The sequence below is a fragment of the Pseudomonas sp. SLFW genome (assembly GCF_009905615.1).
Taxonomy (GTDB): domain Bacteria; phylum Pseudomonadota; class Gammaproteobacteria; order Pseudomonadales; family Pseudomonadaceae; genus Aquipseudomonas; species Aquipseudomonas bambusae.
The window spans coordinates 57,672-115,342 of sequence record NZ_JAAAKW010000012.1; the positions used below are offsets into that span (position 1 = coordinate 57,672).

At 57.9% G+C, this 57,671-nt stretch carries 52 protein-coding genes, 1 tRNA gene and 1 other RNA gene (2 of these 54 cut by a window edge); 25 read left to right on the forward strand and 29 right to left on the reverse strand.

Translation table 11 applies throughout. The features are described from left to right. On the reverse strand, positions 1-284 hold the 5' portion of the coding sequence (gene rlmE / locus GVN17_RS20415; protein ID WP_166597064.1) for a 23S rRNA (uridine(2552)-2'-O)-methyltransferase RlmE. The gene continues 367 nt to the left of window position 1, outside the view; 284 of the gene's 651 nt are visible here — the first part of the coding sequence; its start codon is at positions 282-284; its stop codon lies beyond the left edge, outside the window. A gap of 104 nt (positions 285-388) precedes the next feature. On the opposite strand from rlmE, the gene yhbY reads away from it, so the two are divergent. Then, the gene (gene yhbY, locus GVN17_RS20420) at positions 389-697 is read left to right on the forward strand and encodes a ribosome assembly RNA-binding protein YhbY (RefSeq protein WP_093465544.1); all 309 of its coding nucleotides are present in this window, start codon (positions 389-391) and stop codon (positions 695-697) included. Positions 698-793: 96 nt separating this feature from the next. Here yhbY and greA read toward each other — a convergent pair whose 3' ends face one another. From greA to grpE, 7 genes are all read right to left on the reverse strand, one after another. Further along, positions 794-1,270: a transcription elongation factor GreA gene (gene greA, locus GVN17_RS20425; protein ID WP_166597136.1), complete on the reverse strand. Its 477-nt coding sequence runs from the start codon at positions 1,268-1,270 to the stop codon at positions 794-796. A 2-nt stretch (positions 1,271-1,272) separates the two neighbouring features. Then, complete coding sequence (gene carB / locus GVN17_RS20430) at positions 1,273-4,494, reverse strand: carbamoyl-phosphate synthase large subunit (RefSeq protein WP_166597065.1); 3,222 nt, start codon at positions 4,492-4,494, stop codon at positions 1,273-1,275. A gap of 125 nt (positions 4,495-4,619) precedes the next feature. Further along, a complete protein-coding gene (gene carA, locus GVN17_RS20435) occupies positions 4,620-5,756 on the reverse strand; it encodes a glutamine-hydrolyzing carbamoyl-phosphate synthase small subunit (RefSeq protein WP_166597066.1) in 1,137 nt (378 codons plus the stop codon). Between the two features lie 281 nt (positions 5,757-6,037). Beyond that, entirely contained in the window at positions 6,038-6,844 is an 807-nt protein-coding gene (dapB, locus tag GVN17_RS20440) for a 4-hydroxy-tetrahydrodipicolinate reductase (RefSeq protein ID WP_166597067.1), read from the reverse strand. Positions 6,845-6,854: 10 nt separating this feature from the next. Further along, complete coding sequence (gene dnaJ, locus GVN17_RS20445; RefSeq protein WP_166597068.1) at positions 6,855-7,982, reverse strand: molecular chaperone DnaJ; 1,128 nt, start codon at positions 7,980-7,982, stop codon at positions 6,855-6,857. A 350-nt stretch (positions 7,983-8,332) separates the two neighbouring features. Further along, a complete protein-coding gene (gene dnaK / locus GVN17_RS20450) occupies positions 8,333-10,249 on the reverse strand; it encodes a molecular chaperone DnaK (RefSeq protein ID WP_166597069.1) in 1,917 nt (638 codons plus the stop codon). Positions 10,250-10,351: 102 nt separating this feature from the next. Next, entirely contained in the window at positions 10,352-10,918 is a 567-nt protein-coding gene (gene grpE, locus GVN17_RS20455) for a nucleotide exchange factor GrpE (protein ID WP_166597070.1), read from the reverse strand. Between the two features lie 275 nt (positions 10,919-11,193). Between grpE and recN the strand changes: the two genes are divergently transcribed. Then, a complete protein-coding gene (gene recN / locus GVN17_RS20460) occupies positions 11,194-12,867 on the forward strand; it encodes a DNA repair protein RecN (protein WP_166597071.1) in 1,674 nt (557 codons plus the stop codon). Positions 12,868-13,107: 240 nt separating this feature from the next. On the opposite strand, the gene fur is transcribed toward recN, so the two are convergent. Further along, entirely contained in the window at positions 13,108-13,515 is a 408-nt protein-coding gene (gene fur, locus GVN17_RS20465; RefSeq protein WP_110951407.1) for a ferric iron uptake transcriptional regulator, read from the reverse strand. A 98-nt stretch (positions 13,516-13,613) separates the two neighbouring features. On the opposite strand from fur, the gene GVN17_RS20470 reads away from it, so the two are divergent. Then, the gene (locus GVN17_RS20470) at positions 13,614-14,138 is read left to right on the forward strand and encodes an outer membrane protein assembly factor BamE (protein WP_166597072.1); all 525 of its coding nucleotides are present in this window, start codon (positions 13,614-13,616) and stop codon (positions 14,136-14,138) included. A gap of 88 nt (positions 14,139-14,226) precedes the next feature. Here the strand turns inward: GVN17_RS20470 and GVN17_RS20475 are convergent, their stop codons facing one another. The 3 genes from GVN17_RS20475 to GVN17_RS20485 are packed head-to-tail and all read right to left on the reverse strand — an operon-like array spanning position 14,227 to position 16,385. Then, positions 14,227-14,547, reverse strand: coding sequence for an RnfH family protein (locus GVN17_RS20475; RefSeq protein ID WP_166597073.1), 321 nt, complete (start codon positions 14,545-14,547; stop codon positions 14,227-14,229). Further along, entirely contained in the window at positions 14,540-14,974 is a 435-nt protein-coding gene (locus GVN17_RS20480) for a type II toxin-antitoxin system RatA family toxin (RefSeq protein WP_166597074.1), read from the reverse strand. Before GVN17_RS20480 ends, GVN17_RS20475 begins: the two co-directional genes overlap by 8 nt. Before the next feature lie 7 nt (positions 14,975-14,981). Next, the gene (locus GVN17_RS20485) at positions 14,982-16,385 is read right to left on the reverse strand and encodes a sodium-dependent transporter (protein WP_166597075.1); all 1,404 of its coding nucleotides are present in this window, start codon (positions 16,383-16,385) and stop codon (positions 14,982-14,984) included. Positions 16,386-16,502: 117 nt separating this feature from the next. Between GVN17_RS20485 and smpB the strand changes: the two genes are divergently transcribed. Further along, positions 16,503-16,985, forward strand: a complete 483-nt coding sequence (smpB, locus tag GVN17_RS20490) for an SsrA-binding protein SmpB (protein WP_166597076.1) — start codon at positions 16,503-16,505, stop codon at positions 16,983-16,985. Positions 16,986-17,149: 164 nt separating this feature from the next. On the opposite strand, the gene GVN17_RS20495 is transcribed toward smpB, so the two are convergent. Further along, positions 17,150-17,917, reverse strand: coding sequence for a GntR family transcriptional regulator (locus GVN17_RS20495; protein WP_166597077.1), 768 nt, complete (start codon positions 17,915-17,917; stop codon positions 17,150-17,152). A 408-nt stretch (positions 17,918-18,325) separates the two neighbouring features. On the opposite strand from GVN17_RS20495, the gene GVN17_RS20500 reads away from it, so the two are divergent. The 6 genes from GVN17_RS20500 (at position 18,326) to GVN17_RS20525 (ending at position 26,152) form a co-directional block, all read left to right on the forward strand. After that, a complete protein-coding gene (locus tag GVN17_RS20500) occupies positions 18,326-20,023 on the forward strand; it encodes a lactate permease LctP family transporter (protein ID WP_166597078.1) in 1,698 nt (565 codons plus the stop codon). Between the two features lie 69 nt (positions 20,024-20,092). Further along, entirely contained in the window at positions 20,093-21,241 is a 1,149-nt protein-coding gene (gene lldD / locus GVN17_RS20505) for an FMN-dependent L-lactate dehydrogenase LldD (protein ID WP_166597079.1), read from the forward strand. 63 nt (positions 21,242-21,304) lie between these two features. After that, positions 21,305-24,115, forward strand: coding sequence for an FAD-binding and (Fe-S)-binding domain-containing protein (locus GVN17_RS20510; protein ID WP_166597080.1), 2,811 nt, complete (start codon positions 21,305-21,307; stop codon positions 24,113-24,115). 209 nt (positions 24,116-24,324) lie between these two features. Next, positions 24,325-24,615: a hypothetical protein gene (locus GVN17_RS20515; protein WP_166597081.1), complete on the forward strand. Its 291-nt coding sequence runs from the start codon at positions 24,325-24,327 to the stop codon at positions 24,613-24,615. Between the two features lie 121 nt (positions 24,616-24,736). Continuing rightward, positions 24,737-25,128, forward strand: a transfer-messenger RNA (tmRNA) gene (gene ssrA, locus GVN17_RS20520). A 121-nt stretch (positions 25,129-25,249) separates the two neighbouring features. Continuing rightward, on the forward strand, positions 25,250-26,152 hold the full coding sequence (locus tag GVN17_RS20525) for a hypothetical protein (RefSeq protein ID WP_166597082.1): 903 nt from the start codon (positions 25,250-25,252) through the stop codon (positions 26,150-26,152). On the opposite strand, the gene GVN17_RS20530 is transcribed toward GVN17_RS20525, so the two are convergent. Together GVN17_RS20530 and GVN17_RS20535 are read right to left on the reverse strand one after the other, a co-directional pair. Beyond that, on the reverse strand, positions 26,153-27,454 hold the full coding sequence (locus GVN17_RS20530) for a DNA cytosine methyltransferase (protein ID WP_166597083.1): 1,302 nt from the start codon (positions 27,452-27,454) through the stop codon (positions 26,153-26,155). It lies immediately after the preceding gene. Between the two features lie 68 nt (positions 27,455-27,522). Then, positions 27,523-27,951: a very short patch repair endonuclease gene (locus GVN17_RS20535; RefSeq protein WP_166597084.1), complete on the reverse strand. Its 429-nt coding sequence runs from the start codon at positions 27,949-27,951 to the stop codon at positions 27,523-27,525. Positions 27,952-28,093: 142 nt separating this feature from the next. Here GVN17_RS20535 and GVN17_RS29520 point away from each other — a divergent pair, with 142 nt between their 5' ends. The 3 genes from GVN17_RS29520 to GVN17_RS29530 are packed head-to-tail and all read left to right on the forward strand — an operon-like array spanning position 28,094 to position 29,802. Then, positions 28,094-28,759, forward strand: a complete 666-nt coding sequence (locus tag GVN17_RS29520; RefSeq protein ID WP_218576328.1) for an AAA family ATPase — start codon at positions 28,094-28,096, stop codon at positions 28,757-28,759. Then, positions 28,699-29,292, forward strand: a complete 594-nt coding sequence (locus GVN17_RS30025; RefSeq protein ID WP_218576338.1) for an AAA family ATPase — start codon at positions 28,699-28,701, stop codon at positions 29,290-29,292. Before GVN17_RS29520 ends, GVN17_RS30025 begins: the two co-directional genes overlap by 61 nt. A 54-nt stretch (positions 29,293-29,346) precedes the next feature. Then, positions 29,347-29,802: a TOPRIM nucleotidyl transferase/hydrolase domain-containing protein gene (locus GVN17_RS29530; protein WP_218576329.1), complete on the forward strand. Its 456-nt coding sequence runs from the start codon at positions 29,347-29,349 to the stop codon at positions 29,800-29,802. A 326-nt stretch (positions 29,803-30,128) separates the two neighbouring features. On the opposite strand, the gene GVN17_RS20545 is transcribed toward GVN17_RS29530, so the two are convergent. Both GVN17_RS20545 and GVN17_RS20550 read right to left on the reverse strand, forming a co-directional pair. Further along, positions 30,129-30,545 carry an SRPBCC family protein gene (locus tag GVN17_RS20545; RefSeq protein WP_166597085.1) on the reverse strand — a complete coding sequence of 139 codons (417 nt, stop codon included), beginning with the start codon at positions 30,543-30,545 and terminating at the stop codon, positions 30,129-30,131. A gap of 84 nt (positions 30,546-30,629) precedes the next feature. Further along, complete coding sequence (locus GVN17_RS20550; protein WP_166597086.1) at positions 30,630-31,634, reverse strand: aldo/keto reductase; 1,005 nt, start codon at positions 31,632-31,634, stop codon at positions 30,630-30,632. Between the two features lie 117 nt (positions 31,635-31,751). Between GVN17_RS20550 and GVN17_RS20555 the strand changes: the two genes are divergently transcribed. Beyond that, positions 31,752-32,705, forward strand: coding sequence for a LysR substrate-binding domain-containing protein (locus tag GVN17_RS20555; protein WP_166597087.1), 954 nt, complete (start codon positions 31,752-31,754; stop codon positions 32,703-32,705). Here the strand turns inward: GVN17_RS20555 and GVN17_RS20560 are convergent. After that, positions 32,689-35,352: an autotransporter outer membrane beta-barrel domain-containing protein gene (locus tag GVN17_RS20560; protein WP_166597088.1), complete on the reverse strand. Its 2,664-nt coding sequence runs from the start codon at positions 35,350-35,352 to the stop codon at positions 32,689-32,691. The two genes, GVN17_RS20555 and GVN17_RS20560, sit on opposite strands and share 17 nt — an antisense overlap. 394 nt (positions 35,353-35,746) lie before the next feature. Between GVN17_RS20560 and GVN17_RS20565 the strand changes: the two genes are divergently transcribed. The 3 genes from GVN17_RS20565 (at position 35,747) to GVN17_RS20575 (ending at position 38,874) form a co-directional block, all read left to right on the forward strand. Then, positions 35,747-36,925: a sugar transporter gene (locus GVN17_RS20565; protein WP_166597089.1), complete on the forward strand. Its 1,179-nt coding sequence runs from the start codon at positions 35,747-35,749 to the stop codon at positions 36,923-36,925. A gap of 433 nt (positions 36,926-37,358) precedes the next feature. Beyond that, entirely contained in the window at positions 37,359-37,640 is a 282-nt protein-coding gene (locus GVN17_RS20570; protein WP_166597090.1) for a hypothetical protein, read from the forward strand. A 388-nt stretch (positions 37,641-38,028) separates the two neighbouring features. After that, positions 38,029-38,874 (forward strand): HPP family protein, encoded by an 846-nt coding sequence (locus GVN17_RS20575; RefSeq protein WP_166597091.1) that lies wholly within the window; start codon positions 38,029-38,031, stop codon positions 38,872-38,874. A gap of 9 nt (positions 38,875-38,883) precedes the next feature. On the opposite strand, the gene GVN17_RS20580 is transcribed toward GVN17_RS20575, so the two are convergent. Beyond that, positions 38,884-39,747 carry a LysR family transcriptional regulator gene (locus GVN17_RS20580; protein WP_166597092.1) on the reverse strand — a complete coding sequence of 288 codons (864 nt, stop codon included), beginning with the start codon at positions 39,745-39,747 and terminating at the stop codon, positions 38,884-38,886. On the opposite strand from GVN17_RS20580, the gene GVN17_RS20585 reads away from it, so the two are divergent. Further along, positions 39,740-40,225, forward strand: coding sequence for a hypothetical protein (locus GVN17_RS20585; protein ID WP_166597093.1), 486 nt, complete (start codon positions 39,740-39,742; stop codon positions 40,223-40,225). The genes GVN17_RS20580 and GVN17_RS20585 overlap by 8 nt on opposite strands. 71 nt (positions 40,226-40,296) lie before the next feature. Here the strand turns inward: GVN17_RS20585 and GVN17_RS20590 are convergent, their stop codons facing one another. The 6 genes from GVN17_RS20590 to GVN17_RS20615 all read right to left on the reverse strand — a co-directional run bounded on the left by GVN17_RS20590 (position 40,297) and on the right by GVN17_RS20615 (position 49,108). Continuing rightward, a complete protein-coding gene (locus GVN17_RS20590) occupies positions 40,297-42,582 on the reverse strand; it encodes an Orn/Lys/Arg decarboxylase N-terminal domain-containing protein (RefSeq protein ID WP_166597094.1) in 2,286 nt (761 codons plus the stop codon). Continuing rightward, entirely contained in the window at positions 42,579-44,003 is a 1,425-nt protein-coding gene (potE, locus tag GVN17_RS20595; RefSeq protein WP_166597095.1) for a putrescine-ornithine antiporter, read from the reverse strand. The genes GVN17_RS20590 and potE overlap by 4 nt, the downstream gene beginning before the upstream one ends. A gap of 262 nt (positions 44,004-44,265) precedes the next feature. Next, positions 44,266-45,039 carry a 5'/3'-nucleotidase SurE gene (gene surE, locus GVN17_RS20600; RefSeq protein WP_166597096.1) on the reverse strand — a complete coding sequence of 258 codons (774 nt, stop codon included), beginning with the start codon at positions 45,037-45,039 and terminating at the stop codon, positions 44,266-44,268. A gap of 193 nt (positions 45,040-45,232) precedes the next feature. Further along, positions 45,233-46,069 carry a regulatory signaling modulator protein AmpE gene (ampE, locus tag GVN17_RS20605; protein ID WP_166597097.1) on the reverse strand — a complete coding sequence of 279 codons (837 nt, stop codon included), beginning with the start codon at positions 46,067-46,069 and terminating at the stop codon, positions 45,233-45,235. Between the two features lie 15 nt (positions 46,070-46,084). Further along, positions 46,085-46,633, reverse strand: a complete 549-nt coding sequence (gene ampD / locus GVN17_RS20610; RefSeq protein ID WP_166597098.1) for a 1,6-anhydro-N-acetylmuramyl-L-alanine amidase AmpD — start codon at positions 46,631-46,633, stop codon at positions 46,085-46,087. A gap of 216 nt (positions 46,634-46,849) precedes the next feature. Continuing rightward, positions 46,850-49,108, reverse strand: a complete 2,259-nt coding sequence (locus GVN17_RS20615) for a DUF1631 domain-containing protein (RefSeq protein ID WP_166597099.1) — start codon at positions 49,106-49,108, stop codon at positions 46,850-46,852. 387 nt (positions 49,109-49,495) lie between these two features. Here GVN17_RS20615 and nadC point away from each other — a divergent pair, with 387 nt between their 5' ends. Beyond that, positions 49,496-50,344 carry a carboxylating nicotinate-nucleotide diphosphorylase gene (gene nadC / locus GVN17_RS20620; protein ID WP_166597100.1) on the forward strand — a complete coding sequence of 283 codons (849 nt, stop codon included), beginning with the start codon at positions 49,496-49,498 and terminating at the stop codon, positions 50,342-50,344. Between the two features lie 217 nt (positions 50,345-50,561). Beyond that, complete coding sequence (locus GVN17_RS20625; RefSeq protein ID WP_166597101.1) at positions 50,562-50,981, forward strand: hypothetical protein; 420 nt, start codon at positions 50,562-50,564, stop codon at positions 50,979-50,981. Positions 50,982-51,152: 171 nt separating this feature from the next. Here the strand turns inward: GVN17_RS20625 and yecR are convergent, their stop codons facing one another. The 3 genes from yecR to GVN17_RS20640 form a co-directional block, all read right to left on the reverse strand. Beyond that, on the reverse strand, positions 51,153-51,674 hold the full coding sequence (gene yecR, locus GVN17_RS20630; protein ID WP_166597102.1) for a YecR family lipoprotein: 522 nt from the start codon (positions 51,672-51,674) through the stop codon (positions 51,153-51,155). A gap of 87 nt (positions 51,675-51,761) precedes the next feature. Continuing rightward, a tRNA-Thr gene (locus tag GVN17_RS20635) sits at positions 51,762-51,837 on the reverse strand. A gap of 32 nt (positions 51,838-51,869) precedes the next feature. After that, positions 51,870-52,292 (reverse strand): prepilin-type N-terminal cleavage/methylation domain-containing protein, encoded by a 423-nt coding sequence (locus GVN17_RS20640; RefSeq protein WP_166597103.1) that lies wholly within the window; start codon positions 52,290-52,292, stop codon positions 51,870-51,872. 221 nt (positions 52,293-52,513) lie between these two features. Here GVN17_RS20640 and pilB point away from each other — a divergent pair, with 221 nt between their 5' ends. From pilB to yacG, 5 genes are read left to right on the forward strand one after another with little or no spacing between them, the layout of a single operon-like run. Then, complete coding sequence (gene pilB, locus GVN17_RS20645; protein WP_166597104.1) at positions 52,514-54,208, forward strand: type IV-A pilus assembly ATPase PilB; 1,695 nt, start codon at positions 52,514-52,516, stop codon at positions 54,206-54,208. 2 nt (positions 54,209-54,210) lie between these two features. Further along, positions 54,211-55,428: a type II secretion system F family protein gene (locus GVN17_RS20650; protein WP_166597105.1), complete on the forward strand. Its 1,218-nt coding sequence runs from the start codon at positions 54,211-54,213 to the stop codon at positions 55,426-55,428. A 2-nt stretch (positions 55,429-55,430) separates the two neighbouring features. Then, the gene (locus GVN17_RS20655) at positions 55,431-56,303 is read left to right on the forward strand and encodes an A24 family peptidase (protein WP_166597106.1); all 873 of its coding nucleotides are present in this window, start codon (positions 55,431-55,433) and stop codon (positions 56,301-56,303) included. Beyond that, entirely contained in the window at positions 56,300-56,935 is a 636-nt protein-coding gene (gene coaE / locus GVN17_RS20660) for a dephospho-CoA kinase (RefSeq protein WP_166597107.1), read from the forward strand. Before GVN17_RS20655 ends, coaE begins: the two co-directional genes overlap by 4 nt. Continuing rightward, positions 56,932-57,135, forward strand: a complete 204-nt coding sequence (gene yacG, locus GVN17_RS20665; RefSeq protein WP_166597108.1) for a DNA gyrase inhibitor YacG — start codon at positions 56,932-56,934, stop codon at positions 57,133-57,135. The genes coaE and yacG overlap by 4 nt, the downstream gene beginning before the upstream one ends. 164 nt (positions 57,136-57,299) lie before the next feature. On the opposite strand, the gene GVN17_RS20670 is transcribed toward yacG, so the two are convergent. Continuing rightward, a protein-coding gene (locus GVN17_RS20670; protein WP_166597109.1) for an energy-coupling factor ABC transporter permease crosses the window boundary here: on the reverse strand, positions 57,300-57,671 show its 3' portion. It continues 312 nt past the right edge of the window; 372 of the gene's 684 nt are visible here — the last part of the coding sequence; its start codon lies off the right edge, out of view; its stop codon occupies positions 57,300-57,302.

The window sequence follows — 57,671 nt, forward strand, 5'->3', positions numbered from 1 at the left end:
TGAATGAAGGTCACGTCGGGGATGCTGTCCATTTCCAGAATGTCGGACGCAATCAAACGACCTTGACCACCAATCAGACGACTGGTCACCTGGGACCAGCCCCCAGGCGCCGCGCCCAGATCGACCACGGTCATGCCGGGACGGATCAGACGGTCCTTTTCCTGGATCTCCAAAAGCTTGTAACTCGCCCGCGAGCGGTAGCCATCCTTCTGCGCCTGCTTGACGAAAGGGTCGTTGAAATGCTCTCTCAGCCAGTTCTGGCTGCTCTTGGAACGCTGCGCCACGGGGCACCTCGATGATGAAAGGGTCGTGATTAACTGGGCGGAGCCACGGCCCCTCGGGTAAAATGCCCGCCAATTTTACAGAATCAGACGAAAAGGGTCAGATTATGCCGCTCAATAACGAGCAGAAGAAACAATACAAATCCATTGGACATGACCTGAAGCCGGTTCTGATGGTCGCCGGCAATGGCCTGAGCGAAGGCGTCCTGGCCGAGCTGGACCGCGCTTTGGTCGATCATGAACTGATCAAGGTTCAGATCAAGCTGGAAGACCGCGACGAGCGTCGCGCCGTGATCGAAGAACTGTGCAAGCAAGGTCGTGCTGAACTGGTACAGACCATCGGCAAAATGGCGCTGATCTACCGCAAGAACCCGCAGCCTAACAAACAGCTGTCCAACATTCATCGTTACAAGTAACGGCGAAACCCGTCAGGAGGCGCGACCTGCGCGCCTCTGAACGGCACCTGCCCCTGCCGCACGCCACTCGAAGAGAGCGGCATGCGAGCCACGAAGTCAGATGTGCTTGACCTCAACGATCTCGTACTCGATCACACCGCTCGGTGTTTTGATCGCAACGACATCGCCTTCTTCTTTGCCAATGATCGCCCGGGCGATCGGCGCACCGACTGAAATCTTGCCCAGTTTGATGTTGGCCTCGTCCTCACCCACGATCTGGTAAGTCACCTGCTCGTCAGTCTCCACGTTGGCAAGCTCCACGGTCGTGCCGAAAATGACCTTGCCAGTATGGGCGATCGTGCTGACATCGATGATCACGGCATTTTGCATGCGACCTTCGATGTCACGGATACGCGCCTCGACCATGCCTTGCTGCTCGCGAGCAGCATGGTATTCGGCGTTTTCTTTCAGGTCACCCAGCTCGCGAGCCGTGCCAATGTCCTGGCTAAGCTTCGGACGGACGACCTTAGTGAGGTGAGCGTGTTCGTCTTCCAGGGCCTTGGCGCCCTGGACGGTCATCGGATATTTAGTAATGCTCATGCCTTCAATCCTGCATGTAGATCCTGCAAGCGACGTACGGTCTTTTCAGGGCCGAACTTCAGCGCTTCACAGATAGCCTCGCCCGCAGCAATGGTGGTGGTGCAGTAGATCTTGTGCTGCAAAGCGTTGCGACGGATGGAATAGGAGTCCGCGATCGACTGACGACCTTCGGTGGTGTTAATGATCAAGGTGACTTCGTCGTTCTTGATCATGTCGACCACGTGAGGACGGCCCTCGGTCACTTTGTTCACGCGGCGCACTTTCAGGCCAGCAGCCTCGATCAAACGCGCAGTGCCAGCGGTTGCAACAACGTCGAAGCCCAGCTCGATCAGACTGCGAGCAACGCCAGCCACCAGAGGCTTGTCGTCGTCACGCACGCTGATGAACGCGGTACCGCCGGTCGGCAACACTTCGCTGGCGCCCATTTGCGCTTTAGCGAACGCTTCGCCGAAGGTGTCACCGACACCCATGACTTCACCCGTGGACTTCATCTCTGGCCCAAGGATCGGGTCAACGCCAGGGAATTTGGCGAATGGGAATACCGCCTCTTTCACACTGTAGAAGTTCGGAATGATTTCCTTGGTGAAGCCCAGTTCTTTCAGGGTTTTGCCGGCCATCACGCGCGCAGCGATCATTGCCAGGGAAACACCGATGCACTTGGACACGAACGGCACGGTACGGGAAGCACGCGGGTTTACTTCGATGACGTAGATGTCTTCGCCCTGCAGCGCCAACTGAACGTTCATCAGGCCGATAACGCCCAGCTCAAGGGCCATTTTCTTGACCTGTTCACGCATCTCGTCCTGGATGTGCGCAGGCAACGAATACGGCGGCAGCGAGCACGCGGAGTCACCGGAGTGAACGCCGGCCTGCTCGATGTGCTGCATGATTGCGCCGATCACGACGTCAGTGCCGTCGCAGACCGCATCCACGTCCATTTCGATGGCGCAGTTCAGGAAGTGGTCCAACAGCACCGGACTGTCGTTCGACACTTGAACCGCCTCACGCAGATAGCGCTTGAGTTCGTCTTCCTGGTAAACGATTTCCATCGCACGGCCACCCAGTACGTAGGACGGACGAACCACCAGCGGGTAACCGATCTTGGCGGCGGCACGAATCGCTTCGTCTTCGCTGCGCACAGTGGCGTTTGGCGGCTGACGCAGGTTCAGACGCTCAACCATCTGCTGAAAGCGCTCGCGGTCTTCCGCACGGTCAATGGCGTCAGGGCTGGTGCCGATGATCGGTACGCCCGCAGCTTCCAGAGCGCGGGCCAGTTTCAGCGGGGTCTGGCCGCCGTATTGGACGATCACACCTTTCGGCTTCTCGACGCGGACGATTTCCAGCACGTCCTCCAGGGTCACTGGCTCGAAGTACAGGCGATCGGAGGTGTCGTAGTCGGTCGATACGGTTTCCGGGTTGCAGTTGACCATGATGGTCTCATACCCGTCATCGCGCAGGGCCAGTGCCGCGTGTACGCAGCAGTAGTCGAATTCGATCCCTTGGCCGATACGGTTTGGACCGCCGCCCAGGATCATGATCTTGTCGCGCGTCGACGGGTTGGCTTCGCACTCTTCCTCGTACGTGGAGTACATGTACGCGGTGTCGGTCGCGAACTCGGCGGCGCAGGTGTCGACGCGCTTGTAGACCGGGTAGATCTCGAGCTTGTGACGATGAGCGCGCAGGCTCTTCTCGGTCACACCCAACAGTTTGGCCAGACGTGCGTCAGAGAAGCCTTTGCGCTTCAGACGGAACATTACGTCGCGATCGATGGCCGACATGCCCATGGTCTTGACCTTCTCTTCTTCCTTGATCAGATCTTCGATCTGCACCAGGAACCAAGGGTCGATCATGTTCATGCCGAAGATTTGCTCAACGGTCATGCCAGCGCGGAATGCGTCGGCGACGTACCAGATGCGCTCGGCGCCTGGAACGGTCAGTTCGCGCTTGAGGATGCTAGCGCTTTCAGGGTCAGTCAGTTCCAACTTAGGATCGAGACCGCTGACGCCCACTTCCAGACCGCGCAGGGCTTTCTGCAGGGATTCCTGGAAGGTGCGGCCGATGGCCATGACTTCACCGACCGACTTCATCTGAGTGGTCAGGCGCGCATCAGCCTTGGAGAACTTCTCGAAGGCGAAGCGTGGCAGCTTGGTGACGACGTAGTCGATGGACGGCTCGAACGAGGCCGGAGTCTTGCCCCCGGTGATGTCGTTCTGCAGTTCGTCGAGGGTGTAACCCACGGCCAGCTTGGCGGCGACTTTAGCGATCGGGAAACCTGTAGCTTTCGAGGCCAGAGCCGACGAGCGGGAAACCCGCGGGTTCATCTCGATCACGACCATGCGGCCAGTGTCCGGGCAGATACCGAATTGCACGTTGGAACCGCCGGTTTCAACGCCGATCTCGCGCAAGACTGCCAGCGAGGCGTTACGCAGGATCTGGTATTCCTTGTCGGTCAGGGTCTGCGCAGGCGCCACGGTGATCGAGTCACCGGTGTGCACGCCCATCGGGTCGAAGTTTTCGATGGAACAGACGATGATGCAGTTGTCCTTTTTGTCGCGGACAACTTCCATCTCATATTCTTTCCAGCCGATCAGGGATTCGTCGATCAGCAGTTCCTTGGTCGGCGACAGGTCCAGACCACGAGCGCAGATTTCTTCGAACTCTTCACGGTTGTACGCGATACCGCCGCCAGTGCCGCCCATGGTGAAGGACGGACGGATGATGCACGGGAAGCCGAGCTTTTCGAGGACCGCATTGGCCTCTTCCATCGTGTGAGCAATACCGGAACGCGGGCATTCAAGGCCGATGGCTTTCATGGCCTTGTCGAAACGCGAACGGTCTTCTGCCTTGTCGATGGTGTCAGCGTTGGCACCGATCATCTCTACGCCGAACTTCTCCAGAACGCCTTCGCGCTCCAGGTCCAATGCGCAGTTCAGTGCGGTTTGGCCACCCATGGTCGGCAGCAGTGCGTCCGGACGCTCTTTCTCGATGATCTTGGCAACGGTTGCCCATTTGATCGGCTCGATGTAGGTCGCGTCGGCCATGGACGGGTCAGTCATGATGGTGGCCGGGTTGGAGTTCACCAGGATGACGCGGTAACCCTCTTCGCGCAGGGCTTTACAGGCCTGGGCGCCGGAGTAGTCGAATTCACAAGCCTGGCCGATCACGATCGGGCCAGCGCCAAGAATCAGGATGCTTTTAATGTCTGTACGTTTTGGCATGGGTTGTCACTCGAATCCTGTGTCAGTCGGCAAGCCGTCTTGAACATTCTCAGGTGCCGGGCAGGCTGTCGGATTTGATCCGGCCCACCGCAGTCACCTGCTCGCTATGGTCGACAGTCAGCCGCTTAGCGGCGCTTGGCCATGGCAGTGATGAAGCGATCAAACAGCGGCGCGACGTCGTTCGGGCCCGGGCTCGCCTCAGGGTGGCCCTGGAAGCTGAACGCGTCCTTGTCGGTGCGCTCGATGCCTTGCAGTGTGCCGTCAAACAGCGACTTGTGAATCGCTCGGACGTTGCTCGGCAAGGTGGCTTCATCTACCGCAAAACCGTGGTTCTGGCTGGTGATCATGACGACGCCGGTGTCCAGGTCCTGAACCGGGTGGTTGGCACCGTGGTGACCATGACCCATCTTGACGGTCTTGGCGCCGGAGGCCAAGGCCAGCAACTGGTGGCCCAGGCAGATGCCGAACACCGGAACTTCGGTCTGCAGCACGTCCTTGATCGCCTGAATCGCATAGTCGCAAGGCTCAGGGTCGCCAGGACCGTTGGACAGGAACACGCCATCCGGATTGAGCGCGAGGACTTCACTGGCCGGGGTTTGCGCAGGCACCACAGTCACGCGGCAGCCGCGCTCGACCAGCATGCGCAGGATGTTGGTCTTGACGCCGTAGTCGTAGGCCACAACGTTGTATGGCAAATCGGCTGCAGCGATCTCTGGATGGCTATCGGTTTTCAGGCTCCAGACGCTGGAGCGCCATTCGTAGCTTTCCTGGGTGCTGACGACTTTCGCCAGATCCATGCCCTTCAGGCCAGGGAAACCACGAGCCGCTGCGATGGCCGCTTCTTCGGAGATGTTGTCACCGGCCATGATGCAGCCGTTTTGAGCGCCTTTCTCACGCAGGATGCGGGTCAGGCGGCGGGTGTCGATACCGGCGATGGCAACGACGTTGTTGGCCTTCAGATAGTCAGCCAGGGACATCTTGTTACGCCAGTTGCTCGCTACCAGTGGCAGGTCACGAATTACCAGGCCCGCCGACCACACGCGGTCGGATTCGGCGTCTTCCGGTGTAGTGCCGGTGTTGCCGATGTGAGGGTAGGTCAAGGTGACGATTTGCTGGGCATAGGAAGGATCGGTAAGGATTTCCTGATAGCCGGTCATTGCGGTGTTGAACACCACCTCACCAACGGTTTGACCGTCGGCTCCAATGGCTTCGCCGCGAAAAATGCTGCCATCAGCAAGGGCGAGTATGGCTGGCTTAGTCAAGAAGACCTCCCGTAATAAAGCCTGAAAGGGCGATCGCAGGTTGTAAAAAAGCGGAATGACGTTTGGACACGTCACCCCGCTTTTTTCATCGAATTATCTGCGCGCTTTTAGTGGACACACTAAAGCTGTAGCTTACAGAAAAAGTGTTTTTTAATCCACCGCTAAAACGCCTTAAAGGCTGGGGAATGCGACAGGACATCGCGTAGCGGTGTGAAACTGCGGGCAGGATACAGGGAAAACCCCCTTCCTGCCCGCATTGTTGCCGAGATCGGCGCGATCGATCAGCGCAGGTCGAGCACGTCTTGCATGTCGTACAGACCCGGCGCCTTGCCATCGAGCCAGAGCGCTGCACGTACGGCTCCCTTGGCGAACGTCATGCGACTGGAAGCCTTGTGCGTAATCTCCAGTCGTTCACCTTCGGCGGCGAACAGGACGGTGTGATCTCCGACCACATCACCGCCACGCACCGTCGCGAAACCAATGGTCTCGCGCTCACGAACGCCTGTGTGCCCTTCACGACCATAGACCGCGACCTTGTTCAGATCACGCCCCAGCGCTTTGGCGACCACCTCACCCATGCTGACCGCCGTACCCGAAGGCGCATCGACCTTGTTGCGGTGATGCGCTTCGATGATTTCAATGTCGGCGTCGTCACCCATCACCCGCGCAGCCAGGTCGAGCAGCTTGAACGACAGGTTTACACCCACACTGAAATTGGAGGCGAAGACGATCGGAATCTCTTGGCTCGCCTCGCTCAGCACGTGTTTCTGCTCAGCGTTCAATCCCGTGGTGCCGATCACCATGGCCTTGCCAGCCTTGCGACAAAACGCCAGATTTTTCAGCATGACGTCTGGCAGCGTGAAGTCGATCAGGACGTCAAACTCGTCCGCGACCTGCTCCAGATTACCCGTCAGTTGCACGCCGATTCTCCCCAACGAAGCCAGCTCACCAGCATCAGCACCGATCATGGTACTGCCCGGACGAACGATGGCCGCCGTCAGCCCAGTGAGCGGTGCGCGCTCCTGAACGGCCTCGACCAGATGCCTGCCCATGCGCCCGGCAGCACCCATCACAGCAATACGTCGCATGCCCTGCTCCTTAGAGATCGCCGAAGAAACGCTTCACGCCTTCGAACCAGCCACTGGCTTTCGGTGAGTGAGAGCTGTCACCCTCCAGCGACGCACGGAATTCTTCGAGCAGTTCACGCTGACGACGACCCAGGTTGACCGGGGTTTCCACCGCAACGCGGCACATCAAATCGCCTGCACCACCGCCACGCACCGGCGCGACGCCTTTGCCACGCAGACGGAATTGCTTGCCGGTCTGGGTGCCTTCCGGAATCTTCAATTTGACGCGACCGTCCAGCGTCGGCACTTCCAGCTCGCCGCCCAATGCCGCGTCGGTGAAGCTGATCGGCACTTCGCAATACAGGTGCTTGCCGTCGCGCTGGAAAATCGCGTGCTCGCGCACGTTGATCACAACGTAGAGGTCACCCGTAGGCCCACCCTGAACACCCGCCTCGCCTTCGCCCGACAGACGAATACGGTCGCCAGTATCGACGCCTGCTGGCACCTTGACCGACAGCGTCTTGTATTCTTCGACACGGCCTTCGCCGTGGCAGGAGTCGCAAGGGTCGGAGATGATCTTGCCGTTGCCGTGGCAACGCGGGCAGGTCTGTTGAACAGAGAAGAAGCCCTGCTGCATACGTACCTGGCCGATGCCGCCACAAGTTGGGCACGTGACAGGCGAGGAGCCTTTTTTCGCGCCGCTGCCATCACACGGTTTGCAATTGACCAAAGTCGGCACGCGAATGCTGACGGTGGTGCCACGCACGGCTTCTTCGAGATTCAGTTCGAGGGTGTAACGCAGGTCACTGCCACGCTGGGCACCGCCACGACCACCGCCCGCACGGCCACCACCGAAGAAGTCGCTGAACACATCACCGAAAATGTCGGAGAAGTTTGCGCCGCCGCCACCGAAACCGCCGCCACCCATCCCCTGATCGACACCAGCATGGCCGTATTGGTCATAGGCCGCGCGTTTGCTGGCGTCGGACAGCACTTCGTAAGCCTCGTTGGCTTCCTTGAAAGAATCTTCCGAGGCTTTGTCGCCCGGATTGCGGTCGGGGTGATACTTCATCGCGAGACGACGGTACGCCTTTTTCAGGTCCGCCTCGCTGGAGCCGCGCTCCACCCCCAATACTTCGTAATAGTCACGCTTTGACATAAGTTTTCTGCACTCTTGAGGACGTCCGACATAACCCTCCTGAGTTTGCCGAACTCGTTGAGCCCCTTTCAGGCCCGGACCCAACTCACGTCAATTCAACGATCCTGGTCTTGGTTCAACGGCCTTCGATCGACCGGGTAAAGCGGCAGAACAAGCCGGTTTGCAGGAGCATCCGGCTTTGCCACGGGGCCCGCGAATCGAAGTGCGCGAGCCCTGAAATTTTGGGTGTTCCAGACACGCCAACGCGGGAGCAAGCTCCCGCGCGGCGACATCCTACCAGCGACCACTCAAGAGCGGTCAACCGATGATCAAGTGAGCTGACGTCTTTTTATGACGGCTCACCTCAATCATCACTTCTGGTCTTTGACTTCTTCGAACTCGGCATCGACCACGTCGTCAGCCTTGTGCTCTTCCTGGGCCGCCTGCGCGCCAGCTTCCGGCTTTTCAGCCTGCTCGGCGTACATTTTCTGCGCCACTGGAGCGGAGACTTTCGACAGCTCTTCGACCTTGGCGTCGATGGCAGCCTTGTCGTCGCCTTTGACAGCAGCTTCCAGGGCAACCACAGCAGCTTCGATCGCGGTCTTCTCTTCTTCAGTGACCTTGTCACCTGCGTCAGCGACCATCTTGCGAGTCGAGTGAACCAGTGCATCACCCTGGTTGCGGGCAGCGGCCAGCTCTTCGAACTTCTTGTCCGCTTCCGAGTTCGCTTCAGCGTCGCGGATCATCTGCTGGATTTCTTCATCCGACAGACCCGAGTTGGCCTTGATCACGATCGACTGAGTCTTGCCAGTGGCCTTGTCTTTCGCGCCGACGTGCAGGATGCCGTTGGCGTCGATGTCGAAGGTCACTTCGATCTGAGGCACGCCACGTGGCGCTGGTGGAATCTCGGCCAGGTCGAACTTGCCCAGGGACTTGTTCGATGCAGCCTGCTTGCGCTCACCTTGCAGCACGTGAATGGTCACGGCGCTCTGGTTGTCGTCGGCAGTCGAGAACACTTGCGATTTCTTGGTAGGAATCGTGGTGTTTTTCTCGATCAGCGCAGTCATCACGCCACCCATGGTTTCGATACCCAGGGTCAGCGGGCTGACGTCCAGCAGCAGAACGTCTTTCACGTCGCCGGCCAGTACCGCACCTTGAATCGCAGCACCCATGGCAACGGCTTCGTCAGGGTTGACGTCCTTACGAGCTTCTTTACCGAAGAACTCGGTCACTTTCTGCTGAACCAGCGGCATACGGGTCTGACCGCCGACCAGGATCACGTCGTTGATCGCACCGATGTCGATACCGGAGTCTTTCAACGCGATGCGGCAAGGCTCAATGGTGCGGGCAACCAGGTCTTCAACCAGCGATTCCAGCTTCGCGCGGGAGATCTTCACGTTCAGGTGCTTCGGACCTGTCGCGTCTGCAGTGATGTACGGCAGGTTGACGTCGGTGGACTGGCTGGAAGACAGCTCGATCTTGGCCTTCTCGGCAGCTTCTTTCAGACGCTGCATCGCCAGCGGGTCACCTTTGAGGTTCATGCCGCTTTCTTTCTTGAATTCGTCAACGAGGTAGTCGATCAGACGAATGTCGAAGTCCTCGCCACCCAGGAAGGTGTCGCCGTTGGTGGCCAACACTTCAAACTGGTGCTCGCCGTCGACTTCAGCGATCTCGATGACCGACACGTCAAAGGTACCGCCACCCAGGTCATAAACGATGACAGTGTGGTCGCCCTTGGCTTTGTCCATACCGTACGCCAGAGCAGCGGCGGTCGGTTCGTTGATGATGCGTTTTACGTCCAGGCCCGCGATGCGGCCGGCGTCTTTGGTCGCCTGGCGCTGGCTGTCGTTGAAGTAGGCCGGAACGGTGATGACCGCTTCGGTGACGGACTCGCCGAGGTAGTCTTCAGCGGTCTTTTTCATCTTCTTCAGGATTTCAGCGGAAATCTGAGGAGGCGACATCTTCTTGTCGTTGACCGAAACCCACGCGTCGCCGTTGTCAGCCTTGGCGATCTTGTAGGGAACCATGCCGATGTCTTTCTGAACGACTTCTTCGTCGAACTTGCGACCGATCAGACGCTTTACCGCGTACAGGGTGTTGTGCGGGTTGGTGACCGCCTGACGCTTGGCCGACTGGCCAACCAGCGTTTCGCCGTCGTTGGCGTACGCAATGATCGAAGGGGTGGTACGCGCGCCTTCAGCGTTTTCGATAACCTTGGCGACGCCGTTTTCCAGAACCGAGACGCAGGAGTTAGTGGTCCCCAGGTCGATGCCGATAATCTTGCCCATGTTTGACTCTCCCGAAACTTGAATTTGGTTGCCGCAACTGCGTTTACAAATTGCGGTAATTCTTTAAACCATGGCCCTTAGATGGGGCTCACTCAGCTGATTTCAAGCCTGCTCGTCAATTGACGGTGCAACAGGCGACGGCGCTTTGCTGACCACGACCATGGCCGGGCGCAGCAGGCGACCGTTGAGCTGATAACCTTTCTGAAACACTTTGAGCACGCTGTTCGGCTCGACGTCCGCGCTTTCCTGCATCGCCATCGCCTGATGATGCTCGGCGTTGAACGGCTGGCCGTGCGGATCGATGGCTTCCAGCTGGTAGCGCTTGAGGGTGTCGCCGAACATTTTCAGCGTCAGCTCGATGCCTTCACGCATTGGACGAATGTTTTCGTCGTCCGGGTTGGACAGGTCCAGGCCACGCTCCAGGCTGTCGACGATCGGCAGCAAATCGGTGGCGAATTTCTCCAGCGCGAATTTGTGGGCTTTCTCGACGTCTTGCTCTGCACGACGGCGGACGTTTTGCAGATCCGCAGCGACACGCAGAGACTGGTCCTTCGCCGTGGCCAGTTGCTCTTCCAGCACTTGCACGCGGGTTGCCAAATCTTCGCCGGAGTGCGCTGCGTCGGCAGCTTGATCCTGAGCCTGCATATCCGGGTTCTGTTCGTCAGCCATAGTTCTCTCCTCCAATAACGGCCGTGAGCCTAACTCACGCTTCTGCCCGGCTATATGGGGCCAGAATTTTCGGCTTCAAGGGCTTTGAGCGAAGGAGAAGGTGAATAACCCTACAAATCTTCCGACATGACTCGCATCGCGTTTCAACCTGTCAAATCAGCGCATCGGTGCTAAAAATTCCGGAAGACCTGCGAAATCGAGCTAAGACCGGGCATTGTCAGCCCAAAGTAAAACACTGTATAAATAACCAGACAAATCGCTTGGGAGCCGCCCTTATGCTGGTGCACCTGTCCATACATAACTATGCCATCGTGGAACACCTCGACCTCGAACTGGATCGCGGCATGAGCGTGATCACCGGGGAAACCGGTGCCGGCAAGTCGATCATGCTCGACGCACTGGGCCTGACGCTCGGGGATCGTGCCGACAGCGGCGTAGTAAGACCGGGCGCTGATAAGGCCGACATTTTGGCCACGTTCGACGTTTCCGATATTCCGGAAGCTCGCGTCTGGCTGTCCGAGCGTGATCTGGAAACCGACGGGCCGTGTATTTTGCGCCGGGTCATCACCGCTGAAGGCCGCTCACGCTCCTATATAAACGGCACGCCCTGCCCTCAAGGCGACCTCAAGGCGCTGGGCGAATTGCTCATCGATATCCACAGCCAGCATGAACATCAATCGCTGCTGAAAACTGATACGCACCGTCGGCTGCTGGACGAATACGCGGGCGCTACCGATCTGGCGCGGCAGGTTCAGCTTGCGGCACAGCGTTGGCGCCAAACGCGTCATGAGCTGGAACGCCTTGCCAATTCCGGCGATGAACAGCGCGCCAAGCACCAGCTACTGAGTTATCAGCTCGAAGAGCTTGAAGGCTTGAGCCTGGGCGAGAACGAGCTGGAACAGCTGGAACAGGAACACACGACCCTGACCAACGCCGAAAGCTTGCTGGGCATTTGTCGTCAGGTGGTCGAGCTGTGCAGCGAAAGTGATTCGGGCAACGCACTGAATGCCCTGACCGCCAGCCTGAATCGATTGACCAGCGTGAACAACTCCCCTGATGCGCTGAACGAGGCGACCAGCCTGCTCTCCAGCGCGCAGATTCAGGTCGAAGAAGCGGTAGGCGAAATCAATCGTTTCCTCGATCGTTTCGAAGCCGATCCGGCACGCCTGCAACAGATTGAAGAACGTCTGGACACGATCTACACGCTGGCCAGGAAACACCGCGTGCAACCCACCGAGGTGCCTGCGCTGCATCAAAAGCTGCTGGATGAGATCGAAACGCTTAACGCCAATGACGAGGCAATTGAGCGACTCGAACATGAACTCGGCTCGTACGCCCGCCATTACCAGGAGAAAGCGCGCGAGCTGAGCGACCTGCGTCATCGCGCAGCGCCTGAACTCGCCCATGCGGTCGAGCATGAGATTCAACGCCTGGGCATGCCGGGTGGCCGCTTCAACATCGAACTCAAGACCAATGCCGACAAAGAGCTGTCACCTAACGGTCTGGAGCAAGTGGAATTGCTGGTCAGCGCAAACCCCGGCCAGCCCCTCAAGGCGTTGGCGAAGGTCGCGTCGGGTGGCGAGCTGTCGCGGATCAGCCTGGCGATTCAGGTCATCACGGCTCAAACCTCAAGGGTGCCGACGCTGGTGTTCGACGAAGTCGATGTGGGTATCGGTGGCCCTACGGCTGAGATAGTCGGGCAACTGCTGCGTCGTCTGGGTGAGCGCGGGCAGGTCATGACCGTGACGCACTTGCCGCAAGTGGCGGCGCAGGGGCATCAGCACTTGTTTGTGCACAAGGTTCGCGATGAAGCGGTCACGCGCACGGCGGTTTCCAAGCTCAGCAAGAACGAGCGGGTGGAAGAAGTGGCGAGGATGCTGGGCGGGATCGACCTGACGAAAGAGTCGCTGGCCCATGCGAAGAAAATGGTGGTCGCGTCGAAGTCTTGATATAGACGGCACGATTTCCTGCCGGTGAGAGGCCTCTGTTGGCAATGCAATCCTTATGGGAGCGAATTCATTCGCGATTGGCCTGTACAGCCGACAGATTTCTATCGGCTGTTCCACCGCATCGCGAATGAATTCGCTCCCACAGGGGACCAGCACGAAGCCGTGCTTACTATCGGCATCGAACCCGAAAACAACAAAGGCGACCCTAAGGTCGCCTTTGTCTTTGTATCCGAAAAAAACTTACGCTTTTTTCTTGCGTACGTAGAGCACCAGATTGTGATCCACCAGCTCGAAGCCGTGTTTCACCACAATGGCTTTTTGCAGCTTCTCGATTTCTTCGTCGAAGAATTCGATCACCTCGCCAGATTCCACGTTGACCATGTGGTCGTGGTGGCCTCCGTCGGCCAGTTCGAACACGGCGTGACCGCCGTCGAAGTTGTGGCGAACCACCAATCCGGCTGCTTCGAACTGAGTCAAAACACGGTAAACCGTCGCCAGACCGACGTCTTCGTTGGCCTCCATCAGTGCCTTGTAGACGTCCTCCGCGCTCATGTGGCGCTGCTCTGCAGAATCGAGCATTTGAAGGATTTTGACCCGTGGCAGAGTCACTTTAAGTCCAGCTTTGCGTAGTTCGCTATTTTCAACCATGGTCAGCTTTCTCGCAGACGCTGCTTCGCAGCTTCTCTTAATGCAGGTATGATCGGGGTTTACGTTGTCCCAGCCAAGATAGTGGAAGTCGCCCACCGATGCAAAACACCAAGCTCTTGCTAACCAGTTTCACCTTCGTGGGACTGCTCGCACTCGCCGGTTGTTCATTCCCCGGGGTTTATAAAATCGACATCCAACAGGGCAATGTCGTCACGCAAGACATGATAGACCAGTTGCGCCCCGGAATGACCCGACGGCAAGTACGGTTTATCATGGGCAACCCCTTGTTGACCGACACCTTCCACCCTGATCGCTGGGACTATCTGTACAGCTTGCAGCCCGGTGGCGGTGAACGCCAACAGGAGCGCATCAGCCTGATCTTCAACGGTAACGATCAACTGGCGAGCCTTTCCGGCGACTTCAAGCCAGGCGTGTCTCGCGACGAAGCGATCCTCGGAAAGCCGAGCGACACCAACGTCACCCCCGAAAACACGGGCGATCAGCCGAAGAAAGAAGAGCCGCCGAAGCCTGGCTCCCTGCTGGAACAGATCCAGAACGACGTCGACAAGGTCGAGACCGTGCCCGTCCCGACTCAGGAACCGCTGGACACCAATCCACGCTGATCCTCACCGCCGGACTCAAAACGGCGGTACAAAAAAGCCCGGCAATGCCGGGCTTTTTTACGTCTGACGAATCGGGGCGATGCAAAACTTAAATCGATTTCTGCTCTTTTTTCGCCTTCGCCGCCTTCTCGGCACGTAAACGACGCACCTCTTTTGGGTCAGCGAGCAAAGGACGGTAGATCTCGACCCGATCACCCTCCTCCAGCTGTCGCGCTTGAGGATCGCTGACCACCTTGCCGAAAAGGCCCATCGGGCAGTGGGTCACGTCCAGCCCGACGAACTGCTCGGCAATCCCCGACGCCTCGACCGCTCCGAACACTGTCGTCCCCGCAGGCACCTCAAGAGCGATCAACGCCTGACGTTCGGCAGTGGCATACACCACTTCGACGCGAATCATTGGCTCAGCCATATAACTCTTTGGCGCGCTGGCAAAACGCATCGACCAGCGTGTTCGCCGCCTGATTGAACAGAGGGCCAAGCGTCGCGCGCACGATGGAACCGGAGTAATCGAAGGACAGGTCGAGGCTGATCTTGCAGGCCTTCTCATTGAGAGCCTTGAAGGTCCAGACGCCATGCAATTGGCTGAACGGCCCTTCTTCAAGGTTCATCTCGATGCCCTGCCCCGGCGTCAACGTATTGCGCGTCACGAAATGCTGGCTCAAGCCACCCTTGGCGACTTCAACCCGCGCGCGCATGGCCGTGTCGCTCTGCTCAAGCACCGTGGCGCCGGAACACCATGGCAGGAATTCCGAATAGCGAGCCACATCGTTGACCAGGTCGTACAGCGCCTGTGCGGGATAGGGCAACAGGGCCGAACGTTGAATATGCGTAGTCATGTCAGCGTCATTTCCAAAGCTGAGCGGCAAACACAATCAGAATGCCGATCGGCGCTACATAGCGCATCAAAAAGAACGTCAGAGCGAACAAGACCGGACTGCGCACGGACAATTCATCGCGCACGGCCTCACGGCCCATCACCCAACCTGCGAAGATCACAAAGCACAAACCACCCAGCGGCAGCATGATTCGCGACGTGAAGAAATCGATCACGCCGAAGAAGTCCAAGCCCGCCGTCGCGCCCCACTGGTAGAGATGAAACGCGCCGCCTTCGTTCACGAAAAATTTGGCCTGCTTCCAGATGTTGAACGAGAACACCGTTCCCAGTCCTACGAACCAGCAGATGAACGACAGCCAGAACGTGACCCAGCCACGGCGCACTTTAGTGCGTTCCACAAGGTACGCGACCATCGGTTCCAGCAGCGAAATCGCCGAACTCCAGGCCGCCACCGCGACGAGGATAAAGAACACCACACCCATCACGGTGCCGAACGCTACGTTACCAAACGCGTAGGGCAAGGTGACGAACATCAAGCCTGGGCCCTCGCTCGGGTTCAGGCCCGCCGCGAAAACAATTGGAAACAAAGCAAGACCCGCCAGCAACGAGACGAAGGTGTCCAGAAGCGCCACGCCTACGACCGTCGCGCTGATCGAGGCTTCCTTGGTCATGTAGGCGCCGTAAATCATGATCGAACCGACGCCCACGCTCAGCGAGAAAAATGCGTGCCCCATCGCTGGCAGCAAGCCTTCCATGATCTGCTCGGGCTTGAAGTCAAACATGAAATGCACGCCTTCCATGAAATGCCCGGTGGTCAGGCTGTAGCCCAACAGGATCACCATCAGCACGAACAGCAGCGGCATGAGGATGCGCAGACTGCGCTCAAGCCCCGCATTCACGCCCTTCGCGATAGTGATCGCGGACAGGACCATGAACAGCGTGTGCCACGCCACCATGCGCCACGGATCGGCGATCAGCTCACCGAAAAACGCGCCAACGCCATCGGGCGTGACCGACTGAAAATCGCCCTTGCCCACATCGACGATGTACTCCAGCGACCAGCCGCCCACCACACTGTAAAAAGAAAGAATCAGTAGCGCGGTGACCATCCCGGCGAACGCGCCCCAGGACCATTTACCCGAGTGGCCCGACTCCCGCGCCAGCACCTTCAAGGCGTTGGCGGGGCTTTGCCGGGCGCGGCGACCGATCAGGGTCTCGGCCATCATCACCGGAATGCCGATCAGCGCGATGCACGCCAGGAACACCAGCACGAACGCACCGCCGCCGTAGACGCCGACCATGTAGGGGAATTTCCATATACTGCCCAAACCCACGGCAGAGCCGGTCGCGGCCAGGATAAAAACCCAGCGACTCGCCCAGCTACCATGGACTGAAACCTTGTCCGTCGACATCGTTGACACGTCCCGCACCCAAAAAAGATCGCGCATTGTCCGGGATTCACTCAACGCGCTCAAGCACGCAGCATCCCCATAGCCGAGAGCACCGTTGATCCCTATAATGCGTCGCCTATGGCCAAGCTCAAGAAACACCCCACAGGGACCATCGCGCAGAACAAGAAGGCGCGACACGATTACTTCATCGAACACAAGTTCGAGGCCGGTCTGGTCCTGGCCGGTTGGGAAGTAAAAAGCCTGCGTGCCACCAAGGTGCAGCTGGTAGACAGTTACGTGCTGCTCAAGGACGGTGAGGCATGGCTGATGGGCTGCCATATCACACCGCTGACGACTGCAAGCACCCACGTCATCGCTGACCCGACACGCACCCGTAAACTGCTGCTCAACAAGCGCGAGCTGGAACGGCTCAATGCCTCCGTCGCGCAAAAAGGCTACACCGCTGTCGCCCTCTCGATTTACTGGAAGGCGCACTTGATCAAGTGCGAAATCGCCTTGGGTAAAGGTAAGAAGGAATACGACAAGCGCGACACCGAGCGTGAACGCGACTCCAATCGCGAGCTGCAACGCGCGGTGCGGAACAAGGGCAAGGAAGAGTAATCCTTGCCGGGCTGCCAAGGCCCGACTGACGTACACGCACCACCTGTAGGAGCGAATTCATTCGCGATAGGGACGGTACATTCGATAGAGGTCTGTCGGATGTACGCTCGCATCGCGAATGAATTCGCCCCCACAGTGTTATCTGGTCCAGCCGTGAAACCGAATCAAATCCCGTTCCGTCGCTCAGCCCGTGCCGTGCGCTGCACCTGCTGACGCACCTCTTCCAGCACCTCCTGCACGTACAGCAAATGACGGCTCGACACCTCGCGGGCATCGTCCGCTCGACCTTCGATGATCGCCAGGTACAACTCGCGGTGCTGGGTGATCAGCATGTCGCGGGTTTCGGTGCGTTGCTTGTACATCCCGCCGATGTTGGTCACGACGTTACGCTTGAGCAGGTCGAACAACCCGCGAATGGTGTGCAGCAGAACGGCGTTGTGGCTGGCCTCGGCGATAGCCAAATGAAAATTCGCATCCGCCGCGCCTTCTTCCGCACGGCTGACTTCATCGACCCGGCTGTAGCAATCCTGCAGCGCATCGAATGCCTCGCGCAGACGCGTGCGGTCAACATCCGTCGCCCGAACGGCCGCGTAATAGGCGCAAGACGCCTCCAGCGTGTGCCGAAACTCCAGCAAATCACGCTGCGCATCGGTGCTGCTTTCCAGCAGATGCAGGAGAGGGTCGCTGAACGTTGAACCCAGACTCTCGACGACGTAATTGCCCCCACCCTGTCGGCTGACCAGCAACCCTTTGGCGGTGAGCTTCTGAATGGCCTCGCGCAGCGACGGGCGAGACACGCCGAACTGCTCGGCCAACGCGCGTTCGGCAGGCAAACGCCCACCCGCCTTGAGCGTGCCTTCGAGAATCATTCGTTCGAGTTGCTCGACAATATCGTCAGACAATCGGCGCTGACGCACCTGATCAAAGCCCATACCGCTCACTCCACCTCTCCAGCTGCCCCCGTCCGACATGCCAGCGGGGGCGCACATTCTCGCCGATTGCAGTCAGACATTCACCCGGCAGATGTCGGAGAAATCACCGTTTCAGGAAAAAACCGGGATAGCTGCTACAAAAGTTCTACGGCCACAAATTGACACATCAATGCCAAGGCTTTTAACCTAGCGCCAAGACATTGTAAATTGGTATTACCAATTTACAATGCCGACGCGTCGGACTGACCTTCGATACGTTGCAAGCCGTTCTGGCGGAGAAGGGCTTGAGCTGGTGAGCTGTGCGATTCGTTCGTCAGCACCGGCAGGACGACAGTCGTCGCTTGCAGGAGCCGCGCACGTGAGACATGGACACCGGGCCTAATCAAAAAACAACTAGGGGCCTCACACATGCAAACCTGGCAACAGCTCTACACACCACTCGGCAGCCTGGGCTTGTCGGCGCTGGTTGCAGTCATTCCGATTGCATTCTTCTTTCTGGCACTGGCCGTCTTCCGGCTCAAAGGGCATATCGCGGGCACCATTACCCTGTTGCTGGCTGTGCTGATTGCGATATTCGGCTTCCAGATGCCCGCAGACATGGCCATCGCTTCGGCGGTCTACGGCTTTCTGTACGGCCTGTGGCCCATCGCCTGGATTATCATCGCGGCGGTATTCCTCTACAAACTCACCGTTAAAAGCGGCCAATTCGAGATCATTCGCAGTTCGGTCATGTCGATCACCGACGACCAGCGCTTGCAGGTCTTGCTCATCGGTTTCTGCTTTGGCGCCTTTCTGGAAGGTGCCGCAGGTTTCGGTGCACCTGTAGCGATCACCGCTGCCTTGCTCGTCGGCCTGGGTCTGAACCCGCTGTATGCAGCGGGCCTTTGCCTGATCGCCAACACGGCGCCCGTGGCCTTCGGCGCGTTGGGTATTCCGATCATCGTAGCGGGCCAAGTCTCGGGCATTGACGCGTTCAAGATCGGCGCCATGGCAGGCCGTCAATTGCCGTTGCTGTCGGTGTTCGTACCGTTCTGGTTGATGTTCATGATGGACGGCGTCAAAGGCGTGAAGGAAACCTGGCCAGCAGCACTGGTGGCAGGCGGCAGCTTCGCGGTCACTCAGTACCTGACGTCCAACTTCATCGGCCCTGAACTGCCGGACATCACCTCAGCGCTGGTCAGCCTGGTCGCCCTGACGTTCTTCCTCAAAATCTGGCAACCGGCCCACGCCAGCGACGCGCAAGTTGCCAGCACAAGCGGCGGCGCAGCGGTGATGAGCGGTGGCCCCGGCGGTTTTGGTCAGCCACGTACGACCCGTAAATCCCCTTACTCCGCAGGCACGATCTTCAAGGCGTGGTCGCCGTTCCTGATCCTGACCGTGGTCGTGACGATCTGGACACTGAAACCCTTCAAGGCACTCTTCGCCGCGGGCGGCGCGCTGCAAGCGTTGACCATGAACTTCCCGGTGCCACACCTGGACCAACTGGTCATGAAGATGGCGCCCATCGTGGCCAACCCGACCGCCATGCCCGCTGTGTACAAGTTCGATTTGTTGGCGGCATCCGGCAGCGCGATTCTGATTTCCGCGATTCTGGCGATGATCGTCCTGCGCATCGGCGTTCAAACTGGTCTGACCACTTTTAAAGAAACGCTGATCGAACTGCGCTGGGCCATCGTCTCCATCGGCATGGTGCTGGCGTTCGCCTTCGTCATGAACTACTCCGGCATGTCGACGACCCTGGCGCTGGTGTTGGCCGCCACAGGTTCCGCGTTCCCGTTCTTCTCGCCGTTCCTCGGCTGGTTGGGTGTGTTCCTGACCGGCTCGGATACCTCGTCCAACGCGCTGTTCGGCTCGCTGCAAGCGACCACCGCGCACCAGGTGGGCGTAAGTGACGTGCTGATGGTGGCCGCGAACTCCAGCGGTGGCGTGACCGGGAAGATGATTTCCCCGCAATCCATCGCCGTGGCGTGTGCGGCAACCGGGCTAGTGGGCAAGGAATCGGATCTGTTCCGTTTCACCCTCAAGCACAGCCTGTTCTTCGCTGCCATCGTCGGCTGCATCACGTACGCTCAAGCTTACTGGTTCACAGGCATGCTCGTTCATTAACGAAGAAAGCGCCGGGCGTGGAGGCTCACGCCCGGTTGCAGTTCCGCTCACTCAACGTTGCGAGACACCATGATCATTTCTGCCGCTACTGATTATCGCGCCGCTGCCCAGCGCAAGCTGCCGCCCTTCCTGTTTCACTACGCCGACGGTGGGGCCTACGCCGAACACACCCTGCGGCACAACGTTTCGGACCTCGCGAGCATCGCACTGCGTCAGCGCGTGCTGAAAAACATGTCCGAACTGAGCCTGCAAACCACGCTGTTCAACGAAACCCTGAGCATGCCAGTGGTGCTGGCACCGATCGGTCTCTGTGGCATGTATGCCCGTCGCGGCGAGGTCCAGGCCGCACGTGCCGCTGCCGCCAAAGGCATCCCGTTTACGATGTCCACTGTGTCACTGTGCCCGATCGAAGAGGTCGCCCCGGCCATCGACCGCCCCATGTGGTTTCAGCTGTATGTGTTGAAAGACCGGGGCTTCATGCGCAATGCCCTTGAGCGCGCCAAGGCTGCCGGGGTCAAGACGCTGGTGTTCACAGTGGACATGCCCGTCCCCGGCGCCCGCTACCGCGACCTGCATTCCGGCATGAGCGGCAAGAGCGGCCCGATCCGCCGCGTGCTGCAAGCCATGACTCACCCGCAATGGGCGTGGGACGTTGGCGTCAACGGCCGCCCTCACGACTTGGGCAACGTTTCAGCCTATCGAGGCAACCCCACCGGCCTCACCGATTACATCGCCTGGCTCGGCAATAACTTCGACCCGTCCATTTCGTGGAAAGACCTGGAATGGATTCGCGAATTCTGGGACGGCCCGATGATCATCAAAGGCATTCTCGACCCCGAAGACGCACGCGACGCCGTGAAATTCGGCGCTGACGGCATCGTCGTCTCGAACCACGGCGGCCGCCAGCTCGACGGCGTGCTTTCCAGCGCCCGCGCCTTGCCTGCCATTGCCGACGCGGTGAAAGGCGAGATCAAGATCCTCGCCGACTCCGGCATCCGCAGCGGTCTCGACGTGGTGCGCATGATCGCCCTTGGCGCCGACACTGTGCTGATCGGTCGCGCCTTCCTCTATGCCCTCGCCACTCACGGTGAAGCGGGCGTGAAGCACCTGCTCGACCTGTTCGAAAAAGAGATGCGTGTCGCGATGGTGCTGACCGGCGCCAAGTCCATCAGTGAAATCACCCGCGATTCCCTCGTGCGTGAATCGCTGATCCCATAAGTTTCGACCCATACAGCCCACGCACGCGGCGCGTCAGACGTCGCGGCAGATGAGGAAGACCGCATGAGCCTCCCCGCCTCCTTTCTGGCCGATGTGAAGCGCCTGATCCCTGCCGGACGCCGGTTCGACGACCCGCTGTCGACGCTGGCCTTCGGCACCGACGCCAGCTTTTATCGGCTGATTCCCAAGCTGGTCATCCGCGTCGAGTCCGAAGACGAAGTCGTGACACTGCTCAAGCTCGCGCAGGTCGACCGGGTCCCTGTCACCTTTCGCGCAGCTGGCACGAGCCTGTCGGGTCAGGCCATCAGCGACTCCGTCTTACTGGTGCTCGGCGATAACTGGAACGGCCGGGAAATCCGCGGTCGCGGGGAGCAGATTCGCCTGCAACCGGGCGTAATCGGTGCTCAAGCCAACGCTTGGCTAACGCCGTTCGGGCGCAAGATCGGTCCGGACCCGGCCTCGATCAACGCCGCCAAAATCGGCGGCATCGTCGCGAACAATTCCAGTGGCATGTGCTGCGGCACCGCGCAAAACACCTATCACACGCTGGCGGGGATTCGTCTGGTGCTGGCGGATGGTACGCGTATCGACACCGAAGACCCGCAGAGCGTCGCGGCCTTCCGCGCCAGTCACGCTGACCTCTTGGAACGTCTCGCTCAACTAGGCCGGGAGACCCGCGCCAACACTGAATTGGCCGCCAGGATTCGCCACAAATACCGCCTGAAAAATACCACCGGCTTATCGCTTAACGCTCTGGTCGATTTCGAGGAGCCACTGGATATTCTGAGTCACCTGCTGGTGGGTTCCGAAGGCACACTGGGGTTCATCAGCGCGGTCACCTACGACACCGTGCCCGATCACCCGAACAAAGCCTCGGCGCTGATTGTGTTTCCGGATGTGGAAACCTGCTGCAACGCCGTGACGGTCCTGAAAACCCAGCCAGTGTCCGCCGTCGAACTGCTCGACCGACGCAGCATGCGCTCAGTGCAAAACAAACCGGGGATGCCGCCGTTCGTGCGCGAGCTGTCAGAAAACGCCTGCGCCTTGCTCATCGAAGCCCGGGCCGCGACACAGCCTCTGCTGCACGAACAACTGGCGCAGATCATGGCGTCCATCGCTCATTTTCCGGTCGAGAAGCAGGTCGATTTCACCGAAGACCCTGTCGAAAACGCCCGACTGTGGGCGATCCGCAAAGACACGTTTCCTGCCGTCGGCGCCGTGCGTGAAACCGGCACCACCGTGATCATCGAGGACGTGACCTTCCCCGTCGAGCAACTGGCCATTGGCGTGCGTCGGCTGATCGAGTTGTTCGACAAACACCATTACGACGAGGCGATCCTCTTCGGCCATGCGCTGGAGGGCAACCTGCATTTTGTCTTCACCCAAGGTTTCAACGACCCTCAGGAAGTCGCCCGTTATTCGGCGTTCATGGACGACGTCACGCAACTCGTCGCGGTCGAATTCAACGGCTCGCTCAAGGCCGAACACGGCACTGGGCGCAACATGGCGCCCTTCGTCGAGCTGGAGTGGGGCAGCGACGCCTACCAATTGATGTGGCAGCTCAAACGGCTGCTCGACCCCAACGGCATTCTCAACCCGGACGTCGTGCTCAGTGAAGACCCGCAGATTCACCTCAAGCACCTCAAGCCCATGCCCGCTGCCGATGAAATCGTCGACAAATGCATCGAGTGCGGCTTCTGCGAACCGGTGTGCCCGTCCAAAGGACTGACCCTCAGCCCGCGCCAGCGCATCGTCATGTGGCGCGACATTCAGGCAAAAAAACGCGCCGGCACCGACACCACCGAACTGGAGCGCGATTACCACTACCAAGGCATCGACACCTGCGCCGCGACCGGCTTGTGCGCGCAACGTTGCCCGGTGGGCATCAACACTGGCGAGCTGGTGAAAAAGTTGCGAGCCCAAGAAGCGACTCACGGCAAAACCGCTGGCTGGCTGGCCGAGCACTTCACCACTGCACTGAACGGCGCACGCTTCACGCTGCATGCTGCCAACGGAGCGCGCATGCTGCTGGGGGCGCCACGGCTGGCGAAGGTTTCTGCCGCGCTGACCAAGGCGTCGTCGGGTCGCGTCCCGCAATGGACCCCCGCCATGCCGCAGCCGGAAAACGCCATTCGCTTCACCCCGCCCGTGGAAGATCAGCGCCCTCGCGTGGTGTACCTCGCCGCCTGTGTCTCCCGCGTCATGGGCCCTGCCGCAACCGACCACGAGCAAATGTCGCTGATGGACAAAACACGCGGTCTGCTGGAGAAAGCGGGCTACCAAGTGATCTTCCCGGACGATCAGGACAGGCTCTGCTGCGGGCAGCCGTTCGCGTCGAAAGGCTATCCCGACCAGGCCGAAGAGAAGCGCCAACAACTGCTCGCCGCGCTGACCAAAGCCAGCCGTGGCGGCCTCGACCCTATCTATTGCGACACCAGCCCTTGCACGCTGAGATTGGTCCAAGACCTCATAGACACCCGGCTCGACCTCTACGACCCCGTGCGCTTCATCCGCACGCACCTGCTCGACAAACTGGAGTTCACGCCGCAACAGGAAGCCATCGCCGTCCACGTCACCTGCAGCACTCAACACCTGGGAGAGAGCCAGGCGCTGATCGAACTCGCCCGACTGTGCAGCGTCAACGTGGTCATACCTGAAGGCATCCACTGCTGCGGGTTCGCGGGTGACAAAGGCTTCACCACACCTGAGCTCAACGCCCACTCGCTACGCACCCTGAAAGACGCCGTTCAGTACTGCACCGAAGGCATCTCAACCAGCCGCACCTGCGAAATCGGCCTCTCGCGATACGGCGAAATCGACTACCACGGTCTGGTCTACCTCGTGGATCGCGTCACCCGACCAAGAACCGCTTGATGCACACAAATGGGGCGACGTTCGCCCCATTTCGCTGAAACATGTCGCAACATGGCTTTTTCCCAGCATTCGCAAAATAAATAGAACCCCTGCGTTGACCGACAGTCCATCTCTTTAAGCGCCACACACGACAGGCGCTTATTCCTCCATCTCGGAGAACGGCCCCGATTGAGCGGCCACACCGAGTCAACAGGCTCAAGGAGATACACATGAAGCGCACAGCACTGACTGGTCTGTTTCTTACCGCTGCACTGTTGGGTTCCCCGGTATTCGCTGCCGACGACCTGTGTGGCGCTAACCTGCAAACGCTCAAGGATGCTCATACATCCACGAGCACCAACATGAGCGCAGACACCAAAGACGAGCTGGAAAAAACCCTGACCGCTGCCACCGCTGCGCAAAAAGCCGGTGATGACAAGAAGTGCATCGAGCTCACCACCAAAGAAATCACCACCCTCAAAACCGGCGGCGACGGCTCCGACGGCGGCAACGCCAAGTAAGGCGCTACGAGCACTGCAGCCAGCCTTTGGGCTGGCGTGGTGACGCGGCTTGAGGCCCAGAGTCGACGTATCCTATTGATTCAGGTACACTCCGCGGCCTGACTGCTAGAGCAGCAGAATTGGGGCCGATTAGGATTCGACGCCGGTGATGAAACTCTAGGGGCATGCCGACTTGGTAACAGAAGTCGTAAATCCACTGTTGCAACTTTCTATAGTTGCCAATGACGAAACCTACGGGGAACAAGCTCTCGCTGCGTAAGCGGCGCTAGCCTTCCTTCTGGTAGCTTCGGCTCCAGCAATCATCAGGGGATGCCTGTAAACCCAAAATGATTGTCATACAGAACAGGATCGCCGTGCAGTACGCTGTGGACGAATCGGCTAAAACTTACACAGCTCGCCCAAAGCACCCTGCCCGTCGGGTCGCTGAGGGTTAACTTAATAGACACGGCTAAGCATGTAGGCCCGAAAGCGGAGTACTGGCGGACGGGGGTTCAAATCCCCCCGGCTCCACCAAATCTGACAGAGAAGACGTCTTAGGACGTCTTTTTTTGTGCCTAAAATTCAGTAAAGGTCCAAACGGGTCCGATGGCATCTGAGCTCATCCTACAATTCATGTATTCCAAGCGATGCGGCTATGCCACCATTCACCCTCTCATCAAAGATTTCAGGTGGAGACTGGCGAATGGCCGTTAGCGAGAAAACGATAATCATCGAACGGATATTCGATACGCTTTACGACGAGCAGACTAAGACTTTTTCCCGCACATTGGTTAGCGCAGCGGAGGTCCAAGATGCAAAACGCTACTGCGCAGAGCACTACGGCATAAAAATGAAGCTAGACGGCAACCCGTTTAATTTTATGAAGGACATCGTCAGGGGTAAAAGCGCCTCAAAGATATGGCCCCAACGATTGAAGGATCTCCAGATCGGAGGGGTTCAGAGAACAGGTGATGGCGCAATCTTCGAATTTGTTCACGGGGTGGCTGGTGCGCTGGACAGTCTAGATGAAGATTTTCTTCCATCTGACTCTACACCGAGCTTCGAGGTGCAGAGCCTTAGTCTGCCTCTAGCGTCCAAAGCGCTAGGCCGGACAGATGAATCGTGGCTACTTCAAGTAGCCGTAAATCTACGAATAATAGAGAGCCACTTTGCTAACGCTGCGGGTAGCCAGATTGATGCACTGGAGCTAACGCACCTCCAGATGGACATCAAACTGAGAAAGGTTCAGATAGATGCACTGTTTCGAGCGCTTCACGCCGCACCGGATAGCAAACAGTCTGAAGTACTCATTACCGTGGAAGCTAAACAAGGGAATCAGCGCATCTTAACTGAACAAATTGGCCGCCAGGTGATAGCCGCTTTCGAGTCGACTGATACTGATCTCGTCATCCCTGTTGCAATAGCAGCGATCAGGAACAAAGGGATTTACGTGGTCGAGTTCGCAGCAGTGACTAGGGAAAAAATAGGGCAGTTCAGCGCCCCGACATTCCATCGAGACGCTATGTTTGTCCTTCAACCTAAGGTAAAGGGAATTTAATTATGCGGTCTGAATGACTGACTGCCTAGGCTTCGGTGCTCCCTTACGATCTCGCTGCTTGATCGGAACATTGATCTCGAAGTGGCGAGATGCTTGCCCCATATCCATCGAGAGCAGCCTCTCATCTCCCATCAGAATGGCGTCAGCTGGAGTAAAGGGTTCGCACCCAATCGCTTCAATGATGCTCATTCCAACTGCACGAGCCAACGGAGGGGGGACAGCATTGCCCACTTGCCTTGCCCCATGCCATTTAGTTACATGCGTGCGAAACCAGTCAGGAAAACCATGCAAGCGGAGCATTTCTCGCACAGTGATGCAGCGAGGATACTTGTAATGGATAGGTCTAGGACTGGTGAATGCGCCACGCGCAGAATCTGTGCCCGCGCGAAGAGTATTAGATACGCCTTTAGCGTGAAGTTTGAAAAATCGAGAGGTAGGCTCCACTTGGCCCATCTCGGTTGACGCAAAGCGAGCACGAGATAGTTCAGAATGATTGGTACGAAGGCTGCTTGTCAGAAGTTCCTTGTTCCATTTTCTTTTGTAGCCGTAGTAGGTGGAGTCAGCAATCATGTCGCGGAGAACTTTAGCGTAGGCACTCGGACGCCCCCACTCGACGGCTGTTGAATCGCTTTCATTTAACGCGTCATAATCTTCTGCATCAGGAATGTCACCCAAAGCGTCATGGCAGGAAGGGCCCTCCGGCAACTGGGCATCGAGGAGTAGAGATGATCTAGGCGACCTAGTTATCGGTTCTGGATACTCTGGAAGTTTTAGCCCACGCTTCGCACCAATTAAAATCAAACGCTCTCTTTCCTGCGGAACCCCATAGTTCGCTGCATTGAGTACTCGCCAAGGCAGGACGTCATAGCCGTTGCTCTGAAATTCTTCAATAAGTTCCGCAAGAAACTGTTTGTGCCGCCCTACTGTAATGCCTTTAACGTTCTCAAAAACAAAATATGAAGATTCCAAACCTACGACAATGCGGACAAAATCTTTGACCAGCGAGTTACGCGGATCATCGAGGGCGCGCTGCCCCATTAAGCTAAAGCCCTGGCATGGAGCGCCACCAAAAACGATATCTACTTTCCGACCACCAATATTCGCGGTCTCACGAATGTCTTCAGCAGTCAACGTGGATACCGACTGAGGAATGACCACACAGTTAGGAAAATTGTAAGAATGCACGGCGGCGTGGATTGGGTCGATCTCTACGGCAGCTACAATGTCAAAGCCCGCCTGCTCGAAGCCTAGGGACATTCCACCAGCCCCAGCAAAGAGATCTATTCCAATTGGTCGTGTCATCTGAGTTCCTCCCACGGCGTGAAAAATCATCGCCTTCATACGAGGCGTGGAATTTACGCGATTCCGGATCAGATGTCGATCGGTTTTTTACTGGGCCCAAGGAACGCCGACAAACGACACCGTAAGGAGTGCAGATCCTTGAGCTCGCACTGCCACACAGTCAAAACGTCCCATCCCTTGAGACGAAGGGCGTCCTCGGTAGTGCGATCCCGGTGGCGGTTACGATCAATTTTAGGTTCCCAATACTCCAACCGGCTTTTGGGTAGGCGCCCCTTTGGGCACGCATGTCCATGCCAAAAGCAGCCGTGAACAAAAATGATCTTAGTTTTTTTTGCAAAAACGATGTCTGGTTTTCCAGGCAAATCTTTCCGGTGCAACCTGTACCGATAGCCTAAGGCGTGGAGCACTCTGCGTACGATCATTTCTGGCCCCGTGTCAGCGGTTCCGACGGACTGCATGATTTTCCGTCTCTGTTCTGCCGAGCGGAGGTCTGACATTGGTCTTCCTTATGTCGGAAAAAAAGCCGCAGATGTGGGAGATACCTGGCTCATGACACGAACCTAATAGACAACTGGAAAGCTGATTTTGTGCCATATTTTCCTTGCGGCAATATCGTCGCAGGAACGTCTGTGAGGGAACATGGCTACCAAACCGAAATCTATCGACAAACCTGAGCAAAAAGCTGAGATAGCACCGAGAGCCAGATTGCACAAATTGATTATTTCCAATTTTAGAGCCATAGGAAAAAAACCCGTAACGATTGAGTTAGATGACATCGTCGTATTGGTGGGACCAAACAACGCAGGAAAAAACTCTGTATTAAGAGCTTATGAAGTGGTAATGCAATCGGGCAAGCTTGGCGAATTAACAATAGAAGATTTTCCCAATGCAAAAGTTCCTGACATCGACGATACAGAGTCACACCCAACAATTGAACTAGAAACAGTTCTGTATGAAAATAGCAAGTTTCCAGCCCAGCAATGGATGGATGTTAAAAAAAATGGCGACCGCCACGTACGCGAACGCTGGACATGGAAGGATATTGGCAAGCCCGAAAAGCGCGGCTTTGATACAACTAAAAACGCTTGGGATGATAATCATGGCCCTTGGGGCGCCGCTGCGATTGCTCAAATTAATCGCCCAGAAACTCATCGCATAGAAGCATTTGACGACCCGGAAAAACAAGCTGCTGAGATTGTTCTATTACTGCAAGAAGCCATCAAAGAAAAAATCAAGGAAGTAAGCTGCAAAAAAGTGAAGACCAAGAAGAGAAGAGCCAGTACGAATTACTACTGCAGTCCGTAGGAACCCTTCAAAAGCAGGTAGCAAAAGATGCGGTCACTGCGATACAGGACGTGCAAGAAAATCTGAACAAGTCGATTTCGGATGTATTCCCAGGATACTCTATAACCCTTGACGCCAGACCAGAGGAAGATCTCGAAAAAGTTTTAAACTTTTTTAAATCGTTACCGCTTCTTCGAATGGGACCTACCGAGGGCCATCAGTCGACTCTTGAACATCAAGGAAGTGGGGCGCGCCGAACACTGCTATGGACCGCGCTTCGTATCCTTGCTGAGCACAAACGAACGAAAAGTCCGAAAGCTGACCTGACAGAACGACCACACGTTCTTCTGCTTGATGAACCAGAAATGTGTTTACACCCAAGCGCAATCAGAGATGCGTGTAACGTTCTTTATTCACTGCCCATGGCAGGCAAGTGGCAAGTTATGGTTACCACACACTCTCCCGTATTCATCGACCTTTCGAGAAATAACACATCGATTGTGCGTGTCGAGCGCGAAATTGGCGGCGATGTCTCAGGAACCACTATTTTTTGACCAGAGAAAGTAAAGCTGAGCGATGAAGACAGAGAAGAGTTAAAACTTTTAAACATGTACGATCCATTTGTGGCGGAATTCTTCTTCGGAGGTAAAACTATTGTTGTCGAGGGGGACACTGAACACTCAGCATTTAAAGAGGTAGTGGAGTCCAATAGAAGCTTATTCGGTGAAATTCATATTGTCCGGGCACGCGGAAAATACACAATTATTGCACTTTGCAAAATACTTAATCAATTTGGCAGCCCGTATGCAGTGCTGCACGACTCCGATAGAAAAACCATCATCACCAAAAAGGGAGCGGTTCGAGCTAATTCCGCCTGGCCAGCAAATGAGCAAATACTTGAAATAGTCGCTGCCGCCCCGAATCATAGCGCAACGCTTGTAGCATCAGTGCCGAACTTTGAAGAAGCCATGTTCGGAGAGCCCGCTGATGGCGAGAAACCTTATGGCGCTTGGGAGAAAGTGCGCAAAGACGCCGATGTGAGAAAAAAAGTAACGACCTTCTGATGTATCTGGGAAAAATAGGCGGGCAGCTTCCGCCCGGCACGATGCGATGGTCTAATGTTGATGAACTCAGCAAGGCGGTTGACGCACTGGCTTTGTGATATTCAGAAGCAGATGGTCCGTAGCCTGTCTCGAAGCGGCTACGGACTCTGGTGATAGGCGCCCATTCTGAACCAGGTGATGCGCCTTACAAACCCAAGCTAAGGCCAAACTGTTGGCCGCCGTCCTTCATATCACCGATGACTGCTCAGAGCATTGCGAAGGAAATCGGTATTTGCGCTGGGTCAGGTTCAGTTCACAGCGATTTACGAGGGTATAAAAGCCGCCCCTCACCCCGCAAAATTCGCCTTCATCGCCTCCAGACCGCTGGTGAAAATCCCATCAAACAACTCCACAGCCTCTCCCTCAGAAACCCCATCCGGCGTGAAGTCAGCCGACCAGGTCACCCGAGCCGTACCCGAGCTATCCAAAGCCTCAACCCGCAAAGTCGCCCGATACCCCGTCACAGGAAACGGAGCCTGGGTAATCGAATAGCTGTACCACCGCCCATCATTATCAAACCCTTCAAGCCGTTCAATAATCGTGTCGCCATCCGGGGTTTGCAGGGTGCGGACGCGGCCGCCTTCGCTGAGTTCGCTTTTCGGGATGAAGGGCAGCCAGTCGGGCAGCGAGTCGAAGCCGCCGACGAGTTTCCAGACGGTGTCGGCCGAAGCCGGGATGTCGAGGGTTGCAGATGCGTGTGCCATGGTGTTTCTCCAGAATTTGGGGTTTGACCGGCGACGGCGTTATGTGGAGCCGTCGCGGGTTTTCGTTCAAGAGCGTGTGGGTCGTTATGCCGGAACAGGGGCGTCGACTGCGATCAGTCGGGCGTCGCGCAGGTCTTTCCAGAAGGCTGCGGGGATGACGGAGTTGAGCGCGGCGATGTCTTCTGCGATCCGCTCAGGGCGGCTGGCTCCAGGTATTACCGCTGCGACGGCTGGGTTGGCAAGCGAGAATTGCAGCGCGGCGGCTTTGATGTCGACGTTGTGGGCCTGGGCGATGCGTTTGATGTACTCGACCTTGGCGATGATTTGCGGGCTGGCCTTCTGGTATTCGAAGTGGGTGCCGCCCGCGAGGATGCCTGAGCTGTAGGGGCCGCCGACGACGATGTCGGTGTTTTGCGCGCGCGCCTCGCCCATCAGGCGTTGCAGGGCACGTTCGTGATCCAGCAGCGTGTAGCGTCCGGCGAGCAGGAAGCCGTCGGGTTTGGCGTCGTCGAGGCCGAGAGTCAGTTCGATGGGTTCGACGCGATTCACACCCAAGCCCCAGGCTTTGATCACGCCTTCTTCGCGCAGGCGGGTCAGCACTCTGAAAGCGCCGGTGCGGGCCTGTTCGAAGTAGCGCAGCCACTCGTCGCCGTAGAAATCCTGGGCGATGTCGTGAATCCAGACGATGTCGAGGCGATCGGTTTTCAGGCGTTTGAGGCTGTCTTCGATGGAGCGCAGCGTGGCATCGGCGCTGTAGTCGTTGACGATTTTGTTGCGCAGCCCGTGTTCGAACACGCCGCTTTTTTCGCCGAGGTCGCGGGCGCTGTTGTCGAGCTCGTCGAGGATGACGCGGCCGACTTTGGTGCTGAGCACGTATTCGTCTCGGTTGTATTTTTTCAGCGCATCGCCGAGGCGGGTTTCCGACAGGCCCGCGCCGTAGAACGGGGCGGTGTCGAAGTAGCGGACGCCAGCAGCCCAAGCAGCATCGACGGTCGCCGCCGCTTCTGCTTCAGGGATGTTGCGGAACATGTTGCCCAGTGGAGCGGTGCCAAAACCGATGACGCCAGGGAGTTTGTCTTTCAAGCTCATGGTGGTTCTCCGGATCAATTGTGGGCCGCTGTTGCGACCATTGAGCAGATCCTAGATTGCCAAGACGAGACCGTCCAAGACACAATAAGCAACACTTGAGACCTGTAGAGCATCATCATGTTGGATTTGCGCCAGCTTCGTTATTTCGTCGTCGTTGCCGAAGAGGAGCATGTCGGTCGCGCCGCTGAGCGTTTGCACATCTCGCAATCGCCATTGAGCCGTCAGATTGCGCAACTGGAAGAGCGCTTGGGTCTCATCCTCTTCGAGCGCACTCAGCAGCGGATTCGTCTGACAGTGGATGGCCGTACTTTCCTCACCGAAGCTCGGGCATTGCTGACACACGCCAATCGGCTGGAGTCGCTGGGCAAGCGCCTGGGACGCGGCGAAGAAGGCGGTCTGTGCATCGGCTACATCGAGAACGCCATGCACGCCAACGTGCTGCCAAAGGCACTGAGTGAAGTGCGCGCCATTCGGCCGGGGGTTCACGTCGCGCTGTACAACCTCAGTTCGGCGGATCAACTGGAAGGCCTGCGCCAGCGCAGCCTGGACGTGGCGCTGGTCAGCGAGCCTCCTGTCGATGACGACCCGGACCTGACGTGCCGCCAATTGCTGGAAGACCCGATGCTGCTCGCACTGCCCGCCGATCATCCGCTGGCGAGCATCGAGCGGCTGACCCCGGCCAATCTAGAAAACCTCGACTGGATCGGCGTGAAGTCGAGCCAGAGCCAGAATCCTCATGATGACTTTGTCGCCGCGTGCATCCGCGCCGGTTTCACGCCGGAGATACGTCTTGAGGCCGCCGAGCCTTATACGGCGTTAGGTTTGGTGGCGGCAGGATTGGGCATTGCGATGACTCAAAAAAGCCTCAACCAGTCGGCGCATCCGGGGGTCGTGTTCCGGGAACTGCCGTGGCTGACCTTCACCATGCCACTGTGGGCGGCGTGGCATCGGGTGACGCTGAGGCCTCTGGTGGGCACCTTTCGAATGATCCTTACCGGGACGGACGCTGATGCCACGCTTGCTGCCGCGCCTGAACGGCAAACACGCGAAAAGACTACCAACTCACCCTAACCCCCACCTCTCCACTGCTGCCCTCCAACACCTCGCTGTCCAGGTTTGCGCTGTAATCCACGGCCAGATACAGGCTGACGCTGGTCGACAGCTTCGCCACAACGCCTGCACCAATGTTGGCCGAGGATGCGCGATGCTCGCTCTTGATACGGTCCACGCCGTTGTAGGTGACGGTGTCCCGGCCGTTGAAGGTGTGCCAGGCGTTAGCACGCAGGTACGGCTCAACGGGAGTTCCGCTGACGACGTAACGTCCTTTGAGGCGCGCGCCGAGTCGGCCGGTCCAGTAGGTTTGGGCGTCGAAGGCGACGTCGGAGATGCCGTCGTTCTGTTTATCCAGGTCGATGCGTTGGCGGATGATTTGCGCTTGGGGTTCGAGTATCCAGTGTTCCGAGATCGGCAGCGGGTAGCCGCTTTCCAGTGACAGGGTGACGGCGTGGCCATCGGTGTCGAGTTTGACGCCGCGGTCGGAGCGGTTGGTGCCGTTCAGGCGGGTGCCCATGGCGACGGCATCCAGGTACCAGCCGCTGGGATCGACCAATGTCCAGTACGCACCGACGTGGTCGCCTTCGAGTTTAAGATGGCCGGCCTTGCGGTGCTGGAAGCCTTCGGCGAAGCCTTGGACGTCGCCGCGCAAACGGCTTTGGCCCACGAAGAAACCGAGGCGTTGCGTCTGACCGGCGTCGAGGGCGGAGGCAAAGAGGTCGTGGCCGATCTGGTAGCCGTGCGTCGAGCCATCGAAACGGGGAGACGCAGTGCCTGACCAGCTTTTCTTGAGGTCATCACCATAGAGGCGCCCCCACCCGGCGGGCACCATGCCGGTTTCAGCCAGCAGGCTTTGATCGCCTTGCCGCTCGTGAAAGGTCCCCAGGGCAGACAGTGTCATCATCTGCGCAGCGGGCACGATGACCGAATAGACAGGCACTTCGAGCCGATACAACGCAATGGGCGCTTCACCCGGGACGGCCTGCGGAACCGGCGGTGTAGTGGCGGCGGGTTCGGGAGAGGTCGCGGCCTGCGCGGTTGAAGACGTAGCCGGCGGATCAGGCGGCGCCACAGGGGCAGCGGTCGGTGCTTCAACGGGCGGTTCGTCGGCGCTCACGGTGGGCGGCGCTGCGGCGACGGGGGTGGTCACAGGCGGCACGACTGCCACGGGCGCCGAAGGCGGGACGGAAAACAGCCCCACGGCCGCCACCGAGGAGCGCAGATACCAATTGTTTTCAGTCCCCGCCGTCACGCCGCCCTTGAACAGGTAGTACTGATAAGCGCCTGCGGACAGCGAGCCTTTCAGGGCAAAGGCGTCGGTTGTGCTGGTGGCCCCGTTGAGCGCCTGAACGACTTCGATACCGTTGGACTGGGTCAGCCCGCCGAGGCCACCGAGATTGGTGACACTCAGTTGCGTATGGCCGCTGATCGAGCCTTGGGAGACGACCAGTTTGTCGCTGGCCGACTGGTCATCGCCGAGTACCGTCTTCACCCACAACTGACCGCCCGCACCGACGTAATTGCCGTAGACGCTGAAGGTGTCACCGGCGACCGAGCTGCCTCGGGTCAGGTCGATGACCCCGGCATTGTTCAGGGTGGCCAGTTGATCCGCTTGATAGGGACGAACCGCGCCTTGTGTCGAGGTCAGTATGCTGCTGCCATCAATGTTGAAGGTACCAGTGGCGCTGGCACTGTCGCCGAGGAATAAGCTGCCGTTGCCAAGGTCCAGGCGCGACCCGTCGTTGAGGTTGACGGTTTCCCAACCCACGTAACGGGCGGGGTTGGCTGAGGCGGTGTTGCTGAAGGTCAGGGTATCGGCGCCAAGACCACCATCGAGTGACGGCGTGGCCGCAAGCTGGCTTTCAGTGAGGTTCGCTACCCGCGCGGTATCGTCGCCATCGCCCATCAGCACGGCGGAGTTGATCTGCCCGCCGCCGTTCCAGACAAACACATCATTGCCAAGGCTGGTGCGTATCTCACCTGAAATGACGCCGCCGGTGACCGTGACGTTGTCGTTGCCGCCACTTACGCTGACGTTGCCGCCGATACTGCCGCCCGACACGATGATGATGTCCCGGCCCAAGCCCGTCACCAGATTGCCGATGATTCGCCCGTTCGACATGTCGAAGATGTTGTTATCGAGTTTCATGTCGACGCGGCCAATCGTACCGCCGGTCATGGTCGCCACATCGCCATCTTCGAACGCGCCGACGATGGTGCCGCCGCTCATGAAAAAGGTGTCGCGGGTGTCGCCTTGGGAAAGCGAGAGGATCGAGCCGCCGGTCATCTGGAAGATATCCGGCCCCGCCCCTTGCTGGACGGCGCCGGTGACGGTGCCTGCGCCGATACGCAGCACGTTGGCGCCATCCCCCATGTCGAGGCGGCCCTGGATCGTGCCGGAATCCATCAGCACTTGATCTGCTGCCGGCCCCAACTGCACATCGCCGTTAATGGTGCCGGTGCCCCCGGCGGGGAAGTTCAGGGTGTTGCTGCCCTGTAAGTCGGTCACTCCCGCACTTGTACCGCTGTCGCAGACATAGCTGTCATTGCCTGCACTCGGGGTGAGCGAACAGGCGGCATTAATCTCCGTGGCTGGCAATAACAACATAGATACGCAAGACAAATAGAGAACATTGCTGACGCTAGCCCCAATGGGCCGCTTCATCAGAAATACTCCTGCGGGATATACCCGGGATATTTACGTCCATTTAGATACCGATGCGAACAGCTGCATCGAGTCGTGACTCCCTATAGTTATCCAGATAAGTTCAGCATCGAGGGCGCGTCAAGTGAGCGGCAAGATGCAATGAAGGGCGAATGATTGATTAGCGAACCTGCGAGTGGGCCATTTTGACGCAGGGGTCACCCCGTTGTGACAACGTTAACAACCACGTACACTGCGCCTCATCTGGTCGTACCCCCCATACCCATAATAGTTTGCTGACTGCATACACCGCCTCGGTTCCCACCCTGTGCGGCGTTTCTGCTTGTCGGCGTTTTGCGTGTGAGGCTGGCGGCTTTGTTGTCGGATTTTTTCCTTGAGGCTGATGCGTCCTTTCATGAACACGACCGATGCTCAAACGGGTAGCTGGCTCAGCGTCATTGCGCTGGCCCTCGCGGCCTTCATTTTCAACACCACGGAATTTGTACCGGTCGGGTTGTTGAGCGCCATCGGCCACAGTTTCGACATGACCACCGCTCAGGTCGGTCTGATGCTGACGGTGTACGCGTGGATCGTGTCGTTGACGTCGCTGCCGATGATGCTGATGACGCGCAACATCGAGCGGCGCAAGCTGCTGATGTTCGTGTTCATCCTGTTCATCGCCAGCCATGTGATGTCGAGTGTGGCGTCGAGCTTCGGGATGTTGTTGGTCAGTCGCGTGGGGATTGCGTTGGCCCATGCGGTGTTCTGGTCGATCACGGCGTCGCTTGCCGTGCGCGTGGCGCCTGCGGGCAAACAGGTGCAGGCGTTGGGCTTGCTTGCGACCGGCACATCACTGGCGATGGTATTGGGCATTCCGCTGGGACGGGTGCTGGGCGAAGCGCTGGGCTGGCGGACAACATTCCTGGCCATTGGCGGTGCGGCGACCCTGACCGTACTGGTGTTGATGAAATCGCTACCGTTGTTGCCGAGCCAGAACTCGGGCTCGCTGCGCAGCCTGCCAATCCTCTTCAAACGCCCGGCGCTGGTGTCGCTGTACGTGCTGACGGCGCTGGTGATCACCGCGCAGTTCACGGCCTACAGCTACATCGAACCTTTCGCACAGATCGTCGGGAAGATGAGCGGTGACATGATCACCATCGTCCTCTTGCTGTTCGGTGGTGCAGGCGTTTTGGGCTCGATCGTGTTCAGTCGCTACAACAACCGCTATCCACGCGGGTTGCTGATTGCGGCCATCGGCGCGCTGGCGCTGTGTCTGATTCTGCTGTTGCCGATGTCAGGCAAGGCCTCGTGGGTTGCGGCGCTGAGCGTGGTCTGGGGCATGGCGATCATGTGTTTCGGCCTGGTCATGCAGGCCAAGGTGTTGGCCATGGCGCCGGACGCCACAGACGTCGCGATGTCGCTGCACTCGGGCATCTACAACATCGGCATCGGTGGCGGCGCGTTGCTGGGCAGCATGGTGATCAGCCAGTTGGGCGTCGCCAATATCGGCCTGGTCGGTGGGCTGGTCGCGCTCAGCGGCCTGGCACTGGCTTGCGTGGCGACCTATCGCTATAGCGAGACAATTCGAGCCTGATTGCCCATCAAGCGCCGGGTATCCGCAGATAAGTGAACGCGGTGTGTCAGGCATGACGCATCGCGGCCGTCGTAACCTCCGACTGCTCCCACAGGGCCTGCCTCAGGCCAAGTTCCTTCGCCAACCATCATTCCCATCGATAACCAACATTCCCGCGATTGCCTTCCGCTCAAAACTGAGGGGCGTAACATCGCCATCACACCCAAACACGACCGAGGGCAGGAAAAATGGTTATTCATCTTCTGACTTGCTTGACGCTGACAGCTTTCACCAGCTACGTCGTCGCCCTCAAACTTTTCGCGCTGGAACCCGTGCAAGCCACGGCGGACGAAAAGGTCAATCGTGTTATGGCACCGGCCAACTAAGGCCAAGTAGCTGACACTTATCAGCAGCTTTTACCTTTGCTTTTTCAGCTTGATGCGGAGTTATCGACATGACCCGAGACGTCACCTTGCACGTTAGTTTTCCCAAGTTCGGCAAGAACTACTACTCACAACATGTCATCACCCGCAAAGACCGCCACGGCCTCGTCAAAGACAATCGTTTCGATGCCTTCATGATGCCCGCAGCGGAAAACCACTTCAGTAACGAAGTGGTGGGGTTCAACGATCAGTTCCGGTTTTTGACGAACGTGTTGAACACCCACTTGCTGGAAATCGAAGCCGCGCGCCCGGCCCAACGAACCCGTCAACAGGCTCAGTCGCGCAGTCTGTAACCACAGGCCATTGATGCAGGCAGGTACGAGTTCAAATCTCGATGCCCGCCAGGTCAATGGCCTGTTGCTTTATCCCCACACCTCCCCTCGTTACTCTGACATCTCTCATTGCACCTATCGCTTCAGCTCAACTTCTTTGAGCCGTGGTCGTATCCGCGTATGAAAATCGCCAATAATTCAAAATTGCTGAAGTGAAGCTGCATTATTTCGAATTTGTCTAAGTGCGGTTTTCTGACCACAATCGACCCCGCTTCAAGGCGACCGGGTCATTGCCGCAACAATGCCCCACTGTCTGCCGCCCTTTGAAAAATCAATCGCACTTGCCCCTTTTGTGCAGGAGTTCAGCCGCGACCGGCGAACTCCTTTTTCACCCCCGGAATCGCTCGTTTTGAAAACGCTTCTGCGCAGCTTCATCCCTCACTCTCTCAACACCCATCCTGCTGAATGGTCCCGTGCAGCGTTGGGTGCGGGTCTTGGCATCCTCGTCACCGTGTTGCTCAGCCGCCAACTGTTCGGCACCGAGGCAACGCTGCATCTGCTGGGGCCTCTCGGCGCTTCTGCGGTTTTGCTGTTTGCTGTGTCCACCGGTGCATTGGCGCAGCCTTGGGCGATCATGGGCAGCTACTTGATATCGGCATTGGTCGGGCTGCTGTGTTTTCACCTGTTTGGCGGCAGCATCACCGCCATCGGCGTGGCGATCTTTCTGGCGATCCTGAGCATGTGCGTCTGCCGCTGCTTGCATCCACCGGCGGCAGGCGTTGCGTTCAGCGTCATCACATCGAGCCAGGCGCTTACCGGTCCGGACTGGCATGCGCTGCTGCCGATCATGCTCAACGCCGGTTGCCTGTTGGTGACGGCGCTGGTCTACAACAACCTGACGCGGATGCGTTACCCACGCGCGCAGGCCAATGCGACGCCCGCGCCGTCCACTGAGTCGTCAGTCAGCCACTTCAACAGCGCCGATCTGGACAAGGCGCTGGATGACGTCGGCACCTTCGTCGACGTGTCGCGGGAGGACCTTGAGGCGATTCTGCACAAGACCGAGGCTCACGCGCAGCACCGCAACCGGACCGACATCGATACAGCGCAGATCATCGAGCGCAGCACGCAAGGCGTGTCACTTGAGCATTCGGTGGCCGACGTGATGAAGATGCTGGGCGGACAAGGCCGCATGTACCTGCCGGTCCTCGACGCGGATCGCAAAGTGATCGGCATCATCAGCCTGATCGACTGACGCACGGCCTCAAATCAACGGGTCCCAGCGCTGGGACCAATCACCCTTCTCGCGCGCAATCTCTCGCAGCAATTCGACCGCTTTTTGCAGCGTCGATGAAGGATTTTCCCGTGAATAGACCAGATAGGTCGGATAGCTGAACTCCGGGGCCAAGGGCACACGTTCCATGATTCCGCGATCAATGTAGGACTGCACCACGCGCGTTCGAAAGTAACCGGCGCCGCCATTGTCCAGAATGTACTGCAACGCGAACGGCCCCAGGTTGAAGGCCACAGCAGCGCGGGAATACTCCGGCATCGCGGCATCGTGTTGCTGACGAAACGCCGGGCCCCAGTCGATGTACACGTAGGGCTCGGATTTGCCGACGACGCGCACCAGAATCAGCTTTTCTTCGAGCAATTCTTCGACCTGCAACCCCGGCCAATACGCGGGCTGGTAGACCAGCGCCGCATCGAGTACCCCGCGCTCGACGTCTTTCATCAGCGCATCTCCGTCCTTCACTTCGGAATGCAGCGCGTACTCGGGGATCGAGCTCCGGATCTCGCGCACCCAACTGAGCATCAACGGGTTGCACAGGCTCATTTCGGCGCCCACCCGCAGCACGTGACGGTAGCCATCCGGCAAGGGCAACTCGCGCCGTGCAGCGTCCCAGGTCTGAACCAGTTGATTGGCGAACACCACGAACGCTTCGCCGTCGGGGGTCAGTTTGGCGCCGGTACGATTGCGGATGAACAGCGTGCAATTCAGGTGACTTTCCAGTTTCTGCACCCGCGCCGTGATCGCTGTCTGGGTGACATGCAGCTCTTCGGCGGCGGCCATCAGGCTGCCGTGGCGAACGATTTCGAGGAAGGTACGGGCGAGGTCAATGTCCATCGGGGCGGCTCGGCGGCTGGCTTCGGGGCGTCACGCATCAGGACGCCGCGACATGGTAGCGCAGTGGCTTGCCGTCCAGCGGGAAGTCCTGAGGGTTTTGCAGTTAAAGCAATTCGCCATCTGGCAGAAATCCGAAATCCGCTGTCTCATGCAGCAGGTTCGTACAGATCACGAACCCCTTACCTACCTTTCTGCGGAAAACAACATGAAACACGCCCTGCTCACCGGCCTGCTCCTGACTGCATTCGCCCTGCCCTTCACGGCGACTGCCAACGATGACAACAGCCAGTGCCAGATGAATCTGAGCAAAGTTCGAGATGCAAAAGTCGCCAAGCCCAACCTCAGCGATGCCGTGAGAAGCGACGTCGACACCACCGTCCACCGCGCCGAATCGGCACTGGCGCGGCACAACGATGACGGGGCGCGGGAGTGTGTGTCATTGACCCAGCAGGCGTTGCAGAAGATTCAAAGCAATTGAGGTAGTCACAGCGCAACCCATCTGCTGTGGGAGCGAATCGCGAATGAATTCGCTCCCACAGGTTCACGCCTCTATTTCAACACCAATAACCGATAAACCCCCGCCTCGCTCTCGATCCCATGGGTGTCATGGGTGAACCCCGGAAACGACTTGTCGAAACTCTCCAGCGCCCGGAGATACGCCAGCACCGCTCCGTCCGTGGCCCCTACGTGTTCGCCCGGCATCAGCAGCGGAATGCCGGGCGGATAAGGCACGATGCCTGTCGCGGCGATGCGGCCGGCGGCCTCTTCCAGCGTCACTTGCTCGACTTCGTTTCTGACCAGTTTTTCGTACGCCTCCACCGGGCTGAACTCCGCCTTGGGCAGCGTGCCGAACGCCTGGGCCATGGTCGCTGTGGTTTTGTTCTTTTTCATGGCCGCGAAGATTTCTTCGGACAAGTCCTTCAAGCCCATCCCTGTGTAGCGCTGCTGATTGGCGGTCAGCAAATCGGGCAGGCACAGCTCCAGTTCGAGGTTGGTGTCGTAGTCGCGCTTGAAGTCCAACAGCGCGTTCACCAGCGTGCCCCACTTGCCTTTGGTGATGCCGATGGAGAACAAAAACAGAATCGTGAAATCAGTGGTTTTTTCGACGACGATCCCCTGCCGCCCGAGGTACGCGCTGAGCACACACGCCGGGATACCGAAGTCGAGCAGGTTGCCGTCGTCGCCCATGCCGGGGCTGAGGATCGACACTTTGATCGGGTCAAGCATGCAGTAGCCGTCTTCGATGTTGCCGAAGCCGTGCCACACCTCATTCGGGTGCAGCACCCAGCAATTGGGGTCGGTCTTGAGCTTGAGCGGATCGACTTCGTGAAACGGAATCGAGGTCGCGCCGACCGGCACTGACGGCGGCTGCCAGCACGAGAAAAACCAGTCATCGTTGCTGAGCATGTCGCTCTGCATGCGCGAGATCACCTGGCGGAACGCGATGGCTTCTTCGATGGATTCGTTGGTCAGAATCTGCCCGCTGGGAGCCTCCATCATCGCCGAGCTGACGTCGCACGAAGCCATGATCGCGTAATTGGGCGAGGTCGAAGCGTGCATCATGTAGGACTCATTGAAGCGCCCGTGAGGAATCGGATTGCGCCCATTGCGCACGTGGATCATCGACGCCTGAGACAGCGCCGCCAGGAGTTTGTGGGTTGATTGCGTGGCGAACACGGTCGGCTTCGTCGGGTCGTGATCGTCCGGATTGCCGTGCATCGCGAAGCGGTCCTTGTACAGCGGGTTGAAGCGCGCATAGCCGTACCACGCCTCGTCGAAATGCAGCCGATCGACGCTCTGCCCCAGTAGCTCTTCGACGCGGGTGACGTTGTAGGTCAGGCCGTCGTAGGTGGAGTTGGTGACGATGGCGTGCACCGGCTTCGGGTCGATGTGGCTTTTGACCAGCGGGTTACTGACGATAGCGGCTTTCACGCCCTCGGCGCTCAGGGTCTGCGGCAGGATCGGGCCGATGATGCCGAAACGGTTGCGGGTCGGCACCAGATAGGTCGGAATCGCACCCGACAGGGTCATCGCGTGCTCGGCGGACTTGTGACAATTGCGATCACACAGAGCGATCTGATCACGCGTGACGCTCGCCATGAGGATGACGCGGTTGGACATCGACGACCCGTTGGTCACGTAGTACGTGCGATGGGCGCCGAAGACCTTGGCGGCGTAGCGTTCGCCTTGGCCGATGGGGCCGCTGTGGTCGAGCAACGAGCCGAGTTCGCCGACCGAAATCGAAAGGTCAGAGCGCAGCAAGTTTTCCCCGAAAAACTCGTAGAACGCCCGGCCCGCAGTGCTTTTCAGAAACGCCGTGCCGCCCGCATGCCCCGGTGTGTGCCAGGAATATTCGTAGCTGCGGGCGAACTTGAGCAACGCGCCGAACATCGGTGGCAACACCGCCTGACGATAGCGTTCGATGGCGGCCATGATGCGCCCGCTGAGGAAGCGGCTGGTGTCTTCCGGCAGCCAGATGAAGTCGTCGGCGTGCTGCATGACGATCAGTGGCACGCTGGACGCGGTGCTGCGGTCGCTGATCAAAAACACCGGCACCCGGGTGTTGCGCTCGCGCAGGGTGGTGAGCAGGTCGATGCATTCCTGGTGGTCCGGGCTGTCGTCCATCTCCCAACTGAGCAGAACGCACTGGATCGCCGGGTCAGTGCTGAGGATCGACTTGGCGTCGCTCAGGCTCTCCGAGGTCAGCACGCTGATGGAGCGTTCTTCGACATCGCTGATCAGCTGGATCAAGGCCCGGCCGAACACGCTGCGTTTGTCGGGCTGCTTGGTAACCAGGAGCGCCAGCATGCCGAGCAGGTGTCTGTATTCCGTCATGGTTGAGTCTCCAATGTGGCCTGATTCACGGTGTTAAGCGGCAAGCTGTTCACGGGGATCGGCTCGCCTACGATGTGCTGCGCCGACACGGTCTGGGTCGGAACGCTATTGTTGAGGGCCTCCAGTTTGATCAGTCGCGTGTTGACGAAACCGAACAGCGTGTAGCCGACGATGGTCGCCACGCCGCCGAGCATCAGCGCCTGCTCGCCGGAACTGTAGAGCGCGAGGTAACTGTAGGCCGCAGCGATGTAGGCAACGATGTTGGTGATAAGTGCCTTGTTGGCGGGCACGTTCGAGACTTTTTGCAGGGTCATCAGCGTCGCCATGGACAGGATGTACGGCACCAGATTGGTGACCACCGCGAGGTTCACGAGGGTGTCGAACTGCTTGGCTAGGTCGGGGCTGATGGTCAGCAGGGCCATGGCCGTCTGCATTGCCAGCAGGATCAGCATGCTGATGATCGGCACCCCGTGTTTGTTGGCCTTGGCGAAGATCGGCAGGAAGTAACCGGTGTCTGCCGAACTCTTGAACACCTGCGCGACGGTGAACTGCCAGCCCAGCAGCGAACCGATGCAGGCCAGGACCATCAACCCCATCACCACGTTGCCGATCAGGGGGGTGAACATCTTGGCGAACACCAGGCCGAAAGGCGCGGTGGAGGACACCAGCTCGGCGTTTTCGACGATGCCTGCAATGACGTTGGTGGACACGATGTAGATCACCGCTGCGCCCAGCGTTCCACCCAGCACGGCAATGGGTACGTTCTTCTCGGGGTTTTCCACAGCGTCACCGTTGGCGCACGCCGACTCTAGCCCGAGGAACGCCCACAGTGTGATTGCCACCGATGCGCCCGCGGCCTCGTACCAGGTTTTGTCGTGAGGGTTCCAGCCCGCCGCGTAGATGCTGCTGTCGAACCAGAACCAGCCGATGGTCGAGACCAGCACCACCGGCGCGATGACGCCCCACACTGTCACAGCGCCAATCTTGCCGGTAATGCTCGCGCCGCCGAAGTTGGCAAAGGTGGTAATCCACAACAACGCAATCGTTGCGAGGCCGACTTGCACCGCGCCCAGCTTTATATCGAACAGCGTCTGGATATACCCCACCGCCGTAATACTGATGGCCACATTGGCAATCAGTAATGAGAGGCCGTAAGTGTAATTTGTGATGTAGTTCCCGGATTTACCAAACGTGTACTCGGCATACCCGCCCATGCCCCCCGTCTTGCGACTGAGCATGCCGCAACGCGCGAACGCATACGCCAGCGCCAGTGAGCCGGTGGCCGTGATCAGCCAGGAGAGAATTGAAATACCGCCGACTTCGGCGAGTTTGGTGGGCAATAACACAATGCCGGAACCCAACATGTTGACGGCCGTCAACATGGTCAGTTGTCCCACGCTCATTTTCTTTGCGACTGACATTCCGTTGCCTCATTAAGATGAACTGAGAGGCTTTAGCTATAGCAAAGGTTTGTTACTAAGCAAGAAAGTCAGACTTTATCAGCAAGTAGCGAAGAGCCATCTATTACATAACTTCGCAATAAGTAGCGACGTGAATGGCCGTGTTTGAATAGGACAGAAATCGCTCGAATGGATCGATTATCCAGACGGAGTGAACGGGCTGTCTGGGTCCGGCTTGCCGACGGCAGCGATTTCAAGATCGCTGCCGCCAGCAAACTGCGCACTATTGAGGAAGGCTGTCTTTCAAGCGTTCCATTACATCGTGATCGGTGCGCTCGAAACGCAACGGCGTGGCGGAGATCCCGCCATGGGTCACGACGAAGGTTTCGCTGTCGTCGAAATCGGACCGTTCGTGACGGTCGATGTTGAGCCAGTAGTAACCCTGCTCGCGCATGTCGGTGCGCTGGGTGATGTTCAGGCCGTCCATGCGGCCGATGCCTTGGCGGGTGATCTGCAACGGCCCGGCCTCTCGCGGCTCGACGTCCGGGAAATTTACGTTGATACAAACGTCAGCGGCCCATTCCAGGCTGATCAATCGGCGAATCACGTCAGGCGCCAACGCGCGGGCAGTGCCCCACTTCACCGCATCGCGACGAGTGAAAAACTGGCTCAGGGCAATCGACGGCACCCCCATCAGCAGGCCGGCCATCGCGGCGCCGACGGTGCCGGAGAACATGGTTTCGACGCCGAGGTTCGCGCCTTTGTTGATGCCCGAGAGCAGCAGCTGCGGCGGTTTTTCCATCAACTGACGGATACCAATGGCCACGCAATCCGCTGGTGTGCCCGACACCGAAAAACGTCGCTCGCCTCGGGCTTTCACTCGCAAGGGATGATGAAGGCTGAGGGCATGGGAGATCCCGCTCTGATCCTGCTCCGGTGCGACGACCCAGACTTCATCGGCCAACTCCCGCGCCACCGCTTCCAGGACTTCAAGCCCCGGTGCGTCAATGCCGTCGTCGTTGGTGATCAGGATGCTTGCGATACGCGGATGGGACATGCGGGGTCTCCTTGGCAGAGGATGGATGTTTCGAAAGAGGTCACAACTTTCAGACAACGATGTGAGCACCTGCAGGAGCGAATTTATTCGCGATTGACCGTTACATTCGGCACAACTCTGTCGCCTGAAACATCTTCGCGAATGAATTCGCTCCTACAGGATTCGGTGTCAGACGACATTTTTTGCAAAAACTTCAAACAAACAACGTGAACAGCGCAAATCCGGCGTACCAGACGATGGCCGCGCGGATCAGCAATTCCCAGAGCACGTCCAGGCTGTTTACCCCCTCTACGCCCACCACCGGCGCAGGCACTTCGCCCGCCACGCAACCGACCTTTGTGATCAGGGCTGATGCGCTGATGTTCCAGTTCAGCAACTCACTGAGCATCACACGACTGACCGCGACGAAATTCCCCACCAACGCAAAGCTCGCGGCCAGTAAACGCACCGGCACCCAATCGAAGGCGTGGCGCAACTGCGTGGCCGTTTCAATCAGCGCAGGCGTCTTGCCGCGTTCGGAGGCCAGTGCCAGCAGTCGGTAAGCCAGCGCGGCCACAGGCCCCAGCACGAAGTACCAGAAAATGACGGCGAAAAAGCCCTGATAGACCTGCCACAGCAAATAGGTTTGCACGCCGCCGAGCAGCTCTTCTTCATTCTCGGCCTGCACGCCCAAATCACGATCCGCGACCAGCACCGCGGCCTCTTGATCCCCGCGCCGGCAGGCGTCGCGGAACGATCCCAGGTTGGCTTTGATATCGCCGCGCCCCAGGCTGTAGATCAGCACCCACAGATGAATCGGCAGTGCCAGCCAGCCATAGGCCACCGAGCTGACAATCACCAACACCAGCGCCAACACGAGGCATGGCAGCAGCACCGTCAGCGTCAGAATCCACCAAGGACGTTTAGCCGTACGGGGATTGGATTCAAGCCGCCCCAACTGATTGAGCCAGGAGGCATCACGCTGAACACGCTGCCGCAGTGCAGAAAACTTCTCGATCCACACGGCCAACAGCAACACCAGAAAACTCATCACCTGCTCCTTGATTCAGTCCTGCAATGCCGAACGAAAACGCGACCAGTCAAAACACGGGCCCGGATCGGTTTTGCGACCTGGCGCAATGTCGCTGTGCCCGGTAATCCGTTGTGTCGTGATCGCAGGCCAGGCCAGCTGTAACTGCCGGGTCAACGCGCTCAGCGTTTCGTATTGCGCATCGGTGAAAGGCTGATCGTCAGTGCCTTCAAGCTCGATGCCGATGGAGAAATCGTTGCACGTCTCGCGGCCCTCGAACACGGAAACCCCAGCGTGCCAGGCACGATCAAGGCAAGAGACGAACTGGGTCAGCTCGCCATCACGCTCGATCAGAAAATGCGCGGAAACCCGCAGCTCAGCGATGCCCTCAAAGTAAGGGTGCTCTGTGACATCCAGCCGGTTTTGAAAGAATTGCTGAACCTTGCCCGTCTTGAACTGAGCAGGCGGCAGGCTGATGTTGTGGATCACCAGCAGCGAGATTTCCGCGTCGGGGCGAGCATTGAAATTCGGCGAAGGACAAAAGTGCGCGCCGTGGCACCAGCCGGTGGCGGGGTCCAATTGCATGAAGGGTCCTTAAAGCGTGAATCGACAGCGGCCAGTATGCCCGCGATGAGAGGGGATGTGGGAGTCGGGAACAGGCAACGTGCATCCGAATGAATCACCTGCGCCCTTGTAGGAGTGAGCTTGCTCGCGAAGAGGCACTTACATCCGCAGTAGCTTTAGCGTCAGAAGATCCGTCATCGCGAGCAAGCTCACTCCTACAGGGACAAGTCCGCCTCATCAGCCCTTGAGCTTGCGCAGATTCCCCAGCACCGACTCCAGCGCCCGGTCGAACAGCAGCGAGTCATCCAGCACTCGAATCGTCCCGCGACGAAACTCGACCGCCAGCCCCATGCGCGTCTTCTCCAGCACTTTCATGCCGGTCCGGTTGACGAACACGTAACGCCCGCTCGGCTCCACGATAGCCGCGAGCTTGCAGCGCAGCTTGTGGTCTTCGTCTTCCTGAATCTCGACCCAACTGCCCAGACGCAGCTTGTCGACCTGCAACAAGCCTTCGTCGTTCTCCGGCAGATGCAGTGAAGGCTCGCTCAGCACTTGCTCGCCTGGCGCGACCAGCACGATTTCTTCGACCACCGCCATCATCGAAGGCCCGTCGGAGGATTCGTCATAGACAGGTTCAAGCTGCTCGGCGGCTGCAATTTCTTCCGGCGTACGCGCAACGTGATTGAACGCCTGCACATGCAACGCTTCGAGTTGACTGAAAAACTCACTGGTGGCGAACGGGTCAAACGCCGCACTGCTGAGGCCATCGCGCAACGACTTGAGCAGCCCCGGCACGAGCTCCAACAGCTTCTGACGAGCATCGGCTTCGTCGTGAGGCTCGACACTCCAGATCAGATCGTCCATCGCCTGCAAACCGGCCTTCCACTCGCCGGATTGCTCGCCGTGCTTGAGGCACGTCAGCAGCAGCACTTTGCTCCAGGCCTCCTGCAACAGCCGCACGACCACTTCAGGCAGGGTCTTGCCGAGCAGACGATCATTGAGCGCTTGCTGCACCCGCTGACGCGCCAACTCTGCCAGCGCCCGGCCCTCTTCGGCATCGCGGGTACGCTGTTCAAGCAATTCGCTGCGACGACGCTCGTCGCTGGTGAAGGCGAGAAAATCCACCAACAGCTCGGTGAAGATCGCCGGATCGTCAACGAAGTCATGCAACAGGCGCTGCACGATTTGATCGATACGGGTGTAGAGCGAGTCCCGCTGGCTGTCGTCACGCCCGCCCCAGCCCAACGCAGCCGAGGCGATTTCGTTGAGCAGACGGCGCGCCGGGTGGCTGCCACGGCTGAAAAAGCTCTTGTCGATGACGGCGACTTTGAGCATCGGAATCTGCAAGCGGCCAATCAGTGCGCGCAGCGAACTCGGCAGATTGCGGTCGTCGAGAATGAATTCGAACAGCATCGACACCAGGTTGATCACGTCCTCATCGACCGTGCCCACGGTGCGGAATTTGCCACTGCGCGCACTGACGCGGCTGATCAACTGCTCCAGTTGAGCACGCAGATCAAAATCATCCGGCACCTCGGCGCGCGGCACGTGCTGCTGCAAATGGGACAGCAGACGCAGCAGGTCCGGGCTGGAAATCGGCCGACTGTCGGCGGAGGCATTGGCCGGGCGCGGCGTCAGGTTGCCACGCACATGCACCAGCAATTCCTGCAACGCCGAAAACACTTCCTGCACGCTCTTGTCGAGCTTTTCGGCAGCCTGAACCAGCGCGGCACTGTCAGCCCGTTGCGCCTCGCCCGTCGGCGCAGCGCTGGAAGACCGATCCGTCGAGCGACGCGACGGCAGCACTTTCAAATCCGGCAACACACCGGCGGCGATCAACAATTGGTTGGCGGCTTCGTACAACTGATCGGCGTCGGCCAGCGCGTACTTCTCGAACAGCTTGAGGATGATCAGCTTGACCTTGATTTCAACGCCCAGATTCCGACCCGCCTGCAAGAAGAAATCGCACAGCAGTGTAGGACCCAGCGGATTGGTTTCGTCGGTGACGGGCTGAGGGATCAGCTCATTGAGGCGCGTGGTCAACTGACTCAGGGCCACGCCGTCGCGGTTGACCACCTTGGTCACCATCGCATCGACGGCCACCGTACGCTCAAGGTCGTCATTGTGGACCAGCGCAAGTTTGTCGAAGGACACAGGCTCGTTGAGGATCGGCTCAGAGATTTCGTACTGGCCAAGGCGCAGAAATGATTCGAAGAATTTGTCGAGGAAATTGCGCTCGATGCTCTTTCGCTTGAGCCGCAGGTCGCGCATGGCCTCGAAGAAGATGTTCTGCTCGGCATTGTTATGCGCCCGATCAGCCATCTCGAACAGCGTGTCGTCGGCGTTATCGAACAGGGTTTGCAGGCTTTCTTTCAGCTGCTGCGCGGCCTTGTCGCGCACTTGCAGGAGGACGACGGGCAGCCGAGCGACAGGCGAAGACCCCGGCTGATCCGGACCCGACTTGCTCAAAGGCACTACTTTACCGTCGTTCTGCATCAAGGACCCCTCGTCAAACTCAACCAAATCAGCCACTGCAACAGCCATAACCTGATCGCCAGTGGAGGCTTAACCTCCACATGGACGGATCGCGCAATGTGTAGTCCCTGGGGTGTACAGGCAGAACGTCAAACCTATGACGTCAAATACAAGGCGAAGTATCTTTCAAAATTTGTCCGCTAGCCAGCGGTGTCTTCGCCCCTCCAGGAATATAGGTGTGGGCAAAGGCTTACGTGAGCCGATAGACCACGGAAATCCCGTTCCATCGCATCAACGGCAAAAAAACCGACAAAGTGCAGGTCATGCATTCATTTGAGGGGTGAGAGACAGGTGGGTTGGTACAGGCGACTGCCTTATACTCCGGGCACTTAGTAAGTGGAGTCCGATATGCCGAATCTACGTCTTGCCTCGCTGACCGCCGAAATCGAAGCCAACGTGCGCCGTGCGTTGCTCGAAGACGTAGGCAGTGGCGACATCACCGCCCAACTGATCCCCGCCGAGCGACTGGCCAAGGCCACCATCATCTCCCGCGACGACGCAGTGATCGCAGGCACAGCGTGGGTCGACAGCGTGTTTCGTCAGTTGGATCAGCGCGTCGCGGTGCATTGGCAAGTCGCCGACGGCGATCGGGTCAAACCCAATCAGGCCCTCTTCCACCTCGAAGGCCCTGCCCGCTCGCTGCTGACTGGCGAACGCAGCGCGCTCAACTTCCTGCAAATGCTCTCCGGCGTCGCAACCCGCGCCCAGCACTATGCGGACATGGTGGCCGACACCCAGGTCAAACTCCTCGACACCCGCAAAACCCTCCCCGGCCTGCGCCTGGCCCAGAAATACGCCGTCACCTGCGGCGGCTGCCACAACCACCGCATCGGCCTGTACGACGCGTTCCTCATCAAGGAAAACCACATTGCAGCCTGCGGCGGCATCGCCCAAGCCATCGCGGCCGCCCACAAAATCGCCCCCGGCAAACCCGTGGAAATCGAAGTCGAAAGCCTTGATGAATTGAAGCAGGCGCTGGAGGGCGGCGCCGACATCGTCATGCTCGACGAACTGAGCCTCGACGACATGCGCGAAGCCGTACGCCTTACAGCGGGTCGCGCCAAGCTTGAAGCCAGCGGCGGGATCACGGACGCGACCTTGCGCACGATTGCGGAAACGGGTGTGGATTACATCTCCATCGGGACGTTGACGAAGGATATAAAGGCGGTGGATCTGTCGATGCGCTTGAGCATTTGACTGAAGCAATAACGTCGCCATCGGGCGTCGCCCCCACCGGCGCCCTGCATCCCCAAAGCATCGTGTTCAAGACGAACGGCCTGCTGCACGGCAGAAAATGCGAACTGCCGCACCTTTTCTCAGTTGAAAAACCCACTTCTCTCGCTAGAATCGCGAATTATTCAAATTTGTAACAAATTCTAAGAATTGGATTACCACTCAGGGAAGGAGAATTTCTGTGAAAACAAAAATGCTGTGCGCGCTGGCCATTACCCTCATCTCCGGCTGCGCCTCCATGGGCGGCGAAGACAAATTCAGCGCCTCTTACGTCCAGTCCCACCTCATCCCGCACAAAACCACGCAAGCCCAAGTTCAGGCCCTCTACGGCGTGCCCGACAGCCAGTCCACCTACTCAGATGGCAGCTACCGCTGGAGTTACGATAAAACCGGCAACCTGAGCGCCGCCTCGAACCTGGTCGGCTACATCCCCGGCGCAGGCGCCGTCGGCAGCGCGCTGGGCGTGGCCAGCTCCGCCAACCAAGCCTCCAACGCCGCGTCAACCGCCGCTGGCAAGGTGAATGGCGACGTCGAGAACCACGGGAATAGTCTGAGTATTCATTTTGGTAAGGACAGGGTTGTGAGCTACTGGACGCTTTGAGGTCCCACCCCGAGTCTGGCCGCCAGCTTCTACGGTAACCACGAACTTCACGACCTTTACTGACACCGTAACGAGAAAAGCCCGATCTGCAGATCGGGCTTTTCATATCTGTGAATGCCTTTCCTATTGCTCAAAGCTCAACATCGCAAGGGGTTGGGCAACGGTCATAAGCTACTGCCCCATGATGATCCGATAGCGGCGCTGATATTCCTCGTAGGAAACGTTCTCCTGCATTAGCTTTTGCACTTGCTCGTTCTGGAAAGCCTCTTTGCTCATCGGCTGAGGCGCACCGGATTGCACGGGGGCTGGTGCATCAGACTGAACACGTGCAGGCGCCGCGGTTGGCGGTTGGTTTCCGAGATAGTTCAGCGGCCGAGGCGTCTGTTCCAGACTGCCAAGGCATTGGTACTTGATCGCCACCTGCCAGGCCGAGCATTCCCCAAACCCTCGACGCGCCTGACAGGTCTGCGTCTGACCACCGAAGGGTTCAGCGTCCTGGTATCCCCACAGTGCACACTTCGATTTGGCGATGGTGTACGCCTGCTGCTTGTCGACAACGGGTATTTCAAGACTGTTGAAATCGTAGGCCACATCTATCACCCCATCGGCCCTGCTGCCGCCCGTGGCGTAGAAATCCTTATGGGTGTTGCAGGCTGAAAGCAAAACGAACACCGCGACCAAAAGCACGCGCATCGGTACATCCTTGTGACGTGAGGTGAATGCTGCACACGCAGCGGATGTAAAAAAGCCCGGGGGCTAGCCCCGGGCTTTGGGTGTAGCTGGTGCCGAAAATAGGAATCGAACCTACGACCTTCGCGTTACGAGTGCGCTGCTCTACCGACTGAGCTATTTCGGCGGACACTGCATCAAGCGTAGCAACAGAAAGATTTAGTTTTTGACATAGTTGTTGTCAACGCACTTATCACTGTACGCCCAAGTCAGTACACCATCAGTCAGAGTTGGTGTCAGAACACATTTATCAGTTGTCGCGATGCCCTTGAATGCATTCGGCGTAGCGGTGATGACAGCGGTCGTGGCGGTGAGCGCGATGCTATTGAGCGCACCTGTTGTCTTAGCGGTTGGCATAACCTGCTGAATTTTCGCAGCGGTGTCGCAGGCCGCGAGCGAGTTCTCTTGAGCAACACAAACCCCAATTGCAGCCTTGATCGGCGCCATGCCGTTTACGACTTCAGTGTATGCAGCTTTTTTAACATACGTCTGGTAAGCAGGCAGCGCCACGGCGGCCAGGATGCCGATGATCGCCACGACAATCATCAGTTCAATCAGTGTAAAACCTTTTTGTGCCTTCATCGCCAGTACTCCAAGCGTCAATTTGGTGTTGCTCAGAAATACTAAAGCACGGTGCGTGCCAATCGTAGAGTCGATAAGCGCTGGGTGCCGCTCGTGTTTAGCGGTTTTTTGACCTCCAATGGCCAGCACTAAGTGACAATTTTTGTCATCCTCATGATCGTTAATTGGCAGTCAGGCCTGACTAGGCTATAAACACGCAATGTATGTATCTGGTGGCCGTAATGACTGATGTCGTCCTCACCGGTTTGGCGAAACAGTTGGTTGTAGCCGAACTACTCAACGAAAAAACCGCTCAGCAGGCTTATCAGCAAGCTCGACGCGACAAAATCTCGCTGGTGAGCCATCTGGTTCAAAACAAGCTCGTGAAAAGCCTGACGTTGGCGGAGCTTGCCTCAGACCAATTCGGTTTGCCATTTCTGGATCTGAGCACGCTCGACAGAGAAAGCCAACCCAAAGGGCTTGTTAGCGAAAAGCTAATACGCCAACATTCGGCCCTGCCACTGTGGCGAAGAGGCAATAAGCTATTTGTGGGCGTGTCTGACCCCACTAACCACCAGGCAATCACAGACATCCAATTCAGTACAGGCCTCAACACTGAGGCAATTCTGGTGGAGGATGATAAGCTCACTGCCGCTATAGAGAAATTTTTCGACAGTCATTCAGGCATGGGAGACATGGCAGATGTCGATCTAGGCCTTGAGATCGAAGCCGTAGACGACAGTAACGAAAACTCAATTGGCAATCAGGATGCGGATGACGCCCCGGTTGTCCGTTTTGTAAACAAAATGCTGATGGATGCCATTCGTCTGGGCTCATCCGACTTGCACTTTGAGCCGTATGAAAAACTCTTCAGGGTGCGCTTACGCACAGATGGGATATTACACGAGGTCGCTAAGCCTCCGATTCAGTTAGCTGGCCGCATCGCGGCGAGGCTGAAAGTCATGGCTGGCTTAGATATTTCCGAACGCCGCAAACCCCAAGACGGGCGAATAAAACTTCGGATATCAAAACACCGTGCCATCGATTTTCGTGTGAACACGCTACCCACATTATGGGGCGAGAAAATTGTGATGCGGATACTCGACCCCACTAGCGCACAGATGGGCATTGATGCATTAGGTTACGAGCCTGAGCAAAAAGAATTGTACCTCCAGGCACTTCAACAGCCTCAAGGCATGATTTTGGTCACGGGTCCAACTGGCTCAGGCAAAACCGTTTCGCTCTATACCGGCCTGAATATTCTGAACACTGTGGATATCAACATATCTACTGCGGAGGACCCAGTCGAAATCAACTTGGAAGGCATCAACCAAGTAAACGTCAATCCTCGTCAAGGCATGGATTTTTCGCAAGCCTTAAGAGCCTTTCTCCGGCAGGATCCGGACGTCATCATGGTGGGAGAGATACGAGATCTCGAAACTGCGGAAATCGCCATTAAAGCGTCGCAGACCGGCCACATGGTACTTTCAACGCTACACACCAACAGTGCAGCAGAGACATTGACCCGCCTGCATCATATGGGTGTAGCAGCCTTCAATATTGCGACGGCTATTAATCTAATAATCGCGCAGCGTTTGGCGCGAAAACTTTGTCCCCACTGCAAAAAAGAAATTGATCTCCCTCGCGACACTTTGATTTCTGAAGGTTTCCCAGAAGATAAAATTGGAAAATTCAAACTTTACTCCCCGGTGGGCTGCGAGCAATGCAATGGTGGTTATAAAGGCCGTGTTGGGATTTACGAAGTAGTAAAAAACACTCCTGCGTTGGAGCGCGTCATCATGGAAGAAGGCAACTCAATCGAGATTTCTGAACAGATGCGGAAGGACGGCTTCCATGACTTGCGTACCTCTGGACTGATGAAAGCCATGCAAGGCATGACCAGCCTTGAGGAAATCAATCGCGTGACCAAGGATTAACGATGGCCACCAAAGCAGTAAAAATCAGCGTCTACGCTTGGGAAGGGTTGGACAGGAAAGGAACTAAGGTCACTGGTGAGATCAACGGGCATAATATTGCGCTCGTTAAGGCACAGCTCCGCAAGCAAGGCATCAACCCACTCAAGGTACGAAAAAAAGCTGCGTCAATATTTGGCAAAGGAAAAAAAATCAAGCCTCTGGACATCGCATTTTTTAGCCGCCAAATGGCTACGATGATGAAAGCTGGTGTCCCACTGCTTCAGTCGTTTGACATCATCAGTGAAGGCTCGGCCAATCCTAATATGCGCAAACTCGTAGATGACGTTAAGCAGGAAGTGGCTGCAGGACACAGTCTCGCGACATCTCTGCGTCAAAAGCCTCAGTACTTCGACGATCTGTTTTGCAATTTAGTTGATGCAGGAGAACAAGCGGGCGCCCTCGAATCGCTACTGGATCGGGTAGCTACTTATAAGGAAAAGACAGAGTCCCTCAAAGCGAAAATCAAAAAAGCGATGACTTACCCCATAGCGGTAGTGGTCGTTGCCTTTGTCGTGACAGCCATTTTGCTGATAAAAGTAGTGCCTCAATTTCAGTCCATATTCGAAGGATTTGGGGCAAAGCTCCCAGCGTTCACTCTTTTGGTAATTGGACTCTCACAAATAGTCCAAGATTATTGGTATCTATTGCTTATCGCTATGGCACTAACCTTTGTTGCCTTCAAAAGAGCACATCTCAAATCTGAAAAATTTCGAAACTTCGTTGACCGCTCCCTATTAAGAATTCCAGTAATAGGACCTCTATTGTTTAAGTCAGCGGTTGCGAGATACGCGCGTACACTTGCTACAACGTTTGCAGCTGGGGTGCCTCTTGTTGACGCTCTTGATTCGGTGGCAGGGGCTACAGGCAACGTGGTTTTTCGAAACGCCGTTCAAAAGGTCAAACAAGATGTATCCACCGGTATGCAGCTTAATTTCTCAATGCGTAGCACCGGAGTATTTCCGATGCTCGCAGTGCAAATGACAGCCATTGGCGAGGAGTCTGGCGCCCTGGACTCCATGCTGGACAAGGTTGCAACCTACTATGAAGACGAAGTCGACAACATGGTCGACAGCCTCACATCTTTGATGGAGCCGATGATTATGGCCGTCCTCGGGGTCATCGTCGGCGGCCTCGTAATCGCAATGTACCTACCAATCTTCCAGCTCGGACAAGTCGTCTAACCATGTCCCTCTCCGACTTCTTGGCCAGCTCTCCGCTGGCCTTCGCTGTTTGCGCTTTAATCCTGGGTCTACTCGTCGGCAGTTTCCTCAACGTCGTCGTTTACCGCCTCCCCAAAATGATGCTGCGCGACTGGAAAACCCAAGCCCGTGAGGTGTTGGAACTTCCACCAGAACCCAATCCGGAAACCTTCAATCTCCTGCTCCCCCACTCTCGCTGCCCGCATTGCTCCCACAAGATCCGCGCATGGGAAAACCTGCCTGTCGTGAGCTATCTCGCCCTCGGCGGGAAGTGTTCGAGTTGCAAGGCGCCGATCAGTAAACGTTATCCGTTGGTCGAGCTGGCGTGCGGTGTGATGTCGGCATTTATCGCCTGGCACTTCGGCTTCGGTTGGCAGGCGGGCGCTGTGTTGGTGTTGAGTTGGGGGTTGTTGTCGATGAGTTTGATCGACGCCGATCACCAGTTGTTGCCGGATGCGATTGTGTTGCCGTTGTTGTGGCTGGGCCTGATCGTCAATGCGTTCGGGCTGTTTGCTTCGCTGAGCGATGCGGTATGGGGTGCGGTCGCGGGGTATTTGGTGTTGTGGACGGTGTTTTGGCTGTTCAAGCTGATCACGGGCAAGGAAGGCATGGGCTATGGCGATTTCAAGTTGCTGTCGATGCTGGGGGCCTGGGGTGGTTGGCAGATTTTGCCGTTGACGATTTTGTTGTCGTCGATTGTCGGCGCGGTGCTGGGCCTGATTTTGCTGCGTGTGCGCAATGTCGAGACGAGCACGCCGATCCCGTTTGGGCCGTATCTGGCCATCGCGGGGTGGATCGCGTTGCTGTGGGGTGATCAAATAACGTCTTCGTATTTGCAGATCGCCGGTTTCAGATGACTTCTCCTCACGCGCAGCAACCTGCAACACCCTGGATTCTTGGCCTGACGGGCGGCATTGGCAGCGGCAAGAGTGCGGCGGCGCAGTGTTTCGCGGATTTGGGCATTCATTTGGTGGATGCCGATAACGCCGCGCGCTGGGTCGTCGAGCCTGGGCGTCCTGCGCTGGCGCAGATTGCCGAGCACTTCGGTGAAGGTGTTTTGCAAGCCGACGGCACGCTGAACCGAGGCGCGCTGCGGGAGCTGATTTTCAAGGAGCCGCAGCAGCGTGTCTGGCTTGAAGGTCTGTTGCATCCGCTGATCCGCGAGGAAATCCGTCAATACCTGGCCCATGCCGAATCGCCTTACGCGATTCTGGTGTCGCCGTTGTTGCTGGAGACGACCCAGCATCAGATGGTGCAGCGGGTGTTGGTGATAGACGTGCCGGAAGCGGTGCAGATCGAACGCACGGTGTTGCGCGACAAGACCAATGAAGAGCAGGTCCGGGCAATCCTCAAGGCGCAGGCGAGTCGTGAAGAACGGCTGAGTCGCGCGGATGATGTGATCGTCAATGACCGAGACCCGGCCTGGCTGAAAAGCGAGGTCGAGCGACTGCATCACTTTTACCTAACTTTGCGTGGAGGCCAATCATGAGCCAACCAATGACCGTCGATTGTCCAACCTGCGGGGCCCCTGTCGAGTGGAAGCCCGAGAACACGTTTCGGCCGTTCTGTTCGGACCGTTGCAAGTTGATCGACCTGGGCGCGTGGGCGTCGGAAGAGCATGCGATTCCGGTGGCGCCGGATGCGGAGGATGAGTTGTTTTCCGGTGAGTTTGATCCTAAGCAGCATTGAGCCCGCCTCAACACCGGAGTGTTTCTGGCCTCAACAATGGTTTCAGATGTTCGGTTGTGCCAGTTCCAACGTGCTCGCAGGATTTGCTGCCGCTGCGCGTCAGATCGCAGGCAAGCCAGCTCCTACGACCTTCGGCCAGAATCAAGAACACCGCTGCATCCGCGTTAGGGGCCGTCGCCCTTTGACGGCGGGGACAGATACCTCGTGCGGTTGAACGTCTCCAGCCATTCCGGGCAGAACACGACCAGCGCTGTGATGATCACGCCGTTGATGAACGCTTCGGGAAAGACGATCAGCCATATGTAGCCGATGAAATCCTCCAGCCACTCGGGCATGGCGAACAGGCCGTCGTGCCAGAGCAGGCCCATCGCGACCAGCAGGCAAGCGAGCGCGGCCAGTCCGGCGGCGAAGAAGCCGGAGCAGAAGATGTAGGTGAATGGGCTTTTCGGTTGGGCACGTTCGACGATCAGCGAGCAGCCTTCAGTGATCAGCACCGGCAGCACGATCAGCACTAGGCCGTTCACCCCCAGCGGCGC

Coding starts and splice junctions, on each gene's coding strand:
- smpB (WP_166597076.1), top strand. CDS start 16,503: ATGGCCAAGCTCAAGAAACACCCCACAGGGACCATCGCGCAGAACAAG.
- GVN17_RS20650 (WP_166597105.1), top strand. CDS start 54,211: ATGGCCACCAAAGCAGTAAAAATCAGCGTCTACGCTTGGGAAGGGTTG.
- GVN17_RS20545 (WP_166597085.1), bottom strand. CDS start 30,545: ATGGCACACGCATCTGCAACCCTCGACATCCCGGCTTCGGCCGACACC.
- coaE (WP_166597107.1), top strand. CDS start 56,300: ATGACTTCTCCTCACGCGCAGCAACCTGCAACACCCTGGATTCTTGGC.
- GVN17_RS29530 (WP_218576329.1), top strand. CDS start 29,347: ATGTACGATCCATTTGTGGCGGAATTCTTCTTCGGAGGTAAAACTATT.
- ampE (WP_166597097.1), bottom strand. CDS start 46,069: ATGAGTTTTCTGGTGTTGCTGTTGGCCGTGTGGATCGAGAAGTTTTCT.
- GVN17_RS20640 (WP_166597103.1), bottom strand. CDS start 52,292: ATGAAGGCACAAAAAGGTTTTACACTGATTGAACTGATGATTGTCGTG.
- GVN17_RS20495 (WP_166597077.1), bottom strand. CDS start 17,917: ATGGGCTTTGATCAGGTGCGTCAGCGCCGATTGTCTGACGATATTGTC.
- GVN17_RS20550 (WP_166597086.1), bottom strand. CDS start 31,634: ATGAGCTTGAAAGACAAACTCCCTGGCGTCATCGGTTTTGGCACCGCT.
- GVN17_RS20560 (WP_166597088.1), bottom strand. CDS start 35,352: ATGAAGCGGCCCATTGGGGCTAGCGTCAGCAATGTTCTCTATTTGTCT.
- carB (WP_166597065.1), bottom strand. CDS start 4,494: ATGCCAAAACGTACAGACATTAAAAGCATCCTGATTCTTGGCGCTGGC.
- grpE (WP_166597070.1), bottom strand. CDS start 10,918: ATGGCTGACGAACAGAACCCGGATATGCAGGCTCAGGATCAAGCTGCC.
- nadC (WP_166597100.1), top strand. CDS start 49,496: ATGCCGAATCTACGTCTTGCCTCGCTGACCGCCGAAATCGAAGCCAAC.
- dnaJ (WP_166597068.1), bottom strand. CDS start 7,982: ATGTCAAAGCGTGACTATTACGAAGTATTGGGGGTGGAGCGCGGCTCC.
- GVN17_RS20565 (WP_166597089.1), top strand. CDS start 35,747: ATGAACACGACCGATGCTCAAACGGGTAGCTGGCTCAGCGTCATTGCG.
- recN (WP_166597071.1), top strand. CDS start 11,194: ATGCTGGTGCACCTGTCCATACATAACTATGCCATCGTGGAACACCTC.
- GVN17_RS20530 (WP_166597083.1), bottom strand. CDS start 27,454: ATGACACGACCAATTGGAATAGATCTCTTTGCTGGGGCTGGTGGAATG.
- pilB (WP_166597104.1), top strand. CDS start 52,514: ATGACTGATGTCGTCCTCACCGGTTTGGCGAAACAGTTGGTTGTAGCC.
- GVN17_RS20590 (WP_166597094.1), bottom strand. CDS start 42,582: ATGACGGAATACAGACACCTGCTCGGCATGCTGGCGCTCCTGGTTACC.
- dapB (WP_166597067.1), bottom strand. CDS start 6,844: ATGCGACGTATTGCTGTGATGGGTGCTGCCGGGCGCATGGGCAGGCAT.
- GVN17_RS20480 (WP_166597074.1), bottom strand. CDS start 14,974: ATGACTACGCATATTCAACGTTCGGCCCTGTTGCCCTATCCCGCACAG.
- dnaK (WP_166597069.1), bottom strand. CDS start 10,249: ATGGGCAAGATTATCGGCATCGACCTGGGGACCACTAACTCCTGCGTC.
- GVN17_RS20555 (WP_166597087.1), top strand. CDS start 31,752: ATGTTGGATTTGCGCCAGCTTCGTTATTTCGTCGTCGTTGCCGAAGAG.
- GVN17_RS20470 (WP_166597072.1), top strand. CDS start 13,614: ATGCAAAACACCAAGCTCTTGCTAACCAGTTTCACCTTCGTGGGACTG.
- GVN17_RS29520 (WP_218576328.1), top strand. CDS start 28,094: ATGGCTACCAAACCGAAATCTATCGACAAACCTGAGCAAAAAGCTGAG.
- GVN17_RS20585 (WP_166597093.1), top strand. CDS start 39,740: ATGTCCATCGGGGCGGCTCGGCGGCTGGCTTCGGGGCGTCACGCATCA.
- GVN17_RS20485 (WP_166597075.1), bottom strand. CDS start 16,385: ATGTCGACGGACAAGGTTTCAGTCCATGGTAGCTGGGCGAGTCGCTGG.
- fur (WP_110951407.1), bottom strand. CDS start 13,515: ATGGTTGAAAATAGCGAACTACGCAAAGCTGGACTTAAAGTGACTCTG.
- lldD (WP_166597079.1), top strand. CDS start 20,093: ATGATCATTTCTGCCGCTACTGATTATCGCGCCGCTGCCCAGCGCAAG.
- ampD (WP_166597098.1), bottom strand. CDS start 46,633: ATGCAATTGGACCCCGCCACCGGCTGGTGCCACGGCGCGCACTTTTGT.
- yecR (WP_166597102.1), bottom strand. CDS start 51,674: ATGCGCGTGCTTTTGGTCGCGGTGTTCGTTTTGCTTTCAGCCTGCAAC.
- yhbY (WP_093465544.1), top strand. CDS start 389: ATGCCGCTCAATAACGAGCAGAAGAAACAATACAAATCCATTGGACAT.
- yacG (WP_166597108.1), top strand. CDS start 56,932: ATGAGCCAACCAATGACCGTCGATTGTCCAACCTGCGGGGCCCCTGTC.
- GVN17_RS20580 (WP_166597092.1), bottom strand. CDS start 39,747: ATGGACATTGACCTCGCCCGTACCTTCCTCGAAATCGTTCGCCACGGC.
- GVN17_RS20525 (WP_166597082.1), top strand. CDS start 25,250: ATGCCACCATTCACCCTCTCATCAAAGATTTCAGGTGGAGACTGGCGA.
- potE (WP_166597095.1), bottom strand. CDS start 44,003: ATGTCAGTCGCAAAGAAAATGAGCGTGGGACAACTGACCATGTTGACG.
- GVN17_RS20535 (WP_166597084.1), bottom strand. CDS start 27,951: ATGTCAGACCTCCGCTCGGCAGAACAGAGACGGAAAATCATGCAGTCC.
- GVN17_RS20570 (WP_166597090.1), top strand. CDS start 37,359: ATGACCCGAGACGTCACCTTGCACGTTAGTTTTCCCAAGTTCGGCAAG.
- GVN17_RS20475 (WP_166597073.1), bottom strand. CDS start 14,547: ATGGCTGAGCCAATGATTCGCGTCGAAGTGGTGTATGCCACTGCCGAA.
- GVN17_RS20615 (WP_166597099.1), bottom strand. CDS start 49,108: ATGCAGAACGACGGTAAAGTAGTGCCTTTGAGCAAGTCGGGTCCGGAT.
- GVN17_RS20510 (WP_166597080.1), top strand. CDS start 21,305: ATGAGCCTCCCCGCCTCCTTTCTGGCCGATGTGAAGCGCCTGATCCCT.
- GVN17_RS20515 (WP_166597081.1), top strand. CDS start 24,325: ATGAAGCGCACAGCACTGACTGGTCTGTTTCTTACCGCTGCACTGTTG.
- GVN17_RS20655 (WP_166597106.1), top strand. CDS start 55,431: ATGTCCCTCTCCGACTTCTTGGCCAGCTCTCCGCTGGCCTTCGCTGTT.
- surE (WP_166597096.1), bottom strand. CDS start 45,039: ATGTCCCATCCGCGTATCGCAAGCATCCTGATCACCAACGACGACGGC.
- GVN17_RS20500 (WP_166597078.1), top strand. CDS start 18,326: ATGCAAACCTGGCAACAGCTCTACACACCACTCGGCAGCCTGGGCTTG.